The organism is Streptomyces sp. NPDC052064 (assembly GCF_055585925.1).
The window spans coordinates 55165-111511 of record NZ_JBVJJE010000005.1; the positions used below are offsets into that span (position 1 = coordinate 55165).

A 56347-nucleotide genomic window follows, 5' to 3' on the forward strand; every position below is an offset into this window, starting at 1 on the left:
GCATCAGATAGCCCTGCCGGTGAAAGAAGCTGATCTGCTCCGGACTAAGCGGGCAGGGCGACTCCGCCACGGTGCACCCCCACGGCTCGCTCGACGGTCTGCTGCCGGTTGCCCGTCAGGTAGTCCCGCATGGCGCGGAGGAGCAACCGGGCGTCATCGGCTTTGGTGTCGGGTGCGGTGGTGGCGAAGTAGCGGGCCAGGGCCGCGTGCTCGTCGTCGGGCACGGCACCTCGGATGGCGTGCAGGGCCGCACGTGCGGACCGCTGCGGGAAGTAGAGACTCGTCGCCGCGTGCAGGAATGCCTCGGCGGTTGCCGAGCCCACGACGGCGGACTCCAGCGCGGCGGCGACGGCGAAACGCAGGTTGACCATCGGCTCGGAGATGGGCGCCCCGGTCTCCTCGTCAAAGGCGATGGCGACCTCGTCGTCGGCGTCCACCTCTTCCGTGCGGTAGGCCTCGAAGATCTTGCCGACGCCCACCATGCCCCAGTGGTGGCATTCGGCCGCCCGCAGCGCGCCCATGCTGGAGGAGCCGAAGACCTTGACGCCCCGGTCGACGACATCGAGCACCTCCTTCGGCGAGACGCACAGCGTCGAGAGGAACTTGCCGTCGACGATGCCGATGGCCTTCGGCAGTTCGGGCCTCTTCAGCAATTCCGCCAGGTCGCCCCGGGCGATCGGAGGCAGGTACTCCGCGTCCAGTTCCTCGACGGCGGCCGCGAGGGGAAGGCTCGGCCCCAGGTACACAACAGCGTTCATCGGTGGTCTCCTCATCCCGCGTTCGTCGTGGCGAGGGCACGGTGCCGCGCCGAGATGTCCTGCACGGCCTGCTTCCAGGCCGCCCTCGCGCGGTCACCCAGCTTGCAGTGGTCCACCGCCCATGACTCGAGGCCGGGAACGATCACCCGCACGACGCTGACGGGGATGTGGGGTGGCGAGAAGTCGACCACGATCGCCCGCTTGATCCCGGCACGGCTCAACCGGGCCAGCATCAGCCGGACGTCGTCCATCACGTCGTCGTGCCGGTACGTGGTGAGGTCCGCGGCGTCGAGCACCTTGTCCATCGGATTCCAGATCCAGGCGCCCTTGTCGAAGGTCGACGAGCGGCGCACGTGATACATGTGCTTGGGCACGTCGGTGCCCGGCAGGGATATGTCCTCCCGCATCGCCTGGATGTCGACCACCCGGCCCTGTGCGCATTCGGTGATGGCACGGATGATCGCCACCTCGGCGTCCGGGTGGGTGCCGAACCCGCCGTGCCCCTGCGACACCGTGGGGCCCATGTCCTCGGCCGTGGCGGCCATGAAGCTCGGGATGCCGAGGTCGCTGTTGAGCTGGATCACCCGCATCTCCAGACGAGCGGCGTGGATCTTGGCGATGAGCGACTGAGCCCGCGCCGGCAGCGAACTGACGGAGACGTGCGGGTTGAGCTCCCGCAGGAAGCCGGTGATCTCACGCGACTGCGCGGGCACCGAGGACAGCCCCTTCTCCAGCACCTGACAGAGCTGGCTGCTGAGCACCTCGCTGATGGTGATCGCGTCCCTCTCGATCACCTCGCACAGCGCGTGGCAGATCGCCTCCTCGAGCGTGTTGCCCGAGGCCAGGCCGTTCGTCGTGGTGATCTTGTAGCAGGGCGCCTCGTGGAACTTCGGTGAGTAACAGGCGCCGTCCTGCGGGACGAGCACCTCCTCCTCGTTCAGCAGGTCGTACCCGAGGGTCCACGAGATCGGCAGGTCGTCGGCGTAGTAGGGGGCCAGCTCGAAGACGTACTCGCCGGGGTGCATCACGGACCTGCCCTGCGCGATCAGCTCGTCGTACGTCGCGATCGCGTCGGGGCGCCTCGGCAGCCAGGCGGAGAACCGCTCAATGCCCTCCATCACCGCCGAGGTCTTGGCGTCGATCGCGGTCAGCCCCTTGCCGTTGTAGACCGAGATGATGTCGTTGGAGCGCGGCGAGATGGCGTTGTACACGGGGATCCCGATCCGGTCCAGCCCGGTGATGTCGGCGACCCGTGTGATGCCCGCGCGCAGCAGGTGCGGCTTGACCCGAGCGTAGGTCTGCGCGCTCGTCACCTCCCGGTGGACGCCGACGCCGTTCGCCTTGGGCGCACTGGTACGAAGCTTCACCGCGTCTCCTCCCCGTCCAGCACGATGCTGGCGCGGCCGTCGCCCTCGTAGTGGTAGGTCAGTGTCAGTTGGTCTCCCGGCTTCACCGTGCGTCCGTTCGCGAAGGCCCATCCCGCGGTGAACCAGTGGCTCCGGTCGCCGCCGTCCCACGGTGCGGTGGACAGGTAGGTGGTGGGGCCGATCCGGCCCTTGAAGAAGACGATGGCTGCGTTCACCACCCCGGGCTGCGAAACGGGCACGGTCACGGTGTTCGCGAACTTCCGGACGTCGGTGTGCAGGTCGAGGTTGTACAGCGGTACGGGCTCTGACATCCGTTTCCAGTGCTGCACCTTCTCCGGGCGCTCGTAGAAGCCCGCGACCCGCTTGTTGTCCTCCTCCAGCATCGGGGAGAAGTCCATCCCGAACCTGTCCTGCCAGCGTTCGATGTGCTCGGGGAGGACTCGGTGGCGCGCCCGCATGTCCTCCGGCATACACGCGAGGTAGACATAGCTTTCGAAGGACTCGGGGATGAGCCTGGCATCCGGTGCCAGGAGCCGCCTGCGGGCGTCCTGGACGTTCTCCCAGATCACCATGTCGAGGCAGTCGTTTCCGACGATGTCGGTGGTCAGCACGGTGGCCCGTTCCGGCAGTTCCGTCGTCGTCGACCAACCGCGGATCATCGTCACCTTGTCGGCGTAGCCGTTGTGCGCGATGACCTTGGCGGCGAGGTCACCGGAGCGGGCGGGTTCGAGGGCGTAGACGTGCCGGGCGCCGGCGCGAGCGGCGGCGAGCGCGAGGATCCCGGAGCCGGTACCGAGGTCGAGGACGACGTCGTCAGGGGTGACGGTCTCCTCGATCGCCTTGATGAAGAGCCCCTTGCGCAGCGGGTCCTCCAGGATGGCGATGTTCAGGTAGGCCAGACCGTATCCCCCGATGGGGAACATCAGGTCGGTGTAACCCTCCGGGGCCTCAGTGGTGAGGACACCCGCGTTGACCATCGCGGTCAGCGTGCCGATCAGTTCCTCGACGGCGCGGTGGCCGGTGAGTCTCGGCCGCAGTCGCTGGACCCCCTCGGCCAGCGTGCGGGGCTCGTAGAACACGTCGAGCAGCGATATCGCGTGATGTCCGAACTCGAAGATCCGCCGATCGTGGTGGATGCGCACCTGATGGGCACTGTCCACCTCGACGAGGAGTTCGGGAGCGCGACGGAGCACGGTACTGGCACCTACGGTCACGTCAATCCCCCATGTTCTCTGCGTTGTTGCCTGACTGGCCCTGTGGTGCGCCCTCCGCGGCACGCACCAGTGCTCGCAGCAGAGCGGGCCGGTAGTCCCCCATGGAGCCCGGTTCCGTCGCCTCACCCGCGACGGCCAGGCCCTCTTCGGGTTCCACGACGGTGAACCCGTCCTCGCGCAGCTGCCGGACGTTTCGGCGCACAGCCGGTTTCGCCCATGTCGTGGCGTTGGTCGACGGGACCACGATCACCGGGCAGGACAGGGCCATGATCGTCGACGTCGCCAGGTTGTCCGCGATGCCGTTGGCCAGCTTGCCGACGAGGCCGGCCGTGGCGGGCAACACGATGGCGACCTGGGCCCAGTCCGCCAGTGACACATGTGAACGCGCTTGCGCGGGCAGGTCGTCCCAGTCGACGTAGACCTCGCACCCGGCGACCCGCTTGATCGAGTCAACGGTGACCAGCCGGGTGGCCATCGGGGTCAGGACGACCCGGATCCGCCGCAGCCGGAGCCGGTCCTTGAGCCACAGCAGGATGTGCGGCAGGCCCAGCACCGCGACGGAGCAGGAGCCGAACACCATGAGCTGGACCCCGCTGAGGTCCTGTCGCGTCTCGCTCATCAGCCTCCGTCCTCGATGAGGTCCACCAGATCCCGCCACCGCCCGGTGACCCTGGCCACCACCTGTTCGAGCTGGTCCGCCGAGCCGGTCCGGACGGCGGCCTGCGCGTAGTGCTCCAGCAGCCGGTCCGCGACCAGGGCAGGGAGCCGGTCCGATCCGGGGCCCTCCCCGGCACTGGCGTAGCCGGTGAGGAAGGCGCGGACGAGCGCCGGGAACCGGCCGCCACCGGTGCCCACGGCGGCCGACTCGACGAGTTCGGCGAGGAAGAAGGCGATATCCCGGTCGGGATCTCCCACCCCGGCCTCCCGCCAGCCCTGCACCACGGGACGGGCCAGCGGCACCACCAGACCGGACGAGAACCGGCCGTGCACCACGCTGTCCGGACGGGGCTGCACGCCTGCCGAGGCGGCGGCCGACGCGAGCACCCCGCCGCCGAACCCGGCCAGACCGGCACGCGCGGCATCCACCCTGTCCGTGCAGGCGGAGCCCGGGGGCAGCCAGGCCGCGTGGCCGCGGACGGGCAGGGACTCCGCTTCGGCGGCGGGTGCGGAGTGCATGCGGCCGAGAAAGGTCCCGAGGTCTTCACACGCGCTCGCCCAGTGGTCGGCGCCCGCATCGGGAGGGGCGCCGAAGAGGGCGTCGCACAGCAGGGAGGGCGTGGGCATCACGGGCCAGGCCGCCAGGTCAGGCCGGACCAGTTCGGGCAGCGCCGCCACCGCCTCGCCAGAGGTGGGAATCAGATCGGCCAGCTGCCGCATCTGGGTGGTGTCCAGGTAGTCGCCCGGCGCCACCGCCTGCTCGAACCACCGGTACCCGGCCCCGGAGCGCACGCAGCGGCGCGTCACGAACGGGCCGTCCATCGACCGCTCGGTGGCCGCCGTCGCGGCACCGGCCGTCATCGCGGGACCTCGAGCAATGGCCGGGGTGCCTCGTAGGGCCGTTCGACCGACAGGCCCTCCTGGCGGAACCGGTCGGCGATCGCCTCGACCCGGCCGTCGAGGTCGGTGACCCCTCGGGCGTGGGCGTCGGCGAGACCTTCCGCCACTAGGGCGCAGCGGTTCTCCCCGAAGCTCACCGTGCGTCCGCGCAGCTGCGGTTCCACCGCGAAGGAGATGCCGGGCAGCAACGGTTTGACGAAGCAGGGCCGGTCGTCGCGGAGCCTGTCCGCGAGTTGGGCGTGCATCTCCGGTACCACGGCCTGGTGTCCGAGCCAGTCGGACTCGCGCAGGTACAGCACACCGGCATCGCGCCGGACGTAGGCGGTCGGGTCGTTGGCCATCTTGAAGCTGAAGGGGATCCGCCGGTGGTTCACGGCCGTCGTCACGACGCGCATGACCTCCGGGGCCGCCTCCGGCCCGGCCGGCGTGAAGTAGATCCGGACCATCGTGGACTCGTCGGACTTGTGCGGCGGTCCCTCGTCCCCCACGGCCATGTACCAGCCGAGCACCGCGTAGCGTCGGCACGGCGGAAGGACCACCGAGACCGTGGTGCCGACCTCGACCGGATCGTCGTGAACCAGTTCCTCGGCAGCCGCGAGCACCGAGATGCCGTCCTTCTCGACCAGCCAGCCACCGTCCCTGGCCTCGCGGACACGCCACCCCGGCACGCGGTAGCCGGTGCCGGTGTTCGCCGCGTGGAGAAGCTCGGTGAACGCGTAGTCCTCGTGGTCCACCAGCGCCGCGACCGCCCGGCCACCCCCGACCAGCAGACGGGCGGCGGCGTCGTCTCCCGCGTAGTAGGTCAGGTAGATCAGGCGGGAGAGGTAGGAGACCACCGGGTAGTCGGGTCTCGCCTCCATGTCCCTCGGCGGGGTGAGCCTGCCGAACCGGGGGTGCCAGAACGTGCGCTCGTCGAGGATGACCACCTCGTCGGCGATCCGTCGGACGACGTCGAGGTACTCCGTCATTTCATGATCACCTTCAGTGTCGGGTCGGTGATGAGCCGCTTGCCGTACAGCAGGCACAGGTGGCCGACCTGGGTGAGCATGCCTAGTTGTTGCAGGCGCATCGCGGCCTGGAGCAGCAGGGAGACTCCGGCGTAGCGCAGGACGCGCAGTTCCATGTCCGAGGTGATCCCCGAGAGCGTGCGATAGGCGCTCAGGAAGGTGCGGGCGTTGCGTCGCGCCGTGCTGAGAGCCTCGGTGTCACCGTGTCTGCGCACCGATTCGACCAGGAACTGGCCGACCAGATAGCCGACGTCGTAGCACGGGTCCCCGAACCCGGCGAGCTCCCAGTCGATCAGACGCACGACACAGTCCGCGCCGGGCTCGCGGGGGAACAGGATGTTGTCGTCCCTGAGGTCGTAGTGGACGATCGTGTCCGGCCGCCACTGCTCGTGGAGTTCACGGAAGTGCGCTTCCAGCTCCTGCATGACCCGCAGGTAGATGTCGAAGTCGAGCCCCGCTCCGTGGGCGTACTCATAGGGCGTCAGCTGGGTGGACATGGGCACGGGGGGATGGAGCAGCCACTCCGGGAACTTGCGGTAGGCGTCCTGGACCGGCGCCTGGTGCAGGTCCACCAAGGCGGCGGCCAGGTTCACCAGGTGGCGGACATCGACTTCCGGGTCGCGCTGCGTCAGTTCACGCAGGCTGTCGCAGTCCTTGACCACGTCCAGAGCGATCGCGCGCGTACCGCTGCCGCAGGCGACCAGCCGGGGTACCGCCTGCCTGGCCCTCGGCGAAAGCTCCAGGTCCTCGAGCATGCCCAGCACGACGCGCTCGTAGTCGTTGTCCAGTTCCGTGTCGGTGTCGGGGAACTTCACCAGGCAGGCCGATCCGTCGGCGAGCTCCACCATCAGTACGACCCGCCGTGAGGCGCACCGCTCCACTCGGACCACCCGGTCCTCCGTGAGCCCCAGCATGGCCAGCGCCGTGCGGTCGGGCTGGAACTCCTCCATGACGTTTCCGGCCTGACGTGGCGCGGGGCGCCGACCCGGGCGCGGGGTGAAAAACCCCAGCGCCCGGGCGCGCAGAAGCTCGAGTGCTCCTGTACTTTCTGTCATGACCGCTGATATCAGCAGTGAGTCGCAGGCGTGACGACGACGGAGACGAAGGTGCCCTGGACACCCTCGTCCGGGTTCATCCCCACCTGCTCCTCGAGGAACTTCTGAAGCTCCTCGGAGGAAACCCCGGCCAGCTCGCTGAACGACGCGTCGATCGAGTCGACCGTGGTCGCCGAGTTCGCTTCATCGGCCTTGATCTGATCGATGAGTTCTTCGATATTTGGGGTTGGCGCGGTCATTCGATTCCTCCCCATCAGTTTTGCAACCCAGGGTGGGCTGCCAAAAAGCATCCTTGCACGGCCGCGCATGGCGAACGCATTGCCTGCGAATGAGCAACGGAATCAGGAAGCGGATTTCACTGTTCAGAAAAGGCGAGCACCCGCTGTGGATCACCCTATTCGCGCTACGCGAAAACTGGGCAAAGAAGATCGTTTGAACCTCAGACAGAATCGTCGTCGCGATGCAGGACAGCCCTGTGCAACTGTTGCAGCACAGCACCCGGTCGCACCCCGAGATTGCGGTCGAGTAGCCGCCAGCACTCCTGATAGGCGTTCAGGGCCGAGCCGATGTCACCAGTTCGGTAGTACGCGCGCATCAAATGGGCCCAGAGCCCTTCCCTCAGCGGGTGCTCGGCGAGCAGGGCTCGGATCTCCGGAATCAGGAGCCGGTGCTCCCCGAGGCGGAACTGGAGCGACAGCAGATCCTCCTGTGCCACCAGCCGGAGCGCGTTGAGGGCGTCGAGCTGCCTTCGCAGGACGTCCGCGACCGCGAGATCCGTGTGGCCGGCGTCGCCCCGCCACAGGCTCAGTGCGAGTCGCAGCGTCGCCGCGGCGTTGGCCAGCGCGCCTGCCGTGGTCTCCTCACCCGCGTGCCGCACCAGGCGCACGAAGACGTCGGCGTCCAGTTCCATGGGATCCACGCGCAGGCGATAGGACCCGCCGTCCGACGGTCCTCCGCGCTTGACCGACGACAGCCGCACCACCCCTGGGTCGGCGAAGTCGAGCGCTTTGCGCACTCGGGCGACGTAGGACCGGATGTTCGGCCGCGCGGATTCGGGAGGGACGTCCCACAGCAGGTTCCCTAACTGCGTCTGGGTCACGAACAGGTTGGCTCGCAGCAGTAAAGCGGCGAGTGCGCCCCGGACCTTGTTCTCCGAGAGCAGCTGCTCAACAGCCTCGTTGCGGTTCGGATCAAAACTCCAGACGACTACCGGACCGAGGAGGCCGAACTTCAGCGCCGACGACTGATCTGACCACACCCCCGGGCGCGTTGTCAGGTCGCCTGCTGCTTCGCGCGTCCGCGCTGATGGCAGGGCTATGCCCGGTTGACTCACGTGACTTCCCCCGGTCGTCATGGTCATCATGCCGACGGGCTCCGCAGCGGAAACGGAGCACCGTTGAAAAGCTAGCCGGCCACCCCCCCTGGGTGGCCGGGCAGTGTCAACCCGCCTCAGCCGGAGCGCTGTTGTCCCACTGAAGCTACAGTCCGCGACATTCACACCATGTAACACCGGCCACTCCGTGATCGCCACCCGTTGAATCGGACAAATGCGTTGGCCATGCGCCGCAATCCGACGCTTGAACGGCGTCGACACCGTTCGCCGTGCTTGTTTACTGACTTCGGCGTATTGGCCTCGATCTTTCCTGACGGTTTGCCGGCGGAGTCGGCAGACCGTTTCCCGTTCGGTGGTGCGATCTGGACGGATCTTCAGCCAGACCCTGTTCTGCGCGGTGCCGTGCAGGGGCAGGTGGTTCCGCGGGGCGGTCTCGCGGGCAGCCGGGACGCGGTCCGGCCTGAGCAGACCGGTCACCGCAGCCCCCACCTCAGGGTCGAGGCCCGGGGGCCGGGGCCCTTCACAGAACCGGTCGCATCAGCATCGGCACGTCGACCAACTTCCATACCCGTCGGCGCACTTGGGATCGACACCGCGGATCGCGTTCAGAGCGTCCTGGCCGCCCGCTGCGAGCGTGTCGCTCAGCCGGGAGACTGTCGGATCCAAGGCCATCGGCCCGAACACGGCCGGCTCGGCCCGCAGCATGCCGATGCCGGCCAGGCAGCCATACCGGAGCCCGGTCAATTGCCTCGACGCGAGGCTCCCGGCTTCAGGCCGGAAGCCGTCCCACCGAGTCGCGTACGACCACGTGCGTGCCCAGCAGCAGATGTTCGTCGGGCGCGCCCGGCGTGCGTTCCAGGGCCGTGCGGACGGCGAGGCGGCCGAGTTCCTCGTAGGGGACGTGGACCGTCGTCAGGGCGGGGTGCAGGTCGCGGGCGAAGGGGATGTCGTCGTAGCCGGCGAGGGAGACGTCGCCGGGGACGGTCAGGCCCGCCTCGTGCAGCGCGGTGAGGGCGCCCGCCGCGACCATGTCGGTGGCGGCCACGACGGCCGTGAAGTCGAGGTTCTCCTTGAGCGCTTGCTGCACGAGGCGGTGGCCCGCGTCGCGGGTGAAGTCGCCGTGCAGGAGGAGGGACGGGTCGGGGGTGAGGCCCCGGGCCCGGTGGGCCGCGAGATAGCCCCGCTCGCGGCCCAGGGCCGTGGTGTGGTCCGCCCGGCCGCCGAGGAACAGCACCCGGCGGTGGCCCTGGGCGAGGACGTGGGCGACCAGGGTGTAGGCGCCGCCCTCGTTGTCATACTCGATGACCGTCACCGGGGCGCCGGGGTCCAGTGGTGGTCTGCCGCAGAGGACCAGGCGGGAACCGGCCGAGGCGAGGGAGTCGGCCATGCGGTGGGTGCGTTCGCGGTACTCGGGGGTGTCGGCGGTGCCGCCGACCAGGATCACGGCGGCGGCGCGCTGGGCGCGCATCATCTCGACGAACTCCAGCTCGTGCTGGACGTCGCCCTCCGTGCTGCACACCAGGCAGAGGTGGCCGAGGCGGGTCGCCTCGCGTTCGACGCCGTGTGCCATGTGCGCGAACGACGGGCCGGTGATGTCCTCCAGCACGAACGCGAGCGTGGGCGTGCCGACGCCCGCGATCGCCTTCGCCCGCGCGTCCGCGACGTAGTCCAGATCACGGACCGCCCGCATGACGCGCCCACGTGTCGCCGCGCTCGCCGGGTACACACCGCCGAGCACTCGGGACACCGTCGACGCCGAGACCCCCGCGCGGGCCGCCACGTCCCGGATGGTGCTGCGGCTCGCGTCCCCGCTCTTCCTCGTCATGCCTGCCTCGTCTCTCCCGGGCGCCGGTCCGCACCCACCCCGCGGGAACTGCGGCAACGCCATGGCAACCGGTTCCCAGGACGGAGGCTAGCAGTGGGGAGGGGAGGGGGAGGAGGGTTGTGCGCGGACTGGTGAACCGGTGGTGGGCACGTACGCTCCTATGCCGCCCCCAGCGTCCCCGCGATGCCCGAGATCGCCTCCGGGCCCACCCGGCAGCAGCCGCCGATCAGGCGGGCACCGGACTGCTGCCAGCCCTGCACCTGGTCGGCGGTGAAGGTGGAACGGCCGGTCCAGGCGCGGGAGTCGGCGTTCCAGATCTCGCCGCTGTTGGGGTAGACGACGACCGGCTTGCCGGTGACCCGGGCCGCGGTCGCGGCGGCGGTGTCCACGTCCTCGGGCGCGCAGCAGTTCACGCCGACCGCGATCACCTCGTCCGCCTCGGCGGCCAGGGCGAAGGCCTCCTCCAGTGGCTGCCCGGCGCGCGTGCGGCCACCGGCGACGGAGTACGTCAGCCAGGCCGGCACCCCGAGCCCGCGCACGGCCCGCAGCAGAGCGGTGGCCTCGTCGGCGTCGGGGACGGTCTCCAGGGCGAGGACGTCGGGGCGGGCGGCGGCCAGCACCTCCAGGCGGGGGCGGTGGAAGCGCTCCAGTTCGTCGACCGTGAGGCCGTAGCGCCCCCGGTACTCGGAGCCGTCCGCGAGCATCGCCCCGTACGGGCCGGCCGAGGCCGCCACCCACAGCGGGCGGGAGACGCGGGCGAGCCGGGCCGCGTCCCGTGCCGACTCGACGCTGAGCGCCATGAGTTCGGCCGCCCGGTCGTGATCGATCCCGCGCTTGGCGAAGCCCTCGAACGTGGCCTGGTAGCTGGCCGTGATCGCCACGTCCGCGCCCGCCCGGAAGTAGGCGAGATGCGCCTCGGTGATCGCCTCCGGCTGTTCCGCGAGCAGCCGCGCCGACCACAGCTCGTCGCTCAGGTCGTGCCCGGCCGACTCGAGCTGGTTGGACATGCCGCCGTCGAGGACGACCGTCCCGGCGGCGAGGGCTTCGGCGAGGGTGAGGGTGCTGGTCATACGAACGACCGTAGTCGAGACCCGGCGGCGGACCCCAGCCGATTGTGTCCAGTACATGAACAGGTCGCCCAACATGTGGGATGTCGGGTTACGATCACGGCCCTCCCCCTCCGCTCGTCAGGAACGCCCATGACCGTCCCCAGCCCCGCCGAGGCCGCCGAAACCGTCGAGTCGGCCCCGGCGCCTCCTCCCCGCCGCACCTTCGGCCTGGCCGCCGCCACGGCCCTCGTCATGGGCAACATCATCGGCGGCGGCATCTTCGCCCTGCCCGCCACCGTCGCCCCCTACGGCACGATCAGCCTGCTCGCCTTCCTCGTGCTCTCGGTCGGGGCCGTGCTGCTCGCCCTGCTCTTCGGCAGGCTGGCGCGGCGCAGCCCGGTCACCGGCGGGCTGTACGTCTACCCGCGGGACGCGTTCGGCGAGTTCGCCGGGTTCCTGTCGGCCTGGTCGTACTGGACGATGTGCTGGGTCAGCATCGCCGCCCTGGCCGTCGCGGTCGTCGGCTACGTCGAGGTCCTGATACCCCTGCACGGCAACCACGCCCTCCAGGCAGCCGTCGCCATGGCCGCTCTCTGGCTGCCGGCCGCGGCGAACTTCGCGGGCACCCGCTGGGTCGGCACGGTGCAGGTCGTCTCCACCGTCCTGAAGTTCGTACCGCTGCTCCTGCTGGCCACCGTCGGCCTGTTCTTCGTCGACGCGGACAACTTCGGCCCGTTCAACGCCTCCGGCCAGAGCGTCCCCGGCGCGCTGGCCGCCTCCGCCGCGCTGCTGCTGTACAGCTTCCTCGGGGTCGAGTCGGCCGCGGTCAGCGCGGGCGAGGTCCGCGATCCCGAGCGCACGGTCGCCCGGGCGAGCGTCCTCGGCACACTGGCCTCGGCCCTGGTCTACATCCTCGGCACGGTCGCCGTGTTCGGCCTCGTCCCGCACAGCCGGCTCGTCGACTCGGGCGCCCCGTTCGCCGACGCGGTGAACGCCCTCACCGGTAGCTCCTGGGGCGGCACGGCCATCGCCCTGGTCGCCGTCGTCTCGATCACCGGCTGCCTCAACGGCTGGATCCTCATGGCCGCGCAGATGCCGTACGCCGCCGCGCGCGACGGTCTCTTCCCCGCGCCCTTCGCCCGGGTCGGCAAGGGCGGCGTCCCCGGCTTCGGCGTCTGGGCCTGCGCGATCCTCGGCACGCTCCTCATCGCCCTCAACTACACCGCGGGCCCGGACACTACTTTCCGCGTCCTCGTCCTGATCACCACGTTCACCGGCTGCGTGCCGTACCTGCTGTCGGCCGCCGCCCAGCTGTACTGGCTGGCCCGCGGCACCCGCGACCGCGTCCGCCCCGCAGGCCTGGTCCGCGACCTGATCGTCGCCGTCCTCTCCTTCGGCTTCTCGTTCTGGCTGATCGCGGGCGCCGGATACGCGGCCGTCTACCAGGGCGTGCTGTTCCTGTTCGCCGGCATTCCGGTGTACGTGTGGCTGCGGGGGCGGCGGGAGGCGGCCGCCTAGGACTCCCACAGCAGGAACGAGCTGTCGTCACCTGGACGCCGGTAACCGTCCAGGTACCGACCGGTTTCCAGCGCGTCCGCGGTGCAGTGCAGCAGCGCGGTCAGGGAACTCCACATGGGGTGGGAGGACAGGTGGGAGGCGCCCAGCTTGTCGTGCTCCTGGATGCGCTCGTGCGGCCGGGAGACGTCCAGGTGGAGCACACCGCCCGCGCCGTCGGAGGCGAAGGGGACCCACGACGGGGCGTAGGCGGGGGGAGAGCCGTCACCCCAGACCTTCGTCTTGGACCGCCAGACGGTCACGACCTCGTCGGTGCTCAGGATCTCGTAGAAGGGCGGCAGGCAGAAGCTGCCGCTGCCGTTGTGGCCCAGTAACAGGAGGGCGTGGTCGGGGTGGAGGCTCGTGCCGAGCTGCTTCTCGGCCCGGGCGATGTCCGCCGAGGTGGCCCCGGGCGCCAACTCCCGGGCGCGCCCGCGTTCCTCCAGCCAGCGTTCCACGCGCTGCCACGACTCGCCGAGCGGAGCGGGCTCCATGTGTCCTCCTGCTGGTCTCGGATGGACCTCACCGTAAGCTGACGGGATGCCTGAAGTCGCCGTGGCGGAAGCCGAGTTTCGCGAGATTTTCGATTCCGCAGCCCCCGGAAGGACGACCCTCGTACCTCTCACGCACAACCCGTTGAACGGCGTCACCGCGGGCGTGTGGCGTGTCACGGGCGGCGGCCGGTCGGCCGTCCTGAAGGTGCTGACGCGGACCAAGGAGACCAGCGTCACGTGGGCCGCCTCCAACGACCCACGGCACTGGAACTTCTGGCGCCGGGAGGCGTACGTCTACCAGTCGGGGCTCGCCCGGGTCTGGCAGCGGCACGGCATCCGCGCGCCCCGGCTGCTGGCCTGTGTCGAACGCCCCGACGGTGACCTGGCGTTGTGGCTGGAGGACGTGCCGGGCGAACCGGCGACGGCCTGGCCGCTCACCCGGCACGTCGAGCACGCGCACCGACTCGGGGCCGCGCAGGGCGCGGTGGGGGCGGGGGAGGACCGGCCGTGGCTGTCGCAGCGCTTCCTGCGCGACTACACGGCTTCCAAGACGACGGGCCAGGACCTGCTCGATGACGACGAGGCCTGGCGGCACCCCCTGGCCCGGGAGCACTTCCCGGCGGGCCTGCGCGAGGACATGGTCCGCCTCCGCCACGACCGCGAGTGGTTCCTCACGGTCATGGAGTCCCTGCCGCGCGCCTTCTGCCATCTCGACCAGTGGCCGGCCAACGTCCGCTGCGACGGCCGCGACAGTGTCGTGTTCGACTGGGCGTTCGCCGGGGACGGCGCACTCGGCGAGGACCTCGGCAACTACCTCCCCGACTCCGTCTTCGACCTGTTCGTCCCCGCCGCCGACCTCCCCGGCCTGGCCAAGGCGGCCTACGACGCCTACCTGCACGGCCTGCACGAGAGCGGCTGGCGCGGCGACGAACGGCTCGTACGGCTCGGCGTGTGCGCCTCCGCCGTGAAGTACGACTGGCTCACCGCACTGATGCTCGCCCGGGCGGACGAAGAGCAGCCGGCCTACGGCGGCCAGGGCGCCGTCCCCGCCGGACTCCGCTACCGCGAACGCGGCCTGACCCTCGCCTTCCTCGCCGACTGGGCGGCCGAGGCCCGGCTGCTGGCTCCCCAGCTCGGTTTCCCGGAGGCGCCGAGCGGCCGCTGACGGCGGACACCTGAGGCTCACTGCCGGGAGAAGGGAAGGGCATGGCCCGCGTCGTCGAGTTGTCGTACTACCCGGTCAAGGGATGCGCCGGGACATCGGTGACCGAGGCACCGCTGACACTGGCCGGACTGGCGCACGACCGCAGCTTCATGGTCGTCAGCGAAGAAGGCGTGTACCGGACCCAGCGCCGGGACCCCCGGCTGGCCGTCATCCGGCCCGCCATCACCGCCGACGGCGAACGCCTCACGCTCGGCGCACCGGGGACCGAGCCCCTTCACCTCCGTGTGGACACATCCGGCCCCCGGCAGCAGGTGGACCTGTTCGGGACCGCCTACCAGGGCATCGACCAGGGTCAGGCGGCAGCCGACTGGCTCTCGGACGTGCTGCGGGCCCGGAGCCGGCTCGTGCGCGTACCGCCGGAGCACGACCGGGTGACCGACGGCATGACACCGGGCACCTCCGGCTACGCCGACAGCTGCGCCCTGCACGTCGTCTCGCGCGCCACCCTCGACCTCCTCAACCGGAAACTGAGCGAACGCGGCGCGAGCCCGCTCCCCATGAACCGCTTCCGCCCCAACATCGTGCTCGACGGCTGGGACGAACCGCACACCGAGGACCGCGCCCGCCACCTCCGCTTCGGCGACACCGAACTGGGCTATGCCAAGCTCGCCATCCGCTGCGCCGTCACCCTGGTCGAGCAGGAATCCGGGGCCAAGGCGGGCCCGGAACCGCTGCGCACCCTCGCCGGCTACCGGCGGGCGTCCGAGGGCGGCGTCGCCTTCGGCGCGAAGTTCGCCGTGCTGCTGCCCGGCAGGGTGTCCGTGGGCGACGTCGCCGTCACGTCGTGGGGCGAGTCCGAGCTGTGAGCCTCACTGCCGCGCTCGGCCCGCGTGCCGACCGCCACGACGCCGGCTCCGGCTGCGTCGCGTCGCCATCGGTACGGCGAGGCTGACGACGAGCGCCAGCCCCAGCGCGTACGGCCACCAGCCGAAGCCGACGTCCTCCGACGCACCGGCGTTCCGGGGTGCCACGGCGCCGGACGCGGACGCCTCGGGCGCGGTGGGGGAGGGGCTCGGGACGGTTTCGGTGGTCAGGGCGACGTCGTTGCCGTCTCCCGCCCGGTAGTCGATGCGGTAGGTGGTGTCGCCGAGCTTGAGACGGGCGCCTTGCCGCAGCCCTTTGAATGTTCCCGAGATCCTGCCGTCGCCCTTGTGGTCGAGGACGGTGATCTCCCGAGCGGACCGGCCCCGGCTTCCCACGGCCGACACGTCGAGGTCCCCTGCCAGCCGTACCGTCCCCGTCACTTTCAGCGGCTTGCCGCGCAGGATCAGCGAGCCATCCGAGCTCTGCGTGTAGCCGCCGTTCACGGTGAGGCCGGTCGTGACGGCGCCTTCGTTCGTCACCGGTCCCGCGACCGTGCCCTTGCCGGTGAGCGCGGTCGCGACGCGCAGGCCCGCCGGGCCCGGGTCCAGCCGTGCCCCGGCCGCCGTGAGCCGTATGGCCTTGCTGCGAGTGAGGTTGGCGCCCTTTCGCAGGGCCAGCGTGCCCTTGGAGACGGTGGTCGTCCCGGTGTATGTGACAGCGGGACCCGTCAGCGTCGTCCTAGCGGTGCCCGACTGGGTGAGCGAGCCGCTGCCGCCGATACGGGAGAGGGTGAGGGGCCGTTTCGTGTTGCGCAGGACGAGCGAGCCGTCGTTGACGACCTTGTAGCGGGCGCCTGCCGTGTACAGCCCGCCGTCGCCGCCGCGCTTCCCGCTGCCCAGGCGCAGCACCGCCCCCTTCTCCACCGTCGTGGAGCCGTCGTAGTACTGGACGGCCGCGAACGTCACGTCGTTGCCGGGGGTTCCGGCGATGACGATGTCGCCGGCGCCGGGGGCCGAGAGGGTGTCGTGGAACCTGCCGCCGCCGATGGGGGCGCCGAGCGTCACCGGGCCGTCGTAGTCGAAGGTGAGGCGGGAACGGGAGCGGGCGGCCAGGAGGTTGATGTAGACCGTCTCGGCGGTGCCCGGCATGAAGATCTTGTCCGTGGTGCCGTCGCCCCACTGGACGTTCGCGCCCTTGATGTTGGTGCCGCGCTTGTTGACGTTCTTGCGGGCGGGCGTCCAGTTGAGGGCCGGGTCGCTGAGTGACGGGTCGCTGTCGCCGCCCCGGTCCGACCAGCTGTACTGGCCGGTCAGGATCACCTTGCCGCCGGGCCGCGACTGGACGTTGATGTCACTGCCGTACTCGCGCTGGTAGAAGTCCATGCCCATCGTGACGGTCCGGCCGAGCGGCGTGTCGACGGTCCAGGTGCCCTGGTTGAGGACCTTGCGGACGTTCGGCAGCGAGGTCGCGTACTCCGGGCGGCCGGCGTTCAGCTGCGTGCCGTTGTCGATCACCCCGGAGAAGGAGTGCGTGCCCGACAGGTCCCAGGTGCCCCACAGGAACCTCGGCTGGGTGATCAGCCCGGAGCCGCTGATGGTGCCCAGGTTGTACGCGCTCCTCAGCGACAGCCGCAGGGTGCCGTCGACCCGGATGTTGTCCTGGTTGAGGCGGAACGCCGGGGTGTTGTACGGGAAGTGGCCGATCAGTCCCGTCGTACCGCCGTCGCCGTACTGGAGCGTCGCACCGCGCTCCACCGTGACCGCCGGCGGGTCGGGGCTGGTGACGGTGACGTACGGGTGGTTCCCGCCCGGCGTCCGCACCCGCTGCCGCCGCCGGGGCTCGGGGAGCGTGAAGTCGCTGTCCCTGGTGAGGACCAGTGTCCCGCTGCCGCGCACCGTGAGTGTGCCCTCGCCCCGGAACACGCCGTCGTACGTGGTCGTCCCGGGCGGCACGGTGACGGCCGTGTCACCGGTGAGCGTCACGTCCCGGTCGGCCAGCACGTCGGCGGTGATGTCCCGTGGACCGGCGGCCACCGCCGGGGGAGCGAAGAGCAGGGAGGCGACCGCCGCGAGGACACCGGCGGCCGCTGCTGTGGTGTGGGTGAGACTGCGCACGGGAGGGGAGACGCGGGTGGCAGGCGGCCGATAACAGAAAATCGGCCGCCGGGTCCGTCCGTCCGTATCAGGGCAGTATCAGGGCTGGGTGTTGAGCCACTCATCGAAGGTGGGGCCCGCGAGCTTGGCGTGCGGGCTGGGCAGGAAACCGCCGGCCGCCGCGGTCTCGGCATCGGGCATGCCGGAGCCGTCGACCTCGACAACCTTGATGCCTCGGCGGGCACCGAGGAGTCTGGCCGCCTCGGCCATGGACTCCCTGCGGGGCCCGGCGATCTCGGGGATCGGTGTTCCGGGACCCGGCCGGCCGGGCACGTCGGGGTCGGTGGCCAGGTCGACCAGCGTTTCGGCCACGGTACGGCAGGCCACGAGCTGGGTGGGCAGGGCCGGGATGTAGGCGACGTCGCCCTGCTGCCACTCCAGGAGCTGACCGACGAATTCATGGAACTGCGCGGCCCGCAGAATGCGAGCGGGCAGCGGGCCGGACAGGTGGGCCTCCTCGTGCACCTGCTGGGCGGCGACGAAACCGGCGGTGGCCTTGTCCGTGCCGATGATGGACACGGCGACGATCCGGCCGGCTCCCGCATGCCGGCCGGCCTCGTGCAGGTTGCGGGTGGCGGTGCGGAAGAATTCCGTGGCGGCCTCCTGGTCGGAGGCGTGCCATGACGCGACGTCGATGATGACGTCGACCCCGGTGAGCGCCTCGGCCAGGCCCTCACCGGTGATGATGTCCACGCCGGTGGCGCGGGACATCGGCACGGCGTGGTGCCCCCGTTCCGCCAGGACGTCCACGACGTGGCGTCCCAGCCGCCCGGTTGCTCCTGCCACTGCGAACTTACTGGTGCTCATGGTCCATGCCCTTCGCATCGGGTCGGTCCTGACGAACACGAGACGCCGGCGCCCCGGCGCCTGTAACAGTCGCGGTCGCGTGACGCAGGCCACCGATCGGGGGTGTTACAGGACGGCCGGGACCGGCGTCCAGTGAGTGGAGCAGGACCGGGAACGGACAGGCGGGAGCCGGGTATGAGCGAGCGCAGCGAACGAACCACGGGCACAGCCGGGCCACTTGACCGTGCCGACCGGGTGGAGTCGGTGGACGCCGCCACCGAAGTGTTCGTCGCCCACCGTGATCTGCTGTTCACCGTCGCCTACGAGATGCTCGGTTCGGCCGCCGACGCCGAAGACGTCCTGCAGGAGACCTGGCTGCGATGGGTGGGCGTCGATCCGGCAACCGTGCGGGAGAAACGTGCCTACCTGGTGCGGATCGTCACCCGGCAGGCACTGGACCGGATGCGGGCCCTCGGCCGGCGCAAGGAGTCCTACGTCGGACCGTGGCTGCCCGAGCCGTTGCTGACCGCGCCGGACGTGGCCGAGGACGTCGAACTGGCCGACAGCATCTCGATGGCGATGCTGCTGGTGCTGGAGACGCTGGCGCCGGTCGAACGGGCGGTGTTCGTGCTGCGCGAGGTGTTCGATCTCGAGTACGACGAGATCGCCGAAGCCGTCGGCAGGAGCCCGGCCGCGGTCCGCCAGCTCGCCTATCGCGCACGGGCGCACGTCGCCGCGCGCCGACCACGCGGCACCGTCTCCCCGGCCCAGACCCGAGCCGCGCTCCAGGCCTTCCAGCGAGCGGTCGAAACCGGCGAGTTGCAGAGCCTGCTCGACATCCTCGCCCCGGACGTCGTCGCCCTGAGCGACGGCGGCGGAGTCAAGCACGCCCTGCTGCGGCCCATCGTGGGCGCGGACGAGGTGGCCCGCCTGCTGGCGGGCGGCTGGTGGAGGCGCGAAGCCGAAAGGTCGGTCGAGCCGGCTCAGATCAATGGCGGCCCGGGCCTGCTCGTCCGGGTCGACGGGGAGGTCGACGGCGTCGTGGCTGTGCGCGTCGAGAACGGCTACGTCACCGGGGCCTACCACGTCCGCAATCCCGAGAAGCTGTCGCGCGTGGGGCGGGAAACCGCCGTCAGCCGTTGAGCTTGATCTGTGCCGGGGCAGGCCGCCGCCGAGAATTCCCCTGGCGGCAGGGACAGGCACCACGGAAGGATCATTCGATGGCGGATGTGATTTTCTTCGATCTGGACGGCACCCTGGTCGATCATCGAAGCGCGGTCTTCGAAACGATCGGCCGGATCGTCCAGGCCGCGCCGAACGCGACGGCTCCACCGGAGGAGCTGGTGGCGTTGTGGTGGACGCTGGAGGCGCGCCACATGCGGGAATACCTGGCCGGTCAGTGCTCCTTCGCCGAGCACCACCGACGCAGGCTCCGTTCTTTCCTGCCGATGCTCGGCGAGCCGGTTCCGACAAGTCCCGGCCTTCTGGACGCCTGGATCGCCGAGCGCTACCTCACCGTGTTCGAGGAGTCCTGGCGGTGCTATCCCGATGTCCAGCCGTGCCTGGAGACCCTGAAACGGCTTCCCCGAGGGCCGCGTCTGGCTGTTCTCAGCAACGGAGACCCCGAGCAGCAGCGTGCCAAGCTCGCCCGCTTCGGCCTCCTCGCATACTTCGAAGCTGTCCTGACCCCGGCCGAGCTCGGTGCGGCCAAGCCAGCCGCCTACGCGACCGCCTGCCGGTGGATGCGGACGGACCCCGCGCAGACGGTCAACGTGGGCGACATGCTGGAAAGCGATGTCAACGCGGCCGCCCTCGCCGGGCTCACCGGCATCTGGCTGGATCGCGGCATCGACTTCGTCACCGGTGGACCATCGCCGACGGCGGACGAGACGGTGCCGCGCATCGAACGGCTCACCGACCTACCCGACCACCTGATGCGACCGCTCAGTGCCGGGCGAACTGGACACGGCTCGGCTGTACCGCGTCCGGACGAATCGCGATGCCGTCGACGGTGAGCTGTTCGCCGTAGATGTCGGTGAGCCTCAGGGCGCCGCCGCAGCCCGTGCCGTCGGGGGAGAGGAAGTAGTTGTACTCGGTACGGGTCAGCCGGCTCCATCCGCTGCCGGTCTTCACCTCCAGGCGGGCCAGCGGGTTGCGGTGGCCGAGTGCCTGGATGCCGCACCAGTGGCGGCTGGAGCCGGTCTTGTAGCGGATCGAGACGGTGTCGGACGTGCTGGGGCTCAGCAGGCTCCAGGTGATCGGGATCCGGCCGGCGGAGAGGCCGGCGAGCTTGGCGAAGGCCTCTTTGCTGAGGTCGAGTTGCCCGGGGGCGCAGGGCAGCGGGCATTCGTTGGTGACCCGGACCGTGACGGAGGCGCCGTTCGCCGCCCGGACGAGGATGTACGCCCCGCACGCCTTGGACGTCTCGTAGTCGGTGTGGTTCATCGCCGCGACCATGAGGTCGGGGCTCGGGCCGTACAGGCAGGCGCCGTCGCCGTCCGCGGCGTCGTAGTGGGTGGCGACCCCCTCGTAGGTGACCTGGGGCTGGATACGTCCCGCCAGCGGTGCCGTGCCGGACACCGGCCGCGGTGAGGACCGCGGGGCGCTGGTGGGCGAGGTCCGCGCCGACGGGGTGGTCGCGGTCGGCGTCGGGGATGCCTTGGACGGCTTCGGCTTCGGCTTCGGCTTCGGGCTCGGTTTGGCCTTCTGTTCCGGTGTCGCGGCCGGGGCACTCGACTGGTTGCCGGCGGCGGGCTCGGCAGCGGCTCGCACGGCGTTCGGCTCGCTGTCGGGGCGGAGTGCGATCATCAGGGACAGCAGAACTCCCACGGCTGCCACGGCGACGGCGAGGACGAGGGCCGTGCGCCGCTCGCGGAGGGGACGGCGGCGGGAATGGGATGCCACGGTTGCGTCCTTACGTGGTTCAGGGGAATGCGCGCTTTCGACCCACCAGTCGTCGTCGGCGCCGGAAAGGTTGCCCCCCTTTCCGCACCCGGCCGTCTTTGTCCCGTCAGACCCGTTGACCTCCTCGTGGCACACCCTTACCTTTTCGGCGTTCGTAATGACAGATGGTGTTCGAAATGTCAGACGACGTATCAGACAACGCATCAGACAACGCCGTGTGTCCCCAGTGAGAGGCAGGCCCCACCGCATGAGCCGCGACCGCGACCACGCTCTGCCCGAACCCCCCAGCCGCAGGCTGCTGCTGAAGGGCGCCGCAGCCGCCGGTGCCCTGGCCGCCGTCCCCGCCGTCCCGGGTGTGGCCCAGGCCGCCACCCCGGCCAGGACCCCGAAGCCGGCTCCCTTCGTGAACCCGCTCGTCCGCAACCGGGCCGACCCGCACATCAACCGGCACAAGGACGGCTTCTACTACTTCACCGCCACCGCCCCCGAGTACGACCGCATCATCCTGCGCCGCTCCCGGACCCTGAACGGCCTGGGCACGGCGGACGAGTCCGTGATCTGGCGCGCCCACCCCACGGGCAACATGGGAGCGCACATCTGGGCGCCGGAACTGCACCGCATCGGCGGCAAGTGGTACATCTACTTCGCCTCGGCGCCCGCGGAGGACGTGTGGGCGATCCGCATATGGGTGCTGGAGAACGCCCATCCCAACCCGTTCAAGGGCACCTGGGTGGAGAGGGGCCAGGTGAAGACGGCCTGGGAGACCTTCTCCCTGGACGCCACCACCTTCACCCACCGCGGCAAGCGCTACCTCGCCTGGGCGCAGCACGAGCCCGGAATGGACAACAACACCGGCATCTTCCTGTCCGAGATGGCGAACCCCTGGACCCTGAAGGGCCCGCAGGTCCGGCTCTCCACCCCCGAGTACGACTGGGAGCGCATCGGCTTCAAGGTCAACGAGGGCCCGTACGTCCTCAAGCGCAACGGCCGCCTCTTCATGACGTACTCCGCCAGCGCCACCGACTTCAATTACTGCATGGGCCTGCTGACCGCGGACGCCGACAGTCACCTCCTGGACCCCATGAGCTGGTCCAAGTCGCCGACGCCGGTCTTCACCAGCAACGACACCACCAAGCAGTACGGCCCCGGCCACAACTGCTTCACGGTCGCCGAGGACGGCCGCACCGACGTCCTCGTCTACCACGCCCGCCAGTACAAGGAGATCAACGGCGACCCGCTGAACGACCCCAACCGGCACACCCGTATCCAGAAGCTCGGCTGGAAGCCGGACGGAACCCCGGACTTCGGCATCCCGGTCGCCGACACGGTGAAGGCGGGTGACTGAGATGAGACGCGCGTACGCGCTCCTCCTCGCCCTGTGCCTGGCGCTGGCGGGCGCTCTCGCCACCGCCGGGGCCGCCCAGGCCGCGCCCCAGACCGTCACCAACGGCACCCAGTTCAAGGACACCTCGGGCAACCCCGTCCACGCGCACGGCGGCGGGGTCCTCAAGGTCGGCTCGTACTACTACTGGTTCGGCGAGCACCGCAACGCCGACAACACCTTCCGGTACGTCGACGCCTACCGCTCGACCGACCTGAAGAACTGGGAGTTCCGCAACCACGTGCTGACCGAGGCCAGCGCCCCGGAGCTGGCGACCGCCAACATCGAGCGGCCGAAGGTCATGTACAACGCGTCCACCGGCAAGTTCGTGATGTGGATGCACAAGGAGAACGGCACCGACTACAGCGAGGCGCGCGCCGCCGTCGCCGTCTCGGACACCGTGGACGGCAACTACACCTGGAAGGGCAGTTTCCGTCCGCTCGGCCAGCACATGTCCCGCGACATCACGGTCTTCGTCGACACCGACGGCGCCGGGTACATGATCTCCGCCGCGCGCGAGAACTACGACCTCCAGATCTACCGCCTCACCGCCGACTACACCGGCATCGCGAGCCTGGTCGCCAACCCCTGGCCGGGCGGCCACCGCGAGGCCCCGGCGCTGTTCAAGCGGAACGGCGTGTACTTCATGCTGACCTCGGGCGCCACGGGCTGGAACCCCAACCAGCAGCAGTACGCCACGGCCACGAGCATCGCCGGACCCTGGTCGGCCATGAAGAACATCGGCGACTCGACGACGTACGGTTCGCAGACCGCGTTCGTCCTTCCGGTGCAGGGCAGTTCCGGCACCTCGTACCTCTACCTGGGCGACCGCTGGGGCAACTCCTTCGGCGGGACCGTCAACGACTCACGCTACGTCTGGCTGCCGCTGACCTTCTCCAACTCGACCACGATGTCCATGTCCTGGTCGCCGGAGGTCACCATCGACACGGCCGCCGGGACCGTCTCCGGCACGAGCGCCACGTACAACACCCTCATCGCCCGCCACTCCTCCAGGTGCGCGGACGTGACCAGCCAGTCGCTCTGGGCGGGGGCCCAGCTCAAGCAGTACGACTGCAACGGCGGCACCAACCAGAAGTACTGGTTCAAGTCCGTCGGCGGCGGCTCCTACCAGCTGATGGTCAGGAACAGCTCCCTGTGCGTGCAGGAGAACGCGAGCACGGTCACGCAGGAGAACTGCAACGCCTCCGCGACGAGCCAGCAGTGGTCGCTGACCACCACCGGCTCGTACGTGAACGTCAAGTCCCGCGCGACCGGCGAGTGCCTGGACGTGAACGGCGCGTCCACCGCCGACGGCGCCGCGCTCATCACGTACACGTGCAACGGCGGAACCAACCAGCAGTGGACGCGCGGGACATGACGACCCCGACGGTCCCTAGGACAGCAGGTCGATCGCGTCGACCGCTGTCCCCGCACTGAGGAAGCCGGTCGCCCCCGACCCGCTCACCACGTCGATCCTGAGCACGTTGTACTGACTCGCGTCCGTCTTCCAGGCGGATGCCGGGACGCTGTACGTGAACGTGTGGTTGTTGCCCCGGTACGAACCGTTGGTCAGCGACCGGGTGTTCGGCTGGGTGGGCGGGGAGGGGACGGCCGAGGACCAGGCGTCGTTGACGGTGACCTGGGGCCGGCCGTTCGCGTACGCCGTCGTCACCCCGATGCGCAGGGTGTGCGCCGCGGCGGCCTGGGCGGCGGTGAGCCTGAAGTACACGAGGATGCCGCTGTTGACGTCTTCCCAGAGGTAGCAGGGGAAGGCCGCGGTCTCGCCGTCGCCGATGACGACGTTCCCGGTCCAGGACGCGGCCCGCGCGTCGGACGGATGCGCGTACGTCATCAGGTCCGCGTTCTTGAACCCGCCGGGCGTGCCGTTCCAGTCGCCGATCCGCCAGATCGCGCTCGCGCCGGACGGGTCGTTGGAGGACGGGATCGCGATCGTGTTCAGGGTGGTCGTGCCGCCCGCCGACACGCTCACCGACGTGGTGTACACCGCCAGCTCGCCCTTGAAGACCGTCAGCGTGTACGCCCCCGGCAGCACACCCGGAATGGAGAAGAAGCCGTCCGAGGAACGCGCCGAACCCCAGTACTGTGCCGCCGCGTTGGCCAGCCCCACCGTGTACGGGTACGCCGTGTTCCGGCCGGATATCCCGACGCCCGCCACCTTGCCCCGGCCGCTCGCCGGCACGTACCCGGTGATGCCGAGCGAGTCGGCCCACGGCGTGGTCAGCGTGCCCGCGAACAGTGCCGGGGAGGGCGCCCCGCCGTCCGTGAAGGCGATGACGTACGGGCCCTGGAGACCGAAGCGCTGGTCCTCGGTCTGGTTCTGGCCGTAGTAGAGGATCTCGTACAGGCCGCCGCCGTCCGCGCTCTGGTGGCGCAGCAGTGAGCGGTAGAACGGGCCGCCGGAGGCCTTCTCGTGGTTGCTGCGCACCATCCACAGACCAACGCCGCCGGCGGACCAGCCGACGTAGTCGTAGTCCATGACGCGCCGCTTGGAGTAGTGCTTGGAGCGGGTCTGCCCGTCGGACTTCCGGAACACGTCCGAGGCCTCGATGGTGGTGGGTGCGTACGTGTACGAGTCGGGCTCGTCGTTGAGGAACGCGCCCTTCTTCACGCGCACGATGTACCGGGTCGCGGAGACGGACGTGTCGGCCTTGTTGGTCCACAGGTAGACGTTGTTCTCGCCGCTGCGGGCCGCGTAGTAGTGCCTGAGCGTGCCGTGCGTGACCGAGACCAGGATCGTCGAGCCGGACTGCCTGATGCTCACGGTGGAGGCGCCGAGGCCGGACTCGATGTGCGAGTTCATGCCGCCGTAGCCCTGGTACTCCGTGCCCCGGTGGACCAGGGAGGTCAGGTCGCCGGTGGACTTGCTCACCTTGAAGACCAGTTGGGCGCCGGTGTCGACGACGTAGTTCGAGCCGTCGTCGCTCCAGCCGAAGCCGGCTGCGTGCGCCGTGCCGGTGAGGGCCGCGCCGGCGGCGGCGGTGGTGCCGAGGACGAAGGCGCGGCGGCCGACCGGTCTCTTCGCGGATTCGGGCATGGGGGGGCCTCCTTCGGGAGGTGGGGGCTGCGGGTGTGAGCGAGAGTGACAGTTGAATCGATTTCGCGAAAGGGCTTTCGTGTGTCTGGGGGCGGCATCTTCGCGAAATCGGGCCGAGGTCTAGAAAGCGCTTGCCGGAGGCGATACGTTCAGCCGCCAGGCCTTGTCGCCGTGACGGAGGAGCTGCGAGTGAGACGTTTCAACATAGCCGTGCTGGCGGCCGTGACGCTGAGCACCGCCCTGTCCGCCGTTCCCGCCCACGCGGGCGATGGGGGCCCCCCCGCGCGAGGCGGTTCGAGCGTGGAGGAGGGCGGCAGGCCGGGCCTCGCGCAGTGCACCGCCGGCGCCTGCCACTTCGACGTCCCGCCCGGCACGTACGACGTGCGGGTCGTGCTCGGCGGAAAGGCCGCGTCCGCCACGAGCGTCAGCGGCGAGACCCGCCGGTCCCTGCTCCCGGAGACGGCCGCACCGGCAGGCGAGCGCGTCACCCGCAGCTTCACCGTGAACGTCCGCACCCCCGAGGGCGAGCCCACCGGCCCCGACGGAACTCCCGGCCTCGACCTGCGGATCGGCGGCTCCGCCCCCGCCCTGGCAGGCATCAAGGTCACCCCGGCCCGGCACACCCGCCAGATCTTCCTGGTCGGCGACTCCACCGTCTGCGACCAGCCCGGCGACCCGTACTCCGGCTGGGGCCAGCAGCTGCCCCAGTACCTCGGCAAGGGCGTGTCCGTCGCCAACTACGCCGATTCCGGCGAGAGTACGGTCACGTATCTGGGGAACCCGCGGCTGTGGGCCACCGTACGGCCCCTGATCCGCCCCGGCGACCTGGTCCTCGTCCAGCTCGCCCACAACGACAAGACCACGGACGAGGCCACCTACCGGGCCAACCTGGAGACCCTGGTGGCGGGAGTCCGGGAGCGGGGCGGACAGCCGGTCCTTGTCACTCCCATCGTGCGGCGCTGGTTCAACCCCGACGGCACGCTGAACAACGGAACCGCGCTCCTGGTCAACGGCCTGGGCGTCGACCACCCGGCGGTCACCCGCTCCGTCGCGGCCGCGCAGGACGTCCCGCTGATCGACCTCACGGCGAAGACGAAGGCGCTCGTCGAGTCCCTGGGCGTGGAGGCTTCCAAGGCCCTGTACCTCTACAACGAGGCGAGGGACAACACGCACACCTCCGTGCGCGGTGCCACGGCCTACGCGGGCCTGGTCCGCGACGAACTCGTCACCCAGCATCTGGTGCCGAAGGGCAAGGTGCGGGTGGGATGAACCCCTGGGGCGCCCCGACCGGAACCGGGGCGCTCCAGGTCCAACCTGTTGTGACCTGTACGAGCACGAAAGAGACGCGATGCAGCTCCCTCCCGCCGACCGCACGACCTCCGCGTACACCGGCTACACCCGCGCCCACTGGGAGGCGGCGGCCGACGCCCTGCTCACCGCCGTCGAGCCGTACGCGACCGAGGACCGGGCGCTGTACCACCTGCCCGGCGACCGGGCCAGCTGGTCGGGCCGCCTCTCCGACGGCCTGGAGGGCTACGCCCGCACGCTGCTGCTGGCCGCCTTCCGCCGCGACGAGAAGGCCCTGGAGCGCTACGCCGACGGTCTGGCCGCCGGAGTCTCGGGCGTCTGGCCCCGCATCGATGACCGCAGCCAGCCCCTGGTGGAGGCGGCGTCGATCGCACTCGCCCTGCGGCTGACCCGGGAACAGCTGTGGGACCGGCTGGACGACGGAGTGCGCCAGCGGGCGGCGGCCTGGCTGGGCGACGCGCTCACGGCCGAACCCTGGCCCTGCAACTGGGAGCTGTTCCCGGTCACGGTGGGCGGCTTCCTGGCCGAGATCGGCCACGAGCCGGACGCGTCCCGCGCGGCGATCGACCGCGGCCTGGAGCGCATCGAGCAGTGGTACGTGGGCGACGGCTGGTACACCGACGGTGACGGCCGCAAGTTCGACTACTACAACGGCTGGGCGATGCACCTCTACCCGGTGCTGCACGCCTGGCTGGAGCGGGACGAACGCCTGCTGGACCTGTACGGCGCGCGTCTCGAACGCCATCTCTCGGACTACGCCCGCCTGTTCGGCGGCGACGGCGCCCCCATGCACCAGGGCCGCTCCCTGACCTACCGCTTCGCGACGACGGCACCGCTGTGGCTGGGCGCACTGACCGGCCGTACGCCGCTCTCCCCGGGCGAGACCCGGCGTCTGGCCTCGGGAGCACTGCGCTACTTCCTCGACCGGGGCGCGGTGGACGACCGGGGACTGCTGTCCCTGGGCTGGCACGACCCCGACGAGTCCGTCCTCCAGGGCTACTCGGGCCCGGCCTCCCCCTACTGGGCGAGCAAGGGCTTCCTCGGCCTGCTCCTGCCGCCCGGCCACGAGGTGTGGACGGCGACGGAGGAACCCGCCCCGGCCGAGCGCGCGGACTCCGTCACCCCCGTCGGCCCTCCCAACTGGCTGCTCCAGTCCACCCGTTCCGACGGCGTGGTCCGCCTCCACAACCACGGCAGCGAGGACGTCCGCTACGACCCGTACTACACGCGCCTGGGCTACTCGACCGTGACGGCCCCCTCTCCCTCCTACGACAACAGCGTGCTCGTCGGCGACGACCCGAGCCGCACCGGCATCGAACCGCTGGGCGTCGGCGAGGGCTGGGCGGCCTCGCGGCACACGGCGGGCGGGGGAGCCCGGGTGACGAGCGTGGTGCTGGCACACGGGGCGGCGGAGGTGCGGGCGCATCTGGTGACGGGCGCGGAGCCCGGGACGCCGGTGCGGATGACCGGCTGGCCGGCGGGGGAGGGCCTGCGGGCCGAACTCCTGCCCGCGGCGGGCCTCGACGACACCCTCACCGGCGTCACCGGCGAGGGCGCCACGCTCTTCGTCGCCCTGGCCCGGCTGACGGGCGAGCCGGACCCGGTCCCGCTGGCGGAGCTGGTCTCCGTGCGGGTGGACGGGGAAGGAGTGGTCGAGGTCCGCTGGAGCGACGGGGACGGGGCACGGGCCCGGCTGGACGGCTCGGGAGTGCGGGTAGCGCCGCTCACGTGACCGGTGGGACACCCGCCAGGCCGACGACATGACAAAGGCAAGGAGAGCTCTCTCTCCTTGCCACTCTCAACGTATAGCGCGCCGGGGGGCTTGCCGCAAGACCCCGGTCACGGCGCAGAATCGTCGGCCGGTGCCACAAACTGCGGACATGGGGGGACGCGTCGAATGACTGAGCACTACGTGTGGGATCTTCAAGAGATCGACGAGACGCAGGTCGCGGCCGTCGGCGGCAAGGGCGCGCACCTGGGCGGGCTCTCGCGGATCGAGGGCATCCGCGTGCCGGCCGGCTTCTGCGTGACGACGGATGCCTTCCGGCGGATCATGGCGGAAGCGCCGTCGATCGACGATCGACTCGATCAGTTGTCGCGCCTGGACCCGGACGACCGGGAGGCGGTCCGCACGCTCAGCGCGCAGATTCGTCGGACCATCGAAGGGATCGCCATCCCGGACGATCTCGCGGCGGCGATCACCCGCGCGCTCGCCCAGCACGGCGAGCGGGCCGCCTACGCCGTCCGATCCAGCGCGACGGCGGAGGACCTGCCGACGGCCTCCTTCGCCGGCCAGCAGGACACGTACCTGAACGTCGTGGGGCCTACGGCGATCCTCCAGCACGTCAGCCGGTGCTGGGCCTCGCTGTTCACCGAGCGGGCCGTGACCTACCGCCGGCGCGGCGGCATCGACCACCGTACGGTCCACATGGCCGTAGTCGTGCAGCAGATGGTCTTCCCGCATGCGGCCGGCATCCTGTTCACGGCCGACCCCGTGACGGGCAACCGGAAGGTCGCCACCGTGGACGCCGGCCTCGGCCTCGGCGAGGCCCTGGTCTCCGGCCTGGTGAACCCGGACGTCTTCAAGGTGCGAGAAGGCGAAGTCGTCGCCAAGGCGATCGCCGCCAAACAGCGTGCCGTTCACGCCCTGCCGGCCGGCGGTACGCAGGAAGTGGCGATCGATGCGCCGCGGCAGGAGCAGCCGGCGCTGACGGATGCGCAGGTCGTGCGGCTCGTGCAGCTCGGGCGGCGGATAGAAGCGCACTTCGGCCGCCCGCAGGACATCGAATGGTGCCTGGACGGCGACGACTTCCAGATCGTTCAGAGCCGGCCGATCACGACGCTGTTCCCCATCCCCGAGATGGGCGACCAGGAGAATCACGTCTACGTCTCCGTCGGTCATCAGCAGATGATGACCGACCCCATGAAGCCCCTGGGGCTCTCCATGTGGCAGCTGACGGCCATGGCACCGATGCACGAGGCCGGCGGGAGGCTGTTCGTCGACGTCACCCGGCGCCTGGCCTCGCCCGCGAGCCGCGCCGGCCTCCTCGACGTCGTCGGGCGAGGCGATCCGCTGGTCAGGGACGCGCTGGAGACCGTCCTCGACCGCGACGACTTCGTCCCGTCGCTTCCGGACGCGGGTCCCGGCGGGCCGCCGGCCGGTGGCCCGCCCGCCCCGATCGAGACCGATCCGGCCATCGTCACCGAACTGATCGAGCGCAGCCAGGCGTCCATCGCCGCCCTGGAGCGCGACATCCGGACGAAGACCGGACCGGCGCTGTTCGACTTCCTGCTGGAGACCTTCGAGGAGCACAAGCGAGTCCTCGGTGATCCGCTGAGCATGCAGGTGATCATGGCGGGGATGGAAGCCACGTGGTGGCTCAACGACACGCTGCGGGAGTGGCTGGGGGAGAAGAACGCGGCTGACACGCTCACCCTGTCCGCCCCGGACAACATCACCTCGGAGATGGGACTGGCGCTGCTCGACGTCGCGGACGCGATCCGCCCTCATCCGGAGGTGGTGGCGTTCCTCCAGGGCGTCGAGGACGATGACTTCCTGGACGAGCTGGTGAAGCTCCCCGGCGGGACCGAAGCGCGCGACGCCATCGAGACCTACCTCGACCGGTACGGCATGCGCTGCGTCGGCGAGATCGACATCACGAGGCCGCGCTGGCGCGAGCGGCCCACCACGCTCGTGCCCGTGATCCTCGACAACGTCAGGCACTTCGAGCCGGGTGCCGCCGAGCGCCGCTTCGAGGAAGGCCGGGAGAAGGCGCTGAAGCAGGAACAGGACGTGCTGTCACGCTTGCGGGCCCTGCCGGACGGGGAGCGGAAAGCCGACGAGGCCAAGCGGATGATCGACCGGGTCAGAACCTTCATCGGGTACCGGGAGTACCCCAAGTACGGCATCGTCAGCCGCTACTTCGTCTACAAGCAGGCCCTGATGCAGGAGGCCGAGCGCCTCGTGCACGCGGGCGTGCTTCCCGAGAAGGAGGACATCTTCTACCTCACGTTCCAGGAACTCCACGACGTCGTGCGCTCGAACCAGGTGGACGACCAGCTCATCCAGCAGCGCAAGGACGCGTTCCGGTCGTACCAAGCGCTCACACCGCCCCGGGTGCTCACCTCGGACGGTGAGGCCGTCAGCGGGGCGTACCGGCGCGACGATGTGCCGGCCGGTGCCCTGGTCGGCTTGCCGGTTTCCGCCGGGACCATCGAGGGGAGGGCCCGGGTCGTCCTCGACATGGCGGAGGCCGATCTCGAGGCGGGCGACATCCTGATCACGACCTACACGGACCCCAGTTGGTCGCCGCTGTTCGTCGGAATCGCGGGCCTGGTCACGGAGGTGGGCGGCCTGATGACCCACGGCGCGGTGATCGCCCGGGAGTACGGCTTGCCGGCCGTCGTGGGCGTGGAGCAGGCCACCCGGCTGGTCCGGGACGGGCAGCGGATCCGCGTGCACGGAACCCACGGGTACATCGAGATCCTGTCTTGACCGACCTGGTTAGCGTGGCCCCATGACGGTTCATCCGAAGCAGACACCGGCCGCGGGGGCCGTCTCCGCCTTCGCCGCCCTTCACCACGCCGAGGAGCCCCTCCTGCTGCCCAACGCCTGGGACTGCGCTTCCGCGCGGGCCCTGGCCGGGTAGGGGTTCCGGGCGATCGGGACGACGAGCCTGGGCGTCGCCGCGGCCGCGGGACTCCCCGACGGTGAGGCGGCGACCCGTGAGGAGACGCTCCGGCTGGCCCTCGCCCTGGGCTCGGAGCCGTTGCTCCTGTCCGTCGACGCCGAGGGCGGCTTCAGCGACGACCCGGACGAGGTGGCGGAGTTCGCGCGCGAGCTGCACGCCGTCGGAGTCGTCGGCGTCAACCTGGAGGACGGACTCGGTCCCGTCGACCGGCACGCGGCGAAGATCGCCGCGGTCAAGAAGGCCGCCCCCGGCCTCTTCGTCAACGCCCGCACCGACATCCACTGGCTCGGCGACGGCGACGCCACGGACACGTTCGCCCGGCTCGACGCCTACCAAGAGGCGGGCGCGGACGGCGTGTTCGTCCCCGGCCTCACCGATCTGCGGCAGATCGCCGCCCTGGTGCGCCGCGTGCACGCCCCCCTCAACGTCCTCTACTCGCCGGGTGGCCCCGCCGTCTCCCACCTCGCCGACGCCGGCGTACGCCGGATCAGTCTCGGCTCGCTGCTGTACCGGAGGGCGCTGGGCGCGGCCCTGGAGGCGGTGGCGGAGGTCCGGGCCGGCCGGACGCCGGCGGGGCCGACCCCGTCGTACGAGGAAGTGGCCCATCAGATCGCACCGCGGTAGGGCGCTGCGTCAGGTGCCGAGCGCGGCGGCCAGCAGCGATACGGTGGCGAGGTCCGGCAGGCTCCGCAGGCAGGCGACGACCTGGTCGCCCGCGAACGCGCGCTGCGCCGCGGTCACCGCCGGATCGACGGCGCACTCCGCCTGCACATGGATGTAGTTCAGGTCCGTGGCGAAGAGCATCGAGAACGACTCCGGGCCCGTGACCACGGCCCGGCCCCCGGCACCGCGGTAGGCCCGGGCCAGGCGCCGGGCGGAAGCGATGTCCACCTCGTTGCGGCCCGACCACACGTAGACGGCCCGCGCGAACTCCCGTTCCGCCGAGATCGGCCCGGCGTTGTCCCAGTCGAGGAGGACCGGCCCGTCCGGGCCGACCAGGACGTTCTGGGGCTGGAGGTCGAGGTGCGAGGTCACCAGGCCGTCGGGGGCCGACGGTGTCACCCAGTGCGCCAGCCGGGGCGCGGACGTGGCGATGAACCGGCCCAGCTCGTCCGCCCACGGCAGGCCGGCGTCACGCACCTTCTTGAGGACGTCCTCCCAGTCGGCCTCGTCAGGACACCGCTCGTACCAGTCGCCCGGCGTCTCGACGGCGCCCTCACCGGCCTGGTGCAGCAGCGCCATGGTCCGGCCGAACCAGTCCAGGACGTCCGGGTCGGACGCGTCCGCCCGGGTGCCGTCGACCCAGTCGTACAGCTTCACGTACGACCCGCCCGAGGAGCCGAGGCGGGAGACGTGTGCGCCCTGCCGGTCGGGGTGGAGACGGGGCGAGGCGATGCCCAGGTCCGCCGCGGAGTCCCGCAGCGCGGCCTCGCGGCGGACCTGGGCTTCGTCGCAGCCGAAGAGGAGCTCCTTCACGGCCCAGGGGGAGCCATGTCCGGAAAGCTTCCAGATCTGGCCCAGGGCGCCCCGCGTGACGGGCGTCATCGTCCAGGGGCCGGTGCCGAGCGAGTAGACCTCCGCTATGGAGTCGGCTGTGTCACGCATCGGTCGTCCTCTGTTCGCGGGGCCAGTTCCGAAGCAGTACGTGCAGGGCGTCGATCGCCCTGTCCCAGGACGCCTGTACGTCACGGGGCGCGCCGAAGGCGCCGGTGGACTCCAGGGCGCAGTAGCCGTGGAAGGTGCTGCGCAGCAGGCGTACGGCGTCGGTGAGGTCGGGTTCCTCCAGGCCGTAGGCGCGGAGCATGCCGTAGGTGACGTCGGCCGTGCGGCGCATCGCGGTGGAGTCCGTGAGCAGGTCCTGGTCGATCGGGAGCTGTGTCGCCGCGTACCGGCCGGGGTGTTCCAGGGCGTAGGCCCGGTAGGCGCCCGCGAAGGCGCCGAGCGTGTCCCGGCCGGCCTCCCGCCCCTCGACCGCCGCCGCGATCCGGTCGATCATCTCGGCGCCCGCGAGGAGGGCCATCCGGGTACGCAGGTCCTTCAGGTTCCGGACGTGGGTGTACAGACTCGCGTCCTTCACCCCGAAGCGGCGGGCCAGGGCGGAGAGGGTGACGTGGTCCAGGCCTGCCTCGTCGGCGAGGTCGGCCGCGGCGGCGACGAGGCGGTCGGGGGTGAGGCCGGCTCTGGGCATGAGGGAAGAGCGTAGTACGGGCTCAGCGGATCGGCGCGTACACCACCCCCAGCTTGTCGATCTCCCCGCCCGCGCGGCCCGTGAAGCCCGCGATCTGCCGGCCGGCGGGGGCCGTGAAGGTCTTCGCGTCGGACGTGGCGGTGCCGGCGGACAGGGTGCGGTTCTTGTCCGTCGTGAAGGACGCCGAGAAGATCCGGGTGCGGCCGTCCTTCTGGCCCTGCGTCAGCTTCACCGAGGTCAGGTGCTCACCCGGGGCCAGCGTCAGCGAGGTCGCCGTGCCGCCCGTGCCGCCGTGGGTGAGGGCCGTACCGCCGTCGTGGGTCAACGACACCGCGTCCAGACGGGTGCCGCCGCGCAGGGTGAGGGTCCGGGGAGCGGGGTTCGCCGGCAGGTCGTCCGCGTCGTTGAAGGCCGTGCCGTGCGGGCCGCCGAAGAAGTCGCTCGCGCGCAAGGACGAGTTGAGGGTGTAGGAGAAGTCGACCGTGTGCGGGAAGTGGTCGGAGAGGTGCTTGCCGTCGGAGCGGAGGAAGGACTTCCAGTCGTTGGCGTAACGGGTGGCGGTGAGGGTGAGCAGCTTGCTGCCCCGGTACAGGACCTTGTCCACGACCTCGCAGTCGTTCGTCGGCGCCGCTTCGTCACAGACCAGCGCGTCGCTGCCCTGGGCCGGGGCTGTGCCGCCCTTCACCAGCCTCACCCACGCGTCCGTCAGGCCGTTCTCGGACAGCAGGGTGCGAATGTTGTCGCCGGTGCGGGTGTACCGCGTGTTCGTGTCCCCCATGACGATCACCGCGTTGCCCGCCGAGTTCGCCTGGATGAAGTCCGAGAGCTGCTCGACGTTGGCCCGGCGGGCGGCCAGCGCGTCGTCGGTCGCGTCGGCGTTGGTGTGGACGTTGTACAGGTCGACGAAGACGCCCTCCGCGAGCCGCACCCGTGCCAGCGAAAAACCCTTGGGCGTCAGGCAGTTGGTGCCGGTGCAGTTGTTCCACTTCACCCGCTGGAAGTCCTCGAAGGAGTGGTCCGAGAGGGTGTTGAGCCCGTCACCGAAGGCAGCGCCACCGCTGGTCGCCGTGCGGTACGGGTGCTTGTCGTTGGCGTACAGCGAGGCGTGGTAGTTGAAGTCCTCCTGCACGTTCACGATGTCGTACGGCCCGAGCCGTTGCCCGATCAGCGGGGTGTTGGTCTCGGGGTCGCTGTCGCCGAGCCCGAGAGGGAGGCCCGCGATGTTGTACGTCAGCACGTTGAAGGAGCCGGAGTCCGCGGCGGCGGCGGGTGTCGCGGAGGTTGCGGTCAGTCCGGTGAGGGTCAGAGCGGCAGCGGCGAGGGTGCCGAGGAGTCGTCTCATGGTGGGGGTGTCTCCGGTCGGGGAGGCGGAGCGGGACATGAATGATGTTCAGGTTCGACGCCAACTCGGGTGATGCGCAAGGGAGACGGGGGAAACAGTGGGAGATGAAACGGCGGACCGGGGCTACGGCAACGCCCACGGTCGCAGTTTCTCCGGGTTGCGGACCGCCCAGATCCGGGTGACGTGCCCGTCGGAGACGTCGAACGCGGCCACGGTCATGACGGCGCCGGCGCGCTGGGCCACCAGGCCCGGTAGACCGTTGACCGATCGCTCCAGGAGTTCGAGCCCCGGAGCCTTGTCGGCGATGGCGGCCATGTACTGGGCGATGCGCGCGCCGCCCTCGACCGGGCGCAGGACGGTGCCGACCATGCCGCCGCCGTCGGCGGTCATCACGGCGGCCGGGTCGAGGAGACCGACGAGGGCTGCGATGTCCTTGGTCTCCCAGGCCTCTTTGACGTGCCTCACCACGTCGGCCCGGCCGGTCTCCGGCTCCGGAACGCGCGCGACGCTCACTCGCCGCCGGGCGGAGGCCGCCAGCTGCTTGCAGGCAGCGGGAGTCCGGTCGAGAACGTCGGCGACCTCGGCGAACGGGTACCGGAAGACGTCATGCAGGACGAACGCCACCCGCTCGGCGGGCGTCATCGACTCCAGGACGACGAGGAAGGCCATGGACACCGACTCGTCCAGGACGATCTGGTCGGCGGGGTCCGCAGGGCCGGTGGGGCCGGCGCCGCCGGCACGGTCCCACTCGGTGCGGTCGGGCAGCGGCTCGGGCAGCCACGCGCCGACATAGCGTTCACGGCGTGCCCGAGCCGAGCCGAGCAGGTCCAGGCAGATGCGGCTGGTCACCGTCGTCAGCCAGGCGCCGGGGGACCGGATCTCCTCCTGCCGGCCTCGTGGCAGCCCGTACCAGCGTGCGTAGGCATCCTGTACGGCGTCCTCGGCCTCGGTCACCGAACCGAGCAACCGGTAAGCGACATTGATCAGTTGGCGTCGCTCGCCGGCTATCCCATCCGTGCTGGTCCCGACAGTCCCCATGCTTCCGGCCGCCCCCTCGCCTCACCTTTCGCAGGCCCGCGTCGTCGGGCCGGTGAGACCTTATCGATCCCCCTGCCCGCGGGCGGGCAAGGGGACTGTGGCATGGCCGTCGCGCACCTCACGAGTGACGCAGCAGCTCCAGATCCGTCCCCCAGGAGTCGAGCACCCGGTCGTGGCCGGCTCGCCGTGCCGTCTCCTCGATGTCGGTGAAGAGCGCACGCTGCGTGTACGGGTCGCCGTCGGCGAGCAACCGGCGCAGTACGGGCAGGAGCCGATCCGCGTCCCACCGCCGGTCGCCCAGCGGCTGCCGTTCCAGCTCCCACTGGAGGTACTTGTTGTAGGGCCGGACGCGGCGGTGCAGGGCGAAGAGCACCTCCAGGGCGTAGGCGACGGACTCGGCGGCGTCCAGGTGGCCCATGGCGGGGCGGCCGTCGCGGTAGCTCTTCAGGGAGCGGTAGGTCTGGTTGACGTACGCGTCGAGCCAGCCGTCGACGGCGGCCCGGGCCTCGGTGGCGCCCAGCGTCCGTTTCTCGTCGAGGATCCGGGCGATGGTCCCGTCGAGCCGGTCGAGCAGTACCTCGGCGTGGACGTAGGAGTAGCGCGCGAAGTGGTCGGGGCGGCCGGGCATGCCGCGGGTGCGGAACTCCGCCAGCGGAATGACGACGAGGTCCAGGTGGGCGGAGCGGAACCAGTCCCACTCGGCGATCGGCGAGGCATGCCGGTCCCTCAGGACCACGTGCAGGTCGTAGTCGGAGTGGACCGTCGGCATGCCCTCGTGGACCCGGGAGCCGCTGAGGACCAGTCCGACGACGCCGGGATCGGCGGCCGCCCGTGCGGTGAAGGCGGCCAGTGTGTCGTCAGGAGTGTTGCCCAAGGTGATGTGCATGGTGATTTCTCCCTGCGGAACGTCAGGGGTACGGGTTGGGTTCGCGTCTGCGGTGTCCGGGACACCGCGGGAGAGATCACCTCACGGTGCGGACGCTACTCCGTCCGCACCGCCCACCGGTATCGGTTTTCGCTCACGCCTGCGGGTTCAGCCCGTTCGAGGTGACGCCCGCGCAGCGCGGTACGCCCAGGCAGTTCTCGGTGGCCGTCTTGTAGTCCGGGTGGCCTCTGGGGTATGCGGCACGGCTCCTCCTGGGGAGCACGGGTGCGACATTCCTCGGTCGCCGCGGGGAGCCTTAAGGTTGCCGGGAGTCAGGGAGCGGGGACGCGAGGGAGGCGGCATGACGCACGGGGCGGCGCGGCGCGAGGACGCCGCCGACGAGGGCTTATCCGGCACCCGTCCCCTGTGGCGGCAGCGGGACTTCGGCGTCTTCTGGGCCGCGCAGACCCTCTCCGTCCTCGGCGACTCCTTCGCGCTGATCGCCCTGCCTCTGCTGGTGCTTCAGGCCACGGGTTCGGTCGCGCGGATGGGTCTGCTGACGGCGGTGGGCGGGGCGGCTTCCGTCGTTGCGGCGGTGTTCGCCGGGGCCGTGGTGGACCGGGTGGACCGGCGCCGGCTGCTCATCGCCTGCGACCTCGTGCGCATGGGGCTGTACGGGGTGATCCCGCTGGTGTGGCTGTTCGGCCCGCAGATCTGGCTGCTGTACGTGGTGCTGCCGCTGTGCGAAGCCGTGGGCATGCTGTTCGCGGTCGGCTACGTCACGGTCGTGCGGGGCCTGGTCGGCACCGGGCAACTCACCGAAGCCAACGGCCGGTTGAACGCGACGGCCGCCGCCGCGGGTGTCCTCGGGCCGCTGTGCGCGGGCCTGGTCGCCGCCTGGTCCGGCCCGGCCGCGGCGGTCGGAGTGGACGCGGCCAGCTTCGGTGTGTCGGCCGCGTGTCTGTTCTTCGTACGGTTCCGCAAGCGCACACCGGACGAGCGGACGGGGCAGCACAAGAGGGAGCGCACCGGCCTGTGGCAGGACCTGCGCACCGGCGTCGCCTTCCTCCACGGCCACCCCGTGCTGCGCTCGCTCACCGCCCTGCTGTTCGTCTTCAGCTTCCTCACCCTCGGCCTGAACGACCTGGTCATCTACCACCTCAAGCACGACCTCGGCCACGACGACGGAACGGTCGGCACCGTCATGGCGATCGGCGCGCTCGGCACCATCACCGGCGCCCTGCTCGTGGCCCGCTTCCGTCGCCGCCTCGGCTTCGGCCCGACATGGACCGGCTCGGTCGCGGTGTGCGGGCTGGCCTTCGCGGGGCTCGGCTGGGCCCGTGACGTGCCGGTCGTGGCGGCCCTGAGCGCCGCGTTCCTCGCCTGCGTCGGCATGGCGGGAACCTGCTCGATGTCGCTGCGCCAGGAGGTCACGCCCGAGCACCTCCTGGGCCGCGTCACCTCCGCCTTCTGGACGCTCCAGTACGCGGCGGCACCGATCGGCGCGGCCGTGCTGACCTGGGCCGCGGAGGAACAGGGCACGACCCCGGTCGCCCTGGCCGCGGGAACGACCTGCGTCCTGCTCGCCGTGACAGCCCTGTTCACCCCGATCCGCGGATCGGGCCGGAACCTCACCCGTTGACCCGCGGATCGGACCGGGCCCTCACCCGTTGATCCCGCTGTAGTGCCGCAGACTCCACCGCCACAGCAGCCGCGCCCCCAGGTACGCCAGCAGCCCGAGCAGCGGTGAGGCCGCCGCCAGCCAGAACGGCACGCCCGTCGTGTGGCCGTGGCCGGTCAGGACCGCTGCCGGGAAGTAGGCGACGAACGCGAGCGGGAGACCGTAGGTCAGGAGGCCGCCCACCGCCTTGGGGAGGACGTTCAGCGGGTAACTGCCGAACGTGCCGAGGAGTTCCTCCAGCCAGCGGCCCCAGTAGTCGGCGGCCGGGAAGCGCAGGGACGCGCTGGCCACGACCGTGAAGAGGGCCGCCTCCAGGAGCATGCCGCCCAGCACGGCGGCGATCAGGTACGTGATGCGGCCCGCCGACCAGTCGAGGTCGCTGCGGGACAGCGCGCCCACCATCAGGCCCACCGCGACCGTCAGGTCCCCGATGGCGTTGGTGGGGAAGAAGGCCAGCTGGATCTGCCGGTGGACCGGCATCGGGCGCATCAGGTAGATGTCGACCCGGCCTTCCTGGATCTGCCGGCCGGCCCAGTGCATCCGCCCCAGGAACAGCACGAACAGGCCGTGCGCCAGCATGCGGGTCGCCGGGATCAGCAGCACGTCCGAGCTGTCCCAGCCGCCCATCCCGGCGAACCGGGACAACAGCACCGTGGCGAACACGATCACCGACACCTGCCAGATCGCCCCGATCGCGATCATCAGCAGGAACTCGGTGCGGTACTCCATCTGCGCGCGGAAGTTGAGCGCCGTGACGCGCCACACGATCCGCAGAGCCTTCACCGACATCTCAGCCTCCCTGCGAGATCACGCGCCGGGCGGCCCGCCGCCACAGCAGCCGGGTGAACAACGCCAGCACGACCACCCACGCGGCCTGGACGGAGAGCTGGAAGGCCGCGTCGGACAGGGGGATCCGCCCCACGTACAGCGACAGCGGCACGCTCAGCGTGGCCTGGAAGGGCAGGAAGGCGCTCATCGTCACGAACCAGTCCGGGAAGAACCACAGCGGCGCGTACACCCCGGACAGCAGGTTCTGCGCGAACAGCAGGATGAGCATCGCGGCGGTGTTGCGGACCGTCCAGAAGCACAACTGGTCGAGCACGAGCATGACGTAGTACAGGACCCACTGGCCCAGCAGCATGCTGAGCACGAACACCCCGGCCACCGCGGCCGAACGGGGCGGCTCGACGACGCCCGCGGCCAGGCAGATCACGTATCCCGTGAGCGCCCACGCGAGCCCGTACAGCTGCTCGCCTGCGGCCCGCAGGGCGTAGTAGCGCTGCGGCGGCAGCGGACGCAGGTACCAGTAGACGATGGTGCCGAAGTGCATGTGCTGGAGGACCGTGTCCCGGCCCGCGTACTGGTCCAGCTCCCGCAGCCGGGACGCCAGTACGGCCAGCACGGCGTACGTGACCGCCTGGTCGCGGCTCAGGCCGGCGGTCGTGCCGGTCTGCGCGTACAGGCCGCGCCACAACGACCAGACCAGCACCACCTGAACGGCCAGCCGGAGCGCGACGGCGGTCATCCGGGGCGGGGCGTTCAGCTCGCCGAGCGGGGTGACGCGGGCGGCGCGCCAGGCGTGCGGCACGGCCACGTCAGACCTCCCCGGCATGCACGTACGCGGCCCGCATCACGTCTTCCAGGTCCGCCTCGTCCAGGGCGATGTCCGTCACCTCGAACCGCTGGATCACGGCCTTCAGCGCCTGGTGGACGGTGGGCGCGGCGGGCCCGTCGGGGCCGAAGACGACCTGCGCGCCGCCCCGCCGCAGCAGCGTGATGCCGGGCGGCGGTACGACCTCGGCGTGCGGGTCGGCGAGCGTGGCCCGCACCTGCCAGGTCGAGCCGAACTTCTGGCGGATCTCGTCGAGCGTGCCGTCCAGGACCAGCCGGCCGTGATTGACCAGCACCACCCGCTCGGCGAGCCGCTCGACCTCCGTCATGTCGTGCGTGGTCAGCAGCACCGTACGGCCGCGCTGCTCCACCTGGTGGCGCAGGAACTCCCGCACCTGCTCCTTGACCACGACGTCCATGCCGATGGTCGGCTCGTCGAGGAAGACCACCGGCGGGTCGTGCAGCAGGGCGGCGGCCAGGTCGCTGCGCACGCGCTGGCCGAGGGAGAGGTGGCGGACGCGGGTGTCCCAGAACGACGACAGGTCCAGGAGGTCGTCGAACTCCTTGAGCCGGGCGGCGTGTTCGGCCTTCGGAACCTCGTAGATGTCCCGCAGGATCGCGAACGACTCGCGCACCGGCAGGTCCCACCACAGCTGCGTGCGCTGCCCGAACACCGCCCCGACGTTGCGGGCGTTGCGCTCCCGCTCCCGGTACGGCACCACGCCCGCGACCCGGGCCTCGCCGGACGTGGGCGTGAGGATGCCGGTCAGCACCTTGATGGTCGTGGACTTGCCGGCGCCGTTCGGGCCGAGCAGGGCGAGGAGTTCGCCCGGGGCCACGTCGAAGGTGATGTCGGAGACGGCGTGCTTGGCCACCCGCTCGGGATTGACCAGTGATCTGACGGCGCCCAGGAAACCGGGGCGGCGGACGGTGGTGTGGAAGGTGCGGGACAGCCCCCGGACCTCGATGGCGGCACTCAACCGGCTCACCAACTTCCTTGCGGGGAACGCAGGTGCGGCCGGTCGGCTTCGAGGGCCGACCGGCCGCGGATGACGTCCCGACCCTGTCGGAATGTCGATCAATTGGTCAATCGATTAATCGAGTTCTTACATCGATTTCTCACTTGGTGATCGAGAACACGAACGCGAACTCCGCCGGCTCGGCGTTCAGGAAGTACTGCGGCAGCGGACCCGGGCCGCACGACTGCGAGCCGATGCCGTGCTGCCCGTGGTCGAGGTTGACCCACACCGTGTCGCCCGGTGTGAGGTCCGTGCGGTGCCGGGCCGCGTCCAGCTGCTCGGTGGTCCAGCGCCGCGCGGTGAACCAGAACTCCGGGTCGCCCTCGATCCGCAGACCGCCGAGCTCCACCCAGCGGACGTCGGCGCGGGCGCCGTTCTCCTGCGGGCGGACGTACGGCGTCTGGAGCCGGTCCACGGTCGACTGCCAGCGGCCCACCATGGACGCCGTCCGGGTGTCCGGGTACGCCTCGCCCGGACCGCCGCCGAACCACTCGACCCGGTCGGCCTCCGACAGCCCGAAACGGACGCCGAGCCGGGGCAGCGGCACCGTCCAGTCGCCTTCCGGCGTCACGGACACGCTCAGCCGCAGCCGCTCGCCGTCGGACGTCCAGCGGTACACCGTGTCCAGGCCGACCTCGCGGGCGGCGGGCGCCACCCGGGTGCGGACCGTCAGCGCGTCGTCGCCCGCCTCGACCGAGACCAGGCGGTGCCGCATGCGGTGCAGGCCGAGCGTGCGCCACAGCATCCCGTAGCGGGTGTCGGTCTGCCACTCGGCGCCGTCGTCGTTGTCGGTCGGCGCCCGCCACACGTCCAGCCGCGGGGCGCTCACCTCGACGTCGCCGATCGACCGCAGCGCACCGGTGCGGGCGTCGAACGCGGCCGGGCCGAGGGTGAACCGGTCCCCGTCGCGTACGGGCCGGTCGGTCGCGGGGAAGGTCGGCAGCGGCCGTGCCCCCGCGGCGAACTGCCCCCAGGCCACGACGTGGTCCTTCGCGGCCCACAGCGTGTCGTCCGCGAGCAGCGCCCGCACGGTCCACTGGCGTTCGCCGCCCCGGCCGTCCACGGGCGGCTCCGGCAGCTTCACCTCGGCGCTCTCGCCCGGCGCGAGCGCCGGCACCGACAGCGAACCCGACTCGACCGTCTCGCCGTCCACCTGGCACGACCACTCGAAGGCCAGCGCGGACAGGTCGGCGAAGTCCTGCTTGTTGGTGATCCGTACGATGCCGTTCGCGCCGTCGCCCTCGATGTGGACCGGCTCGATCACCTTCTTGTACTCGACGAGGCCCGGCGACGGCGTCCGGTCCGGGAAGACCAGCCCGTCGCAGACGAAGTTGCCGTCGTGCAGCTCCTCGCCGAAGTCACCGCCGTAGGCGTAGCCCAGCTCCGCGTGCTTGACGCCGTGGTCGATCCACTCCCAGATGAACCCGCCCTGGAGCCGCTCGTACTTCTCGAACAGCTCCTGGTAGTCGGCGAGTCCGCCCGGGCCGTTGCCCATGGCGTGCGCGTACTCGCACTGGATGAACGGCAGTTCGCGGCGCTTGTGGGTGCCGCCGTCGAGCTGCTGCCCGATCTTCTCGACCTCGTCGTGGAAGGCGTACATCCGCGAGTACACGTCGGTGTCGCGGCAGTTCCAGTCGCCCTCGTAGTGCACCAGCCGCTCGGGGTCGCGGTCGTGGATCCACTCGGCCATGGCGGTGAGTCCGCGTCCGGTGCCGGCCTCGTTGCCCAGCGACCAGAACACCACCGAGGGGTGGTTCTTGTCCCGCTCGACCATGCGCGCCGCGCGGTCCAGCAGGGCCGGGGTCCAGCGGTCGTCGTCGACCGGGTTGTCCCGCCAGTCCTGCTCGGTGAAGCCGTGGGTCTCCAGGTCGCACTCGTCGATGACCCACAGGCCGTACTCGTCGCACAGGTCGAGGAAGGCCGGGTGCGGCGGGTAGTGCGAGGTGCGCACGGCGTTGAGGTTGTGCCGCTTCATCAGCAGCACGTCCTCGCGCATGGTCTCCAGGTCGAGGGCGCGGCCCTGCTCGGGGTGCCACTCGTGCCGGTTGACGCCCTTGAAGAGGACGGCCCTGCCGTTGACCTTGATCAGCCCGTCCTCCAGGACGACCGTGCGGAAGCCGATCCGCAGCGGCACCCGCTCGCCCTCGGTGGCCAGCACACCGTCGTAGAGCTTCGGCGTCTCGGCCGTCCACGGCTCGACCGCGACCGTCACCGACTCGCCGGTGGCGACATCGAGGCCCAGGGCGGGGACGGTCACCCGCCCGTCGACATCGGAGTCGACACGCAGGGTGCCCTCGCCGGTGGTGTGGTCGTACGACGCGTGCACGAAGAAGTCGCCGACGCTGCCCGCCGGGCGGTGCAGCAGCGTCACGTCACGGAAGATGCCCGGCAGCCACCACTGGTCCTGGTCCTCCAGGTACGACCCGGCCGACCACTGGTGCACGCGCACGGCCAGCACGTTTTCGCCCGGCTTCAGCAGGTGTCCGACGGCGAACTCGTGCGGCAGCCGGGAGCCCTTGAACTCGCCGAGTTCCGTGCCGTTCAGCCAGACCCGGGCGCAGGACTCGACACCGTCGAACCGCAGCACCGCCCCGCCGTCCGACGGCCAGTCGGACGGCAGGTCGAAGACGCGCAGATGGTCACCGGTCGGGTTCTCCGTCGGGACGTGCGGCGGGTCCACCGGGAAGGGGTACAGGTGGTTGGTGTAGATCGGGGACCCGAACGCCCCGTCACCCTGGAGGACCCAGTGCCCGGGGACCGTGACCTCGGCCCAGCCCCCGGCCTCGTAGCCCTCCTCGGCGAACGAGTCGTCCTCGGCGTCGATCGTCGCCGACAGCCGGAAGCGCCAGCTGCCGTTCAGGGACAGGGACCGCGCGTCCGAGGACGCGTACCAGGCGCGGGGCGGGAGGGCCCCGCTGCCCGGGGAGACGTCCTCGACATAGTCGACGGTGGTGCGGAAAGACATCGGTCTCCTTGCTCAGCCCTTGATACCGGTCTGGGCGATCCCCTGCACCAGCCAGCGCTGGAGGAAGAGGAAGACGAACACCAGGGGCAGGATGGAAAAGGCGGTGGCCATGAAGATCAGATGGAAGACGACGGTCTGGTTGGTCATGTAGTTGGAGAGGGCGACCTGGACGGTCCACGATCCCGGGTCCTGGCCGATGACCAGCGGCCACAGGAAGGAGTTCCAGCCGTTGATGAAGGTGATGGTCGCCATCGCCGCGAAGAAGTTCAGCGAGTTGGGCACCACGATGCGCCAGTACGCGCCCCAGTACCCCAGTCCGTCCACCCGCGCCGCCTCCTCCAGCTCCTTGGGGAACCCAAGGAAGTACTGCCGGAACAGGAAGCACGTGAAACCACTGAACAGTCCCGGGATGATCAGACCCCGGTAGGTGTCCACCCAGCCGAGCGACGACACCAGTACGAAGCTCGGGACGAAGGTGACCGCCGTCGGGACCATCAGGGTACCCAGGACGGCGTAGAAGACCTTGTTGGCGTGCTTGTACGGGATGCGGGCCAGGCCGTAGCCCGCGAGGGAGCACACCAGCAGGACGCCGACGGTGTGCAGGGTGGCCACGATCGCCGAGTTCCACAGGGACTGGGCGTAGGGCACCGTCTCGTCGGTGAAGAGTTCGCTGATGTTGCCCCACTGGATGTCCGTGGGGAAGAACTGCCAGTTCTCTCCGGTGATCTCGGCCTCGGTGGAGAGGGCGTTGCGGATGATCAGGTAGAACGGGATCAGGAAGAGGAAGCCGGCGATCCCGGTGGCTATGTAGAGGCCGGTGGAGCTCATCACGCCGCCACCGCGCTTGTCGCGGCGGGTCTTGCCTGGCGACGGCGCGGATTTCCGCACCTCGGGCATCGTGGTGGTCACTTGGACTCCTCCCCCCTTCCGAAGCCCATGAGCTTGCCCTGGAGCAGGGTCACGGCACAGATCAACACGGTCAGGATGACCGCGCCCGCGCTGCCGGAACCGTAGTCCTGGCTCTCGCCCAGGGCCTTGTAGTACAGCTCGACGAGGGGCGGACGGCCCCACGTGGTCTTCGACAGGAGGTTGTAGAACTCGTCGAAGGCCTGGTAGGCGGCGATGAGCAGCAGCAGGACCACCGCCGTGGACGTGGCGCGCAGCTGGGGCAGCGTGATGTACCGGAAGGTCTGCCAGCCCGGCTTGGCGCCGTCGATGGCGGCGGCCTCGTACAGCTCGTCAGGGATGTTCTGCAACGCCGCGATGAAAAGGATCATGAAGAAGCCGGACTGCAGCCACAGACGTGCGGTGACGATGACCAGCCAGTACCAGGGTGGGTTGGGGTCGGACAGCCAGGCGATGTTCTCGATCCCGAACCAGCTCAGGACCGTGTTCATCAGGCCGAAGCGGACCCCGCTGAAGATGGACATCTTCCAGATCAGCGAGGCGGCCACGTAACTGCACGCGGTCGGCAGGAAGAAGACCGACCGGAAGAACGCCCGCATGAAGCGCAGCCGGTTCACCAGCAGGGCCAGGCTCAGGGAGAGCGCCCAGGTGGTGGGCACGATGAACGCGGCGAAGACGGTGAACGTGACGAGTGAGCCGACGAAGTCGTCGTTCGTCAGCATGTACACGTAGTTGTCGAAGCCGATGAACTTGTCGGGCGTGACGGTGAAGCGTGCCTCGAAGAAGCTGAGCCAGAGGCTCCACAGGATCGGCGCGTAGACGAAGATCCCCAGGCCGATGAGGAACGGCCCGGTGAAGAGCCAGAAGTTGAAGGTGGGGCTGCCCCGCAGACCCCGCCGCGGCTTGGCCGATGAGGCCTTCGCCGCGGCGGGGCGCGCGAGGTCGCGCGTCTTGGTCGTCGACATGTCGTGGTCCGTCCCGCGGTCTATCCGAACAGCTTCTTGAGCTCGCGGTTGACGGCCGCGTCGCACTTGTCGAGGGCGGCCTCCGGGTCCATGTTCTTGCGGACGCAGTTGGCGAAGACGTCCTCGAAGGAGGTGCGCATGGCCTGGGTCCAGCCGATGTTGTCGAAGTGCCCGAACTCGTTGAAGAGCCTGACGCCCTCAGCGGCGTTGCCCGACTTGAGCTTGTCGGCGGACTTCGCGAGCGAGGTACGCGGCGGAATGTGGAAGCCGTAGGAAGTGGCCCAGTCCTCCTGGTACTGCTTCTGGTCGATCCACAGCCACTTGACGTACTCCTTGGCGGCCTCGACGTTCTTGCCCTTGGCGTTGACGAACATCGACCAGCCGCCGTTGTAGACGGACTGCTTGCCGGAGTCCGTGACCTTCGGGAAGGGGAAGACCCCCCAGTCGTCGCCGAGCGCGTCCTGGATCGCCGGCATCGCCCACATACCGCAGAACTGGATGGCACACAGGCCCTGGTTGAACGAGGAGGGGTCCCAGGATTCGGTCGGTGCGCCGAGGAGGAGGTCGCCGCTGGTGAACAGCTTGCGCATCTTCTTCAGGCCCTCGATGACGCCGTCCGTGTGGTAGGCGATCTCGTTCTTCTCGTTGAGGTGCTGGGCGCCGGCCGACCAGATCAACGTATCGTTGACGCTGTGCAGGTCGTTGCCCAGGTACAGGCCCTTGACCTTGCCGGTGGTGAGCTTGGCTGCGGCCTCCATCAGCTCGTCGAGCGTGGTCGGCACGTCGACGCCCGCCTTCTCCAGCATCGACTTGCGGTAGAAGAAGAACTGCGGGTCGTCGATCATGCGGACGCCGTATATCTTCCCGTCCACCGTGTGCGACTTGATGTCCGCCGGATTGAAGTCGTCCTTGACCGGCTCGATGATGTCGGTCAGGTCCGCCACCTGCCCGCTCTTGATCATTTGGATCTGCGGGTGGAACTCGAACAGGTCGGGCGCGTTGGCGGTGAGCAGCGTCGCGAAGAGCTTGCTCTCGAAGTCGGCGCTGGTGATCCACTGCGTGGTCACGTTCGCCTTGTCGTAGGCCTTTGCGTACTTCTTGATGGCCTGCTCGGTGCCCGCCTCGCCGTACGCGTGGAAGTACTGCACCAGGTTCTTGCCGGACCCGCCCCCGCTCGGCCGGCCGGTGTTGCTGCCGCACGCGGCAAGTCCGCCGGCGGCGGCCAGGCCCATCGCGGCCCGCAGTACGTTTCGGCGGTCCCAGTTCATGTTGCTCGATGCCGACATGCTGACGTCCTTGTCTCGAGTGCGGCTGCGGCTCTTCGGCTCACTGCCTGATGGCTCACGAGCTGGCGGCTCGCGCCAGATGGCTCAAAGAGAGGTGCGGTGCGGGACGCTAGAGCTTCGGCTAAGGCTTCGGCAAGGGGTTGGACGAAGTCTGTTCGAAGCGTTGTGTCCGGTTCGTGATTTCGAACACGTGGGAGTGGCGGAGGAGTTGCTTCCGCCGCTACGAGGGTGGAGCGACGGTGCGGCTCCGCGCGGGGGTGGTGCTTCTCGCGGGGGCGGTGCGTTTGCCGTTCTTCTGCCCGACGGACTGGAGTGCCCCTTCCAGCGCGAACGTCGCCGCGCCCAGGCACACCGGGTCGGTGGGGATCGGGGAGAGGACGATCTCGGTGGCGGCCAGCGGCCGTGGCAGCGCGTGCCGGGCGACGGCCTCGCGCACCTCGTGCAGCAGCGGTTCGCCCAGGGTGCGGGCGACCCAGCTGCTCAGCACGACGATCTCGGGGTTGAAGAGGTTCACCAGGTCGGCGACGCCGGCGCCCAGATAGCGCGCGGTCTCATGAACGGCCCGGCGTGCCACCGGGTCGTCCGCCGCGAGCCCGCGGGCCAGCGCGTCGATGGTCGCCGTCTGGTCGTCCGGGTGCAGCAGCGCGCTGTCGGGGCCGATCTCGCGCAGGTTCAGCATGATGCCGCGCGCGCCGACGTACGTCTCCACGCAGCCGTGGTTGCCGCAGCGGCACAGGCGTCCGTCCAGCACCATCGTGGTGTGGCCCCACTCCCCGGCGCTGTTGCTCACCCCGCGGTGCAGCCCGCCGCCCAGGACGAGCCCGGCACCGACCCCGGTCCCGAGGTTGACCACGACGGCGTTCCCGCGCCCCCGCGCGGCCCCGAACCACAGCTCGGCCACCGCGCTGGCACGCAGCGGGTTGTCCAGGTAGAGGGGATAGGCGATGTGCTCGGTGAGCAGGTCGAGCAGCGGTACGTCGTGCCAGTCCCAGTTGGGCGCGTACTCCGAGGTGCCGGTGGCGCGGTCCACCTGCCCCGGCACGCTCACCCCGACCCCGAGCACCCGGGCGCCCTCGATGCCGGCCTGCATGACCACCGAGCCGACGGCGGTCGCCACGTGCCCGACCACCTGCTCGGGCAGGCTCTCGCTGGGGCGGACGTCCTCCTCGGCGCGGGCCAGGACGTTCAGCCCCAGGTCGAACAGCTCGACGTGGACGTATGTCTCGGCGATGTCGACGCCGATCAGCGCGCCCCCCGAGCTGTTGACCGCCACCAGGCCCCGGGGGCGGCCGCCGGCCGAGTCCTCGAAGCCGACCTCCGTGATCATGCGGAGGTCGAGCAGCTCGCCGACGAGTGTGGCGACCGTGGCGAGGCTGAGGCCGGTGGCGGCCGCCAGCTCCTGCCGGGAGGTCGGTGACTCGGCGATGATCTGGCGCAGCACCTCGTAGCGGTTCGCGGTGCGGATGTCACGTGACGTGCGCTTCACCGGGGTGCCCATCCCTTCCCAGGCCGGCTCGGGCCGGGTCGACGTCGGCACCGGCGCGGCGCAAGGCTATGGGCTGCCGGGACTTTCGACAAGGGGTTAGGAAAGGGGTTTTATGAAGTGCGCTGCTGGTGAGGGCCGGTGGTGGCCGAACACAGCCTGCTCATGATGCCTCAGGTGGCACGCCAGGTGTGGTGTCGTCTCAGGGCGTGTGCGGAACCCGGGTGCGTGCGGAACCGGGGTGTGGACGGGGCGCGTGTGGACCGGGTGCGTCAGTCCCCGTCCTCGACGGTTCCGCTCGCGGGGCACGCCGCCGCCTCGCTCCGGGGGCTCGTGCTCGCGACGGCCGCCGCCAGTTGCTGCTGCACCGGCTCGGGCAGCGTGCTGCCGTGCACGGTGCCCACCAGGTCCCGGGCCAGATGGTGCAGCTTGGTGTTGGTGTTCTGGGAGGTCCTGACCAGCACGCTCCAGGCCGCCTCGGGGCTCAGGCTGAAGGAGGCCATCAGGATGCCGCGGGCCAGGTCGATGGTCGGCCGGGTCTGCATGGCCCGTCGCAGCTGTGCGACTTCGGTGCGGAGGTCCTGGTCGTCGTCGCCCGCCGGCGGGCCGGGCTCGTCGACGGCCGGGCGTACGGCGTCCTGGTGCGGGCCCGGCTCCGCGAACAGCTCCCGGGTGCCGGTCAGGTCGAGCAGGCGCTCGACCGCGAGGCCGCTGGAACGGACGGCGACCGTCTTGCCCTGGTCGAGGGCGCGCATGCGCAGGTCGAGCAGCGTGTTGAGCCCGGAGCAGTCGCAGAACCCGACCGCGTCCAGGCGCAGGTCGATGCCGGTGCCCGACAGCGTGAGGATGTCGTGCAGATCCGGCAGCAGTCGCCGGCTGCCCAGGTCGAGTTCGCCCCACACGGTGACGCTCATCCGGTTGCCGTCCGGTACGACGTCCATGGTCGCCATGCACGGCGGGATCTCCGCCGGCGCGCTGTCGCCCTCGGGGGGAACGGCGCCCTCCCAGGTGTGAGACCGCGCAGCGTACGCAGGGTCCGGCATGGCCCTGTTCTCCCTTGACTGTTCGCCCTGCCTCCGTTTTCCAGCGTTGCGCCTCTACCCCACACCCGTCAACCAATACATGAAACGAAGTACGTGTTTTTGAATGCGTGTACGTCTGGTCGGTAGAGTTGGGAGCATGGATGGAGTACCCGAGCCACACACCGGATGGACGTTTCTCACCAACCATGCCCGGGTGCTGGCAGCCATCGCCGACAACCACAGTGCGCGTATCCGGGACATCGCGGCCCACTGCCGGCTCACCGAGCGCGCCGTCCAGAAGATCATCGCCGACCTGGAGCAGGACGGTTACCTCTCCCACACCCGGGAGGGCCGCACCAACACGTACCGGATCGACCCCGGCAAGGTGCTGCGTCACCCCGCCGAGGCCGGTCTGACCGTGGCGTCGCTGCTCTCCCTGCTCGTCGAGGACGAGGCCGACCGCGCCACGGCCCCCGGCGGCGGTAGCCGGCCGCACGCCACGACCTGACCCTTACGCGTCCAGCAGCACGTCCCGCACGAAGGCGTTGGCGAACGTCCCATCCGGGTCCAGCTCCCGCGCCAGCGCCCGGAAATCGCCGAGCCGCGGATACAGCCCACGCAGGGCGGACGCGGGCACGGTGAACACCTTCCCCCAGTGCGGCCGCGCCCCGAAGGGCTCCAGCGCCTCCTCGACCCGCCGCACCACCGGCAGCACCGCCGGTGTGTCCTCGACCCAGGTGAAGTGCGCCGCCACGGTGTCCCGGCCGTAGGAGGGGCTCAGCCACTGGTCGTCGCCGGCGACCGTGCGCACCTCGCAGGTCTGGAGGACGGGGGCGATGGTCTCCCGGATCGCGTCGAGCGCGTGCAGCATCTCGACGGCGTGCCCGCGCGGCAGCAGGTACTCCGACTGCAACTCCGCCCCGCTGCTCGGGACGAACTCCGCCCGGAAGTGCGGCAGCCGCTCGTGCCACGGCCCCGGCACTCCGAACTGCTCGGTGCAGTTGACCGCGGGCATACCCGGCACGGGGTGCATCTTCTCGGTGGCGGGAGCGGCCCAGGGGAAGGCGGGCAGCGGCTGCTCGGAGCGCCGCTTGAGCCACACCTGCCGGAAGCCCGGCGCGCGCCAGTCGGTGAACAGGCTGACGCTGTACGCCGTCGCCATCACCGTCTCGAACGTCCCGGAGTCCAGTCCCTGGAAGGACAGTTCGGTGAACACGTGCTGCTCCACCTCGTACGCCGGCTCCAGGTCGAGGGTGAGCGCCGTGACGACCCCGAGTGCGCCGAGCGAGGTGACGGCTCCGCCGAACCGCTCCTCGTCCCGGCCTATGGTCACCGTCGAGCCGTCCGCCGTGACCAGCTCCACCTCGCGCACGACCGTCGAGAGCGGGCCGTTGAGCACTCCCGAGCCGTGGGTGCCGGTCGCGACCGACCCGGCCACCGAGATGTGCGGCAGGGACGCCATGTTGGGCAGGGCCAGGCCCTCGCCGTGCACCCGGCGGGCCAGCTCCGCGTAGCGCACGCCGCCGCCGACCCGGACGGTGCGGGCCGCCGTGTCGACGTCCACCTCCGGGGGCAGGTCGGCCAGCGACAGCAGGACGCCCTCGGCGCCCGGCTCGGCGATCTCGTTGAACGAGTGTCCGCTGCCCAGCACCCGCACCCGGTCGCTGTCCGCGACGAGCGCGCGCAGCGCGGTGAGCGAGCCCGGCCGGCGCAGTTCCTTGGCCGCGTAGGTGATGTTCCCCGCCCAGTTGGTAACGGTCCCGTTCATCGCGTCGTCCTTCCCCGAGGCAGCGGGGACCGGGAGAGCCCCCGCCGGAACCTACCCCGGCCGCCGTCCGTTGCCGCCGCCACCCCGCTCGGTCTACCGTGGAGAGGCGGTAGAGAGCGTTTTCTACCAGTGTTCCGAACGAGCCGTCCTCAGCCCTTCTCCGAGCCGGAAGGTCACCTCCTTGAGCCAGCGCCCCCAGGCACTGTTCGCCATGACCGCCGAGAACGTGCCGCAGGTCTTCCCGCCCGAGGTGCTGGCCCGGCTGCGGGAGTCCGTGGACATCGATGCGGCGCTCGTGGTGCGGGACTTCGCCGACCCGGGCGTGCGCGACGCGCTGGCCCGGACGGAGATCCTGGTGACCGGCTGGGGCTGCCCCCGGCTCGACGAGGCGGTCCTCGACGCGGCGCCCCGGTTGCGCGCCGTGCTGCACTCGGCCGGCTCGGTCAAGTCCTTCGCCACCCCCGAGATCTGGCGGCGCGGCATCGCCGTCTCCTCGGCGGCCGCCGCCAACGCGCTGCCGGTCGCCGAGTACACCCTCGCCATGATCCTGCTCGCCGGGAAGGACGCCCTCGCCGCCCGCGACCGGATGCGCACCACCCGCACCTCCTCCGGCTGGGGCGTCGTCCCCGGCATCGGCAACTACGGCCGCCGCGTCGGCGTCATCGGCGCCTCCCGCATCGGCCGCCGCGTCCTCGATCTGCTCCGCCCCTTCGATCTGCGGCCCGCCCTCGCCGACCCGTACGTCGACGAGCGGGAGGCCGCCGCGCTTGGCGTCCCCCTGCTGCCGCTGGACGACCTGCTGCGCACGTCCGACATCGTCACCGTGCACGCCCCCGAGACGCCCGAGACACACCACATGATCGGCCGCCGCGAGCTGGCGCTGATGCCCGACGGGGCGGTGCTGATCAACACCGCGCGAGGCGCCCTGGTCGACCACGACGCCCTCGTGGCGGAACTGCGCGCCGGGCGCCTGACGGCGATCCTCGACGTCACCGACCCCGAGCCGCTCCCCGCCGACTCACCCCTCTACGACGTGCCCGGCGCCTTCGTCACCCCACACCTCGCGGGCTCCCAGGGCAACGAACTGGCCCGCCTCGGACTGACGGTCGCGGAGGAGGCGGAACGGCTGCTGGCCGGGGGAAAACTGGCGTACGCGGTCGATCCGGCGGCGCTGGAGCGCGCGGCCTGAGGGAGGAGCGGGGCCGTCGGCGCCACCGACCTCGGCCTCGGCCAGGGCGACGCCCCGTGGACGCGGCCGACCCGGAGGGTCACGAGTTCTGCGTCCTCGCCCCGTCCTGCCGTGGAGTCTTCACGACACCGTCAGCTGGCTCACCGACCACCACGCTCGGCTCGGCCCACTGAAGGGTTGTGCCCGCGCTTCCGTGATGACTGCGAGCGGGAGCGGGGCCCCCGGCTACGCGGGTGGGCCGAGGAATCACGGATACGCGGTCTACAACCGGCGCGCTTCTGTGCCGTGTGTCCAACTCCCCCCGGATCCGGCTCGTCGCCCACGTCGCCAGCGACATGTCCGTCCTCGCCACCGGTCTCTGCACGAGGGGCAATGCCGGGACCGTGAGCGGACCGTGAAGCTCTTTTCTTCACGCCTGGGTCGCAGGTCTGTGACGACCTGGTGGAGGGATGAGTTCCGCACGACGATATGGACATGCCCGAACGCGCCGACAAGCAGCCCTCCGACGGGACGGATGCGCTCACCGCAGGATGCCTCCTGCTGCTCGTGCTGGTGGCGGACGTGGCGGCCGGATTCCTGGTCGTCATCCTGCTCGCGGTACGGGGGCTGGGCCGGATGGACACCGGCTCCGGGCAGACCGCAGCCGGCGCACCACCTACGGACTGGACACCACTGCTGAGCTTCGGCGCGCTGGCCCTGGCAGTGGGAGTGACGGGCGTCCTGCTGCTGCGGGTCGGGCACCGATACATCGGGGCGGTCCAACTGGCGCTCTGCGCCGTTCTTGCGGTCCACGCGCTGGGGGCATGGCCCTGACCCACGAACAATCAGTGGCGGAGTCCTCCAGCGGGTTCCGTCGCGGCCGGCTCAACGCGTCCCCGCGGATGTCGCCGGCGCCGCCTCGTGGCCACAAGTGCGCCTACGGCCTCTCGGGACAGCGACGTCGCCTCTGTCCGGCCTCCTCGCCGGCGCCGTGAAACTTCGACTGCACCCGGGGGGGACCCGGTACCGGCCTCGCACACCCATGGGCATACCGTGAGGAGTCGTACGTCCGAACCGGGAGGAGAGACGCGATGGGCAGCGGCAGCCGTACCGCGCTGGTCGAGGATCTGATGGAGCGATTCCCGCATGTCCCGCGGGAGGCCGTCTTCAAGGAGGACCTGCTCCGGGGCGGTGTGGCCTTCGACCCGTCCGCGCTCAGCGACAACGAGGGCGGTGAGGTCAAGCCGAAGTCGTACTTCATCTTCTCCTTCGACCACGGCACCCTGCCCGAGCTGGGCGAGGCCGCGCTGCGCCGACCGCCGGAGGAGATCATCCTCACCGGCGGCCCGTACGACCTGCGCCGGACCGTCGTCTCGGTGCGGGTGAACCCGGCCTCGCCGTACCGCGTCGCCGCGGGCGAGGACGGCGTGCTCGGCCTCTACCTCGACGGCAAGAGGATCTCCGACGTCGGCGTGCCGCCGATGCCCGAGTACTACCGGCACACCCTCGCCAACGGGAAGTCGGTCATGGAGGTGGCCCCGACCATCCAGTGGGGCTACCTGATCTACCTGACCGTCTTCCGGGTCTGCCAGTACTTCGGCGCCAAGGAGGAGTGCCAGTACTGCGACATCAACCACAACTGGCGCCAGCACAAGGCCGCCGGGCGCCCGTACACCGGGGTCAAGGACGTCGAGGAGGTCCTGGAGGCCCTGGAGATCATCGACCGTTACGACACGGCGAAGGCCTCCACCGCCTACACCCTCACCGGCGGGGCCATCACCAAGACGGTCGCGGGCCGCGACGAGGCCGACTTCTACGGCCACTACGCCAAGGCCATCGAGGAGCGCTTCCCCGGCCGCTGGATCGGCAAGGTCGTGGCCCAGGCGCTGCCGCGCGACGACGTCCAGCGGTTCAAGGACTACGGCGTGCAGATCTACCACCCCAACTACGAGGTGTGGGACGAGTACCTGTTCAAGATGCACTGCCCCGGCAAGGAGCGCTACGTCGGCCGCGACGAGTGGCACAAGCGCATCCTCGACTCGGCGGACATCTTCGGAGCGCGCAACGTCATCCCCAACTTCGTGGCCGGCGTGGAGATGGCCGAGCCGTTCGGCTTCACCACGGTCGACGAAGCCATCGCCTCCACCACGGAGGGCCTGCGCTTCTTCATGTCGCACGGCATCACGCCCCGCTTCACCACCTGGTGCCCGGAGCCCACGACACCCCTCGGCAAGGCCAACCCCCAGGGCGCGCCGCTGGAGTACCACATCCGCCTGCTCCAGGCGTACCGGCAGACCATGGAGGACTTCGGCCTCTCCTCGCCCCCCGGCTACGGTCCCCCCGGTGCCGGCCGTGCGGTCTTCTCGGTCAGCTCCTTCATGGACAGCCTGCCGGCGGACGAACCCACCGCTGTTTGATAACGCTTTGATGACGTCGTCCATCATCGCGGTACGGCGTTGAGTCACAGGGCGGTTGTACCCGTACGGCATACAGACGTCGGAGCCGTGGGGGCGCGCCGCCCTGTCGTGTTATCTGAACAGGGCGCTTGTCAGTTGTGTGGGTGGCGTGAAAAGCTCTTGCCCTGCCTTCGAGGTTCCCCCCAACTCCATTGCCAATACGGTGAGTTGACCTCTCTTGTGGATGCAGGAGACCTATGCCCGACCTGCCGACCCCTCAGGACGCCGCCGAGGCCGCGCTGTTCTCCGAGTGCTGGGACGCGGTCCTCGCCTACGCCGACCTGTGCACATCCGGCTCCACCGCCGCCGCGCAGCTGGGCCGCGAGGCGTTCGCACACGGCACACGTGAGGCCCGCGCGGCCGAAACGGGCCCGGTGCGAAGCGCCGGCCGCCGCGCGGCCCGACTGCCCCGGATACCCCTGCTGCTGACCGCCGTACGCACCACGGCCGCGGCGTGGGAAGAGGAGGGGCAGGGCCACAAGCTCGATCCCGACCTGCGCCTGTGGCTCAACTCGGACAAGGCCGCCCGCTACACCGGCCCGCCCCTCCAGCGCCCGCTCGCGCTGCGCGGCCTGCGCGACCTCCAGCAGGCCGACGCGGAACTGCTGTGGCTGGCCGAGGTGGAGGCGCTGCCGCTGTCCGTGGTCGCCCGCCGCCTGGGCCTCGACCCGGCCACCGCCGCCGACGAACTCCAGCAGGTGCGCACCCTGTTCCGGGACCGCTGCCACCGCAACCATCTCGACACCCCGATGGACGCCCGGTGCCGCAGCTACGCCCGGCTGCTGGACGCCGTCACCCGCTCCCCCTCCGCCGACGCCCCGGGCGACCTCTCCCGGCACCTCGCCACCTGCGTCCAGTGCGCCGAGGCCGCCGCCTGCCTGCGCCTGCACGGCGGAGGACTGCCCGGGGCACTGGCCGGTGGGCTGATCGGCTGGGGCGGCCTCGCCTACCTGGAGCGCCGCCGTCGCGCCGCCGAGGTACGGCTCGGCGCCGGCCGGCCCGACCGGGCGGAAGAGGCGACCGGAGAACCGGAGGACGGGGAGCAGAAGGCGCGCGTCGCCCGC

At 70.5% G+C, this 56347-nt stretch carries 49 protein-coding genes and 2 pseudogenes (2 of these 51 running past the window's edge); 17 read left to right on the forward strand and 34 right to left on the reverse strand.

Annotated elements, in window-relative coordinates; translation table 11 throughout:
• The 13 genes and pseudogenes from ACZ6TU_RS14745 to mmuM form a co-directional block, all read right to left on the reverse strand.
• On the reverse strand, positions 1 to 70 hold the beginning of the coding sequence (locus ACZ6TU_RS14745) for a phytanoyl-CoA dioxygenase family protein (protein ID WP_469548547.1). Its footprint begins 815 nt before the window's first position; 70 of the gene's 885 nt are visible here — the first part of the coding sequence; it begins with the start codon at positions 68 to 70; its stop codon lies off the left edge, out of view.
• Complete coding sequence (locus ACZ6TU_RS14750; protein ID WP_467669545.1) at positions 45 to 758, reverse strand: TfuA-like protein; 714 nt, start codon at positions 756 to 758, stop codon at positions 45 to 47. Before ACZ6TU_RS14750 ends, ACZ6TU_RS14745 begins: the two co-directional genes overlap by 26 nt.
• Before the next feature lie 11 nt (positions 759 to 769).
• Positions 770 to 2125, reverse strand: coding sequence for a YcaO-like family protein (locus ACZ6TU_RS14755; RefSeq protein ID WP_469548550.1), 1356 nt, complete (start codon positions 2123 to 2125; stop codon positions 770 to 772).
• On the reverse strand, positions 2122 to 3318 hold the full coding sequence (locus tag ACZ6TU_RS14760; protein ID WP_469548552.1) for a 50S ribosomal protein L11 methyltransferase: 1197 nt from the start codon (positions 3316 to 3318) through the stop codon (positions 2122 to 2124). The genes ACZ6TU_RS14755 and ACZ6TU_RS14760 overlap by 4 nt, the downstream gene beginning before the upstream one ends.
• Before the next feature lie 22 nt (positions 3319 to 3340).
• Entirely contained in the window at positions 3341 to 3958 is a 618-nt protein-coding gene (locus ACZ6TU_RS14765) for a flavoprotein (RefSeq protein ID WP_467669551.1), read from the reverse strand.
• Positions 3958 to 4857: a phosphotransferase family protein gene (locus ACZ6TU_RS14770; protein WP_467669553.1), complete on the reverse strand. Its 900-nt coding sequence runs from the start codon at positions 4855 to 4857 to the stop codon at positions 3958 to 3960. Before ACZ6TU_RS14770 ends, ACZ6TU_RS14765 begins: the two co-directional genes overlap by 1 nt.
• Positions 4854 to 5864, reverse strand: coding sequence for a T3SS effector HopA1 family protein (locus tag ACZ6TU_RS14775; protein ID WP_467669555.1), 1011 nt, complete (start codon positions 5862 to 5864; stop codon positions 4854 to 4856). Before ACZ6TU_RS14775 ends, ACZ6TU_RS14770 begins: the two co-directional genes overlap by 4 nt.
• The gene (locus ACZ6TU_RS14780; RefSeq protein WP_467669557.1) at positions 5861 to 6853 is read right to left on the reverse strand and encodes a phosphotransferase family protein; all 993 of its coding nucleotides are present in this window, start codon (positions 6851 to 6853) and stop codon (positions 5861 to 5863) included. Before ACZ6TU_RS14780 ends, ACZ6TU_RS14775 begins: the two co-directional genes overlap by 4 nt.
• Positions 6854 to 6969: 116 nt before the next feature.
• Complete coding sequence (tvaA, locus tag ACZ6TU_RS14785; RefSeq protein WP_467669559.1) at positions 6970 to 7197, reverse strand: thioviridamide family RiPP peptide; 228 nt, start codon at positions 7195 to 7197, stop codon at positions 6970 to 6972.
• Between the two features lie 200 nt (positions 7198 to 7397).
• Positions 7398 to 8321 (reverse strand): AfsR/SARP family transcriptional regulator, encoded by a 924-nt coding sequence (locus ACZ6TU_RS14790; RefSeq protein ID WP_469549188.1) that lies wholly within the window; start codon positions 8319 to 8321, stop codon positions 7398 to 7400.
• A gap of 526 nt (positions 8322 to 8847) precedes the next feature.
• Positions 8848 to 9014: pseudogene (locus tag ACZ6TU_RS14795) on the reverse strand (IS1380 family transposase); the annotation flags it as partial.
• A gap of 46 nt (positions 9015 to 9060) precedes the next feature.
• A complete protein-coding gene (locus ACZ6TU_RS14800) occupies positions 9061 to 10116 on the reverse strand; it encodes a LacI family DNA-binding transcriptional regulator (protein ID WP_469548555.1) in 1056 nt (351 codons plus the stop codon).
• A 158-nt stretch (positions 10117 to 10274) separates the two neighbouring features.
• Positions 10275 to 11186 (reverse strand): homocysteine S-methyltransferase, encoded by a 912-nt coding sequence (mmuM, locus tag ACZ6TU_RS14805; protein ID WP_467669565.1) that lies wholly within the window; start codon positions 11184 to 11186, stop codon positions 10275 to 10277.
• A gap of 129 nt (positions 11187 to 11315) precedes the next feature.
• Between mmuM and ACZ6TU_RS14810 the strand changes: the two genes are divergently transcribed.
• Positions 11316 to 12683 (forward strand): amino acid permease, encoded by a 1368-nt coding sequence (locus ACZ6TU_RS14810; RefSeq protein ID WP_469548559.1) that lies wholly within the window; start codon positions 11316 to 11318, stop codon positions 12681 to 12683.
• On the opposite strand, the gene ACZ6TU_RS14815 is transcribed toward ACZ6TU_RS14810, so the two are convergent.
• The gene (locus tag ACZ6TU_RS14815; protein ID WP_469548562.1) at positions 12680 to 13213 is read right to left on the reverse strand and encodes an SMI1/KNR4 family protein; all 534 of its coding nucleotides are present in this window, start codon (positions 13211 to 13213) and stop codon (positions 12680 to 12682) included. The genes ACZ6TU_RS14810 and ACZ6TU_RS14815 overlap by 4 nt on opposite strands.
• A gap of 46 nt (positions 13214 to 13259) precedes the next feature.
• Here ACZ6TU_RS14815 and ACZ6TU_RS14820 point away from each other — a divergent pair, with 46 nt between their 5' ends.
• On the forward strand, positions 13260 to 14378 hold the full coding sequence (locus ACZ6TU_RS14820; protein WP_469548566.1) for an aminoglycoside phosphotransferase family protein: 1119 nt from the start codon (positions 13260 to 13262) through the stop codon (positions 14376 to 14378).
• Positions 14379 to 14419: 41 nt separating this feature from the next.
• Positions 14420 to 15244, forward strand: coding sequence for an MOSC domain-containing protein (locus ACZ6TU_RS14825; protein ID WP_469548567.1), 825 nt, complete (start codon positions 14420 to 14422; stop codon positions 15242 to 15244).
• Positions 15245 to 15247: 3 nt separating this feature from the next.
• Here the strand turns inward: ACZ6TU_RS14825 and ACZ6TU_RS14830 are convergent, their stop codons facing one another.
• Positions 15248 to 17356: an autotransporter gene (locus tag ACZ6TU_RS14830; protein WP_469548569.1), complete on the reverse strand. Its 2109-nt coding sequence runs from the start codon at positions 17354 to 17356 to the stop codon at positions 15248 to 15250.
• Between the two features lie 78 nt (positions 17357 to 17434).
• Positions 17435 to 18202, reverse strand: a complete 768-nt coding sequence (locus tag ACZ6TU_RS14835) for an SDR family oxidoreductase (protein WP_467669577.1) — start codon at positions 18200 to 18202, stop codon at positions 17435 to 17437.
• A gap of 174 nt (positions 18203 to 18376) precedes the next feature.
• On the opposite strand from ACZ6TU_RS14835, the gene ACZ6TU_RS14840 reads away from it, so the two are divergent.
• Entirely contained in the window at positions 18377 to 19324 is a 948-nt protein-coding gene (locus ACZ6TU_RS14840; protein ID WP_467669579.1) for an RNA polymerase sigma-70 factor, read from the forward strand.
• 2 nt (positions 19325 to 19326) lie between these two features.
• Positions 19327 to 20196: an HAD family hydrolase gene (locus ACZ6TU_RS14845; protein ID WP_467669581.1), complete on the forward strand. Its 870-nt coding sequence runs from the start codon at positions 19327 to 19329 to the stop codon at positions 20194 to 20196.
• Here the strand turns inward: ACZ6TU_RS14845 and ACZ6TU_RS14850 are convergent.
• Entirely contained in the window at positions 20126 to 21085 is a 960-nt protein-coding gene (locus ACZ6TU_RS14850) for an expansin EXLX1 family cellulose-binding protein (protein ID WP_467669583.1), read from the reverse strand. The two genes, ACZ6TU_RS14845 and ACZ6TU_RS14850, sit on opposite strands and share 71 nt — an antisense overlap.
• A 247-nt stretch (positions 21086 to 21332) precedes the next feature.
• Between ACZ6TU_RS14850 and ACZ6TU_RS14855 the strand changes: the two genes are divergently transcribed.
• Positions 21333 to 22430, forward strand: a complete 1098-nt coding sequence (locus ACZ6TU_RS14855) for a glycoside hydrolase family 43 protein (RefSeq protein ID WP_467669585.1) — start codon at positions 21333 to 21335, stop codon at positions 22428 to 22430.
• 1 nt (position 22431) lies between these two features.
• Complete coding sequence (locus ACZ6TU_RS14860; protein WP_469549191.1) at positions 22432 to 23844, forward strand: family 43 glycosylhydrolase; 1413 nt, start codon at positions 22432 to 22434, stop codon at positions 23842 to 23844.
• A gap of 15 nt (positions 23845 to 23859) precedes the next feature.
• Here the strand turns inward: ACZ6TU_RS14860 and ACZ6TU_RS14865 are convergent, their stop codons facing one another.
• Positions 23860 to 25521, reverse strand: coding sequence for a rhamnogalacturonan lyase B N-terminal domain-containing protein (locus ACZ6TU_RS14865; RefSeq protein ID WP_469548575.1), 1662 nt, complete (start codon positions 25519 to 25521; stop codon positions 23860 to 23862).
• Positions 25522 to 25710: 189 nt separating this feature from the next.
• Here ACZ6TU_RS14865 and ACZ6TU_RS14870 point away from each other — a divergent pair, with 189 nt between their 5' ends.
• From ACZ6TU_RS14870 to ACZ6TU_RS14885, 4 genes and pseudogenes are all read left to right on the forward strand, one after another.
• Positions 25711 to 26790, forward strand: a complete 1080-nt coding sequence (locus ACZ6TU_RS14870) for a rhamnogalacturonan acetylesterase (RefSeq protein WP_469548577.1) — start codon at positions 25711 to 25713, stop codon at positions 26788 to 26790.
• A 79-nt stretch (positions 26791 to 26869) separates the two neighbouring features.
• Positions 26870 to 28561 (forward strand): DUF2264 domain-containing protein, encoded by a 1692-nt coding sequence (locus ACZ6TU_RS14875; RefSeq protein WP_469548580.1) that lies wholly within the window; start codon positions 26870 to 26872, stop codon positions 28559 to 28561.
• A 165-nt stretch (positions 28562 to 28726) separates the two neighbouring features.
• Positions 28727 to 31324 carry a rifamycin-inactivating phosphotransferase gene (gene rph, locus ACZ6TU_RS14880; RefSeq protein WP_467669593.1) on the forward strand — a complete coding sequence of 866 codons (2598 nt, stop codon included), beginning with the start codon at positions 28727 to 28729 and terminating at the stop codon, positions 31322 to 31324.
• 22 nt (positions 31325 to 31346) lie between these two features.
• Positions 31347 to 32144: pseudogene (locus ACZ6TU_RS14885) on the forward strand (isocitrate lyase/PEP mutase family protein).
• 9 nt (positions 32145 to 32153) lie between these two features.
• On the opposite strand, the gene ACZ6TU_RS14890 reads toward ACZ6TU_RS14885, so the two are convergent.
• From ACZ6TU_RS14890 to ACZ6TU_RS14915, 6 genes are all read right to left on the reverse strand, one after another.
• Positions 32154 to 33125 (reverse strand): phosphotransferase enzyme family protein, encoded by a 972-nt coding sequence (locus ACZ6TU_RS14890; RefSeq protein ID WP_469548584.1) that lies wholly within the window; start codon positions 33123 to 33125, stop codon positions 32154 to 32156.
• Entirely contained in the window at positions 33118 to 33708 is a 591-nt protein-coding gene (locus ACZ6TU_RS14895) for a TetR/AcrR family transcriptional regulator (RefSeq protein ID WP_467669599.1), read from the reverse strand. The genes ACZ6TU_RS14890 and ACZ6TU_RS14895 overlap by 8 nt, the downstream gene beginning before the upstream one ends.
• A 22-nt stretch (positions 33709 to 33730) precedes the next feature.
• The gene (locus ACZ6TU_RS14900; protein ID WP_469548588.1) at positions 33731 to 35050 is read right to left on the reverse strand and encodes a jacalin-like lectin; all 1320 of its coding nucleotides are present in this window, start codon (positions 35048 to 35050) and stop codon (positions 33731 to 33733) included.
• Between the two features lie 123 nt (positions 35051 to 35173).
• Complete coding sequence (gene sigJ / locus ACZ6TU_RS14905; RefSeq protein WP_469548593.1) at positions 35174 to 36088, reverse strand: RNA polymerase sigma factor SigJ; 915 nt, start codon at positions 36086 to 36088, stop codon at positions 35174 to 35176.
• A gap of 118 nt (positions 36089 to 36206) precedes the next feature.
• Positions 36207 to 36974 carry a hypothetical protein gene (locus tag ACZ6TU_RS14910; protein WP_467669605.1) on the reverse strand — a complete coding sequence of 256 codons (768 nt, stop codon included), beginning with the start codon at positions 36972 to 36974 and terminating at the stop codon, positions 36207 to 36209.
• A gap of 133 nt (positions 36975 to 37107) precedes the next feature.
• Entirely contained in the window at positions 37108 to 37236 is a 129-nt protein-coding gene (locus tag ACZ6TU_RS14915; protein WP_467669607.1) for a hypothetical protein, read from the reverse strand.
• Positions 37237 to 37314: 78 nt separating this feature from the next.
• Between ACZ6TU_RS14915 and ACZ6TU_RS14920 the strand changes: the two genes are divergently transcribed.
• Positions 37315 to 38595 carry an MFS transporter gene (locus ACZ6TU_RS14920; protein ID WP_469548599.1) on the forward strand — a complete coding sequence of 427 codons (1281 nt, stop codon included), beginning with the start codon at positions 37315 to 37317 and terminating at the stop codon, positions 38593 to 38595.
• A gap of 21 nt (positions 38596 to 38616) precedes the next feature.
• On the opposite strand, the gene ACZ6TU_RS14925 is transcribed toward ACZ6TU_RS14920, so the two are convergent.
• From ACZ6TU_RS14925 to ACZ6TU_RS14965, 9 genes are all read right to left on the reverse strand, one after another.
• Complete coding sequence (locus tag ACZ6TU_RS14925; RefSeq protein ID WP_467669611.1) at positions 38617 to 39423, reverse strand: ABC transporter permease; 807 nt, start codon at positions 39421 to 39423, stop codon at positions 38617 to 38619.
• A 1-nt stretch (position 39424) separates the two neighbouring features.
• Positions 39425 to 40228, reverse strand: coding sequence for an ABC-2 family transporter protein (locus ACZ6TU_RS14930; protein ID WP_467669613.1), 804 nt, complete (start codon positions 40226 to 40228; stop codon positions 39425 to 39427).
• Position 40229: 1 nt separating this feature from the next.
• On the reverse strand, positions 40230 to 41225 hold the full coding sequence (locus ACZ6TU_RS14935; protein WP_469549193.1) for an ABC transporter ATP-binding protein: 996 nt from the start codon (positions 41223 to 41225) through the stop codon (positions 40230 to 40232).
• A gap of 139 nt (positions 41226 to 41364) precedes the next feature.
• A complete protein-coding gene (locus ACZ6TU_RS14940; RefSeq protein ID WP_469548603.1) occupies positions 41365 to 44229 on the reverse strand; it encodes a glycoside hydrolase family 2 TIM barrel-domain containing protein in 2865 nt (954 codons plus the stop codon).
• Positions 44230 to 44241: 12 nt separating this feature from the next.
• The gene (locus tag ACZ6TU_RS14945) at positions 44242 to 45138 is read right to left on the reverse strand and encodes a carbohydrate ABC transporter permease (RefSeq protein WP_467669617.1); all 897 of its coding nucleotides are present in this window, start codon (positions 45136 to 45138) and stop codon (positions 44242 to 44244) included.
• Positions 45135 to 46100: a carbohydrate ABC transporter permease gene (locus tag ACZ6TU_RS14950; protein WP_467669619.1), complete on the reverse strand. Its 966-nt coding sequence runs from the start codon at positions 46098 to 46100 to the stop codon at positions 45135 to 45137. The genes ACZ6TU_RS14945 and ACZ6TU_RS14950 overlap by 4 nt, the downstream gene beginning before the upstream one ends.
• 20 nt (positions 46101 to 46120) lie before the next feature.
• Positions 46121 to 47386 (reverse strand): ABC transporter substrate-binding protein, encoded by a 1266-nt coding sequence (locus ACZ6TU_RS14955; protein ID WP_467669621.1) that lies wholly within the window; start codon positions 47384 to 47386, stop codon positions 46121 to 46123.
• Between the two features lie 220 nt (positions 47387 to 47606).
• Positions 47607 to 48884 (reverse strand): ROK family transcriptional regulator, encoded by a 1278-nt coding sequence (locus tag ACZ6TU_RS14960; protein WP_469549195.1) that lies wholly within the window; start codon positions 48882 to 48884, stop codon positions 47607 to 47609.
• Between the two features lie 257 nt (positions 48885 to 49141).
• On the reverse strand, positions 49142 to 49912 hold the full coding sequence (locus tag ACZ6TU_RS14965; RefSeq protein ID WP_469548606.1) for an ANTAR domain-containing protein: 771 nt from the start codon (positions 49910 to 49912) through the stop codon (positions 49142 to 49144).
• Positions 49913 to 50048: 136 nt separating this feature from the next.
• Here ACZ6TU_RS14965 and ACZ6TU_RS14970 point away from each other — a divergent pair, with 136 nt between their 5' ends.
• The gene (locus ACZ6TU_RS14970) at positions 50049 to 50399 is read left to right on the forward strand and encodes a helix-turn-helix transcriptional regulator (protein WP_467669627.1); all 351 of its coding nucleotides are present in this window, start codon (positions 50049 to 50051) and stop codon (positions 50397 to 50399) included.
• Between the two features lie 3 nt (positions 50400 to 50402).
• On the opposite strand, the gene ACZ6TU_RS14975 is transcribed toward ACZ6TU_RS14970, so the two are convergent.
• Complete coding sequence (locus ACZ6TU_RS14975; protein ID WP_469548609.1) at positions 50403 to 51659, reverse strand: D-arabinono-1,4-lactone oxidase; 1257 nt, start codon at positions 51657 to 51659, stop codon at positions 50403 to 50405.
• 181 nt (positions 51660 to 51840) lie between these two features.
• Between ACZ6TU_RS14975 and ACZ6TU_RS14980 the strand changes: the two genes are divergently transcribed.
• The 4 genes from ACZ6TU_RS14980 to ACZ6TU_RS14995 all read left to right on the forward strand — a co-directional run.
• A complete protein-coding gene (locus ACZ6TU_RS14980) occupies positions 51841 to 52848 on the forward strand; it encodes a hydroxyacid dehydrogenase (protein WP_469548611.1) in 1008 nt (335 codons plus the stop codon).
• 474 nt (positions 52849 to 53322) lie between these two features.
• Positions 53323 to 53661, forward strand: coding sequence for an inner-membrane translocator (locus tag ACZ6TU_RS14985; protein WP_469548612.1), 339 nt, complete (start codon positions 53323 to 53325; stop codon positions 53659 to 53661).
• A gap of 257 nt (positions 53662 to 53918) precedes the next feature.
• Complete coding sequence (locus ACZ6TU_RS14990; RefSeq protein WP_467669635.1) at positions 53919 to 55244, forward strand: radical SAM protein; 1326 nt, start codon at positions 53919 to 53921, stop codon at positions 55242 to 55244.
• Positions 55245 to 55480: 236 nt separating this feature from the next.
• On the forward strand, positions 55481 to 56347 hold the 5' portion of the coding sequence (locus ACZ6TU_RS14995) for a cellulose binding domain-containing protein (protein ID WP_467669637.1). It continues 621 nt past the right edge of the window; the window shows 867 of its 1488 coding nt (coding positions 1-867); the start codon lies at positions 55481 to 55483; the stop codon falls past the right edge of the window.

Excerpts from the sequence above, each read along its gene's own strand:
- ACZ6TU_RS14750 (WP_467669545.1), bottom strand. The coding sequence starts at position 758 with ATGAACGCTGTTGTGTACCTGGGGCCGAGCCTTCCCCTCGCGGCCGCC.
- ACZ6TU_RS14765 (WP_467669551.1), bottom strand. The coding sequence starts at position 3,958 with ATGAGCGAGACGCGACAGGACCTCAGCGGGGTCCAGCTCATGGTGTTC.
- ACZ6TU_RS14770 (WP_467669553.1), bottom strand. The coding sequence starts at position 4,857 with ATGACGGCCGGTGCCGCGACGGCGGCCACCGAGCGGTCGATGGACGGC.
- ACZ6TU_RS14775 (WP_467669555.1), bottom strand. The coding sequence starts at position 5,864 with ATGACGGAGTACCTCGACGTCGTCCGACGGATCGCCGACGAGGTGGTC.
- ACZ6TU_RS14780 (WP_467669557.1), bottom strand. The coding sequence starts at position 6,853 with ATGGAGGAGTTCCAGCCCGACCGCACGGCGCTGGCCATGCTGGGGCTC.
- tvaA (WP_467669559.1), bottom strand. The coding sequence starts at position 7,197 with ATGACCGCGCCAACCCCAAATATCGAAGAACTCATCGATCAGATCAAG.
- ACZ6TU_RS14790 (WP_469549188.1), bottom strand. The coding sequence starts at position 8,321 with ATGATGACCATGACGACCGGGGGAAGTCACGTGAGTCAACCGGGCATA.
- ACZ6TU_RS14800 (WP_469548555.1), bottom strand. The coding sequence starts at position 10,116 with ATGACGAGGAAGAGCGGGGACGCGAGCCGCAGCACCATCCGGGACGTG.
- mmuM (WP_467669565.1), bottom strand. The coding sequence starts at position 11,186 with ATGACCAGCACCCTCACCCTCGCCGAAGCCCTCGCCGCCGGGACGGTC.
- ACZ6TU_RS14810 (WP_469548559.1), top strand. The coding sequence starts at position 11,316 with ATGACCGTCCCCAGCCCCGCCGAGGCCGCCGAAACCGTCGAGTCGGCC.
- ACZ6TU_RS14815 (WP_469548562.1), bottom strand. The coding sequence starts at position 13,213 with ATGGAGCCCGCTCCGCTCGGCGAGTCGTGGCAGCGCGTGGAACGCTGG.
- ACZ6TU_RS14820 (WP_469548566.1), top strand. The coding sequence starts at position 13,260 with ATGCCTGAAGTCGCCGTGGCGGAAGCCGAGTTTCGCGAGATTTTCGAT.
- ACZ6TU_RS14825 (WP_469548567.1), top strand. The coding sequence starts at position 14,420 with ATGGCCCGCGTCGTCGAGTTGTCGTACTACCCGGTCAAGGGATGCGCC.
- ACZ6TU_RS14835 (WP_467669577.1), bottom strand. The coding sequence starts at position 18,202 with ATGAGCACCAGTAAGTTCGCAGTGGCAGGAGCAACCGGGCGGCTGGGA.
- ACZ6TU_RS14840 (WP_467669579.1), top strand. The coding sequence starts at position 18,377 with ATGAGCGAGCGCAGCGAACGAACCACGGGCACAGCCGGGCCACTTGAC.
- ACZ6TU_RS14855 (WP_467669585.1), top strand. The coding sequence starts at position 21,333 with ATGAGCCGCGACCGCGACCACGCTCTGCCCGAACCCCCCAGCCGCAGG.
- ACZ6TU_RS14860 (WP_469549191.1), top strand. The coding sequence starts at position 22,432 with ATGAGACGCGCGTACGCGCTCCTCCTCGCCCTGTGCCTGGCGCTGGCG.
- ACZ6TU_RS14865 (WP_469548575.1), bottom strand. The coding sequence starts at position 25,521 with ATGCCCGAATCCGCGAAGAGACCGGTCGGCCGCCGCGCCTTCGTCCTC.
- ACZ6TU_RS14875 (WP_469548580.1), top strand. The coding sequence starts at position 26,870 with ATGCAGCTCCCTCCCGCCGACCGCACGACCTCCGCGTACACCGGCTAC.
- rph (WP_467669593.1), top strand. The coding sequence starts at position 28,727 with ATGACTGAGCACTACGTGTGGGATCTTCAAGAGATCGACGAGACGCAG.
- ACZ6TU_RS14890 (WP_469548584.1), bottom strand. The coding sequence starts at position 33,125 with ATGCGTGACACAGCCGACTCCATAGCGGAGGTCTACTCGCTCGGCACC.
- ACZ6TU_RS14895 (WP_467669599.1), bottom strand. The coding sequence starts at position 33,708 with ATGCCCAGAGCCGGCCTCACCCCCGACCGCCTCGTCGCCGCCGCGGCC.
- ACZ6TU_RS14900 (WP_469548588.1), bottom strand. The coding sequence starts at position 35,050 with ATGAGACGACTCCTCGGCACCCTCGCCGCTGCCGCTCTGACCCTCACC.
- sigJ (WP_469548593.1), bottom strand. The coding sequence starts at position 36,088 with ATGGGGACTGTCGGGACCAGCACGGATGGGATAGCCGGCGAGCGACGC.
- ACZ6TU_RS14910 (WP_467669605.1), bottom strand. The coding sequence starts at position 36,974 with ATGCACATCACCTTGGGCAACACTCCTGACGACACACTGGCCGCCTTC.
- ACZ6TU_RS14920 (WP_469548599.1), top strand. The coding sequence starts at position 37,315 with ATGACGCACGGGGCGGCGCGGCGCGAGGACGCCGCCGACGAGGGCTTA.
- ACZ6TU_RS14925 (WP_467669611.1), bottom strand. The coding sequence starts at position 39,423 with ATGTCGGTGAAGGCTCTGCGGATCGTGTGGCGCGTCACGGCGCTCAAC.
- ACZ6TU_RS14940 (WP_469548603.1), bottom strand. The coding sequence starts at position 44,229 with ATGTCTTTCCGCACCACCGTCGACTATGTCGAGGACGTCTCCCCGGGC.
- ACZ6TU_RS14950 (WP_467669619.1), bottom strand. The coding sequence starts at position 46,100 with ATGTCGACGACCAAGACGCGCGACCTCGCGCGCCCCGCCGCGGCGAAG.
- ACZ6TU_RS14955 (WP_467669621.1), bottom strand. The coding sequence starts at position 47,386 with ATGTCGGCATCGAGCAACATGAACTGGGACCGCCGAAACGTACTGCGG.
- ACZ6TU_RS14960 (WP_469549195.1), bottom strand. The coding sequence starts at position 48,884 with ATGGGCACCCCGGTGAAGCGCACGTCACGTGACATCCGCACCGCGAAC.
- ACZ6TU_RS14965 (WP_469548606.1), bottom strand. The coding sequence starts at position 49,912 with ATGCCGGACCCTGCGTACGCTGCGCGGTCTCACACCTGGGAGGGCGCC.
- ACZ6TU_RS14970 (WP_467669627.1), top strand. The coding sequence starts at position 50,049 with ATGGATGGAGTACCCGAGCCACACACCGGATGGACGTTTCTCACCAAC.
- ACZ6TU_RS14975 (WP_469548609.1), bottom strand. The coding sequence starts at position 51,659 with ATGAACGGGACCGTTACCAACTGGGCGGGGAACATCACCTACGCGGCC.
- ACZ6TU_RS14985 (WP_469548612.1), top strand. The coding sequence starts at position 53,323 with ATGCCCGAACGCGCCGACAAGCAGCCCTCCGACGGGACGGATGCGCTC.
- ACZ6TU_RS14990 (WP_467669635.1), top strand. The coding sequence starts at position 53,919 with ATGGGCAGCGGCAGCCGTACCGCGCTGGTCGAGGATCTGATGGAGCGA.